This window comes from Nonomuraea bangladeshensis (assembly GCF_039529455.1).
In the GTDB taxonomy this organism is placed as follows: Bacteria; Actinomycetota; Actinomycetes; order Streptosporangiales; family Streptosporangiaceae; genus Nonomuraea; species Nonomuraea bangladeshensis.
In genome coordinates, this window is sequence record NZ_BAAAMV010000003.1 from 730,923 (window position 1) to 788,156 (window position 57,234).

General features: G+C 72.5%; 51 protein-coding genes (2 of these 51 running past the window's edge). 29 read left to right on the top strand and 22 right to left on the bottom strand.

All coding sequences use genetic code 11. The features are described 5' to 3' along the window. Positions 1–28: the start of a patatin-like phospholipase family protein gene (locus ABD292_RS11220; RefSeq protein WP_344207038.1), read on the bottom strand. The gene continues 785 nt to the left of window position 1, outside the view; 28 of the gene's 813 nt are visible here — the first part of the coding sequence; its start codon is at positions 26–28; its stop codon lies off the left edge, out of view. Positions 29–129: 101 nt separating this feature from the next. Between ABD292_RS11220 and ABD292_RS11225 the strand changes: the two genes are divergently transcribed. The 4 genes from ABD292_RS11225 to ABD292_RS11240 all read left to right on the top strand — a co-directional run bounded on the left by ABD292_RS11225 (position 130) and on the right by ABD292_RS11240 (position 3,731). After that, complete coding sequence (locus ABD292_RS11225) at positions 130–1,023, top strand: ABC transporter ATP-binding protein (protein ID WP_344207039.1); 894 nt, start codon at positions 130–132, stop codon at positions 1,021–1,023. Then, positions 1,020–1,823, top strand: a complete 804-nt coding sequence (locus ABD292_RS11230; protein ID WP_344207040.1) for an ABC transporter permease subunit — start codon at positions 1,020–1,022, stop codon at positions 1,821–1,823. Before ABD292_RS11225 ends, ABD292_RS11230 begins: the two co-directional genes overlap by 4 nt. A gap of 176 nt (positions 1,824–1,999) precedes the next feature. Continuing rightward, on the top strand, positions 2,000–2,995 hold the full coding sequence (locus ABD292_RS11235) for a PucR family transcriptional regulator (protein ID WP_344207041.1): 996 nt from the start codon (positions 2,000–2,002) through the stop codon (positions 2,993–2,995). An 85-nt stretch (positions 2,996–3,080) separates the two neighbouring features. After that, complete coding sequence (locus ABD292_RS11240) at positions 3,081–3,731, top strand: hypothetical protein (protein ID WP_344207042.1); 651 nt, start codon at positions 3,081–3,083, stop codon at positions 3,729–3,731. Between the two features lie 42 nt (positions 3,732–3,773). Here ABD292_RS11240 and ABD292_RS11245 read toward each other — a convergent pair whose 3' ends face one another. Next, the gene (locus ABD292_RS11245; RefSeq protein ID WP_344207043.1) at positions 3,774–3,920 is read right to left on the bottom strand and encodes a hypothetical protein; all 147 of its coding nucleotides are present in this window, start codon (positions 3,918–3,920) and stop codon (positions 3,774–3,776) included. A gap of 271 nt (positions 3,921–4,191) precedes the next feature. Further along, positions 4,192–4,611, bottom strand: a complete 420-nt coding sequence (locus tag ABD292_RS11250) for a MerR family transcriptional regulator (protein ID WP_344207044.1) — start codon at positions 4,609–4,611, stop codon at positions 4,192–4,194. A gap of 54 nt (positions 4,612–4,665) precedes the next feature. On the opposite strand from ABD292_RS11250, the gene ABD292_RS11255 reads away from it, so the two are divergent. After that, positions 4,666–5,613: an SDR family NAD(P)-dependent oxidoreductase gene (locus tag ABD292_RS11255; protein WP_344207045.1), complete on the top strand. Its 948-nt coding sequence runs from the start codon at positions 4,666–4,668 to the stop codon at positions 5,611–5,613. A gap of 383 nt (positions 5,614–5,996) precedes the next feature. Here the strand turns inward: ABD292_RS11255 and ABD292_RS11260 are convergent, their stop codons facing one another. From ABD292_RS11260 to ABD292_RS11270, 3 genes are all read right to left on the bottom strand, one after another. After that, positions 5,997–6,944 (bottom strand): quinone oxidoreductase family protein, encoded by a 948-nt coding sequence (locus ABD292_RS11260; protein WP_344207155.1) that lies wholly within the window; start codon positions 6,942–6,944, stop codon positions 5,997–5,999. Between the two features lie 138 nt (positions 6,945–7,082). Then, complete coding sequence (locus ABD292_RS11265) at positions 7,083–7,973, bottom strand: Vgb family protein (protein ID WP_425565057.1); 891 nt, start codon at positions 7,971–7,973, stop codon at positions 7,083–7,085. Next, on the bottom strand, positions 7,967–9,637 hold the full coding sequence (locus ABD292_RS11270; RefSeq protein ID WP_425565066.1) for an ABC-F family ATP-binding cassette domain-containing protein: 1,671 nt from the start codon (positions 9,635–9,637) through the stop codon (positions 7,967–7,969). The genes ABD292_RS11265 and ABD292_RS11270 overlap by 7 nt, the downstream gene beginning before the upstream one ends. 71 nt (positions 9,638–9,708) lie before the next feature. Here ABD292_RS11270 and ABD292_RS11275 point away from each other — a divergent pair, with 71 nt between their 5' ends. Further along, on the top strand, positions 9,709–10,302 hold the full coding sequence (locus ABD292_RS11275; protein ID WP_344207048.1) for a TetR/AcrR family transcriptional regulator: 594 nt from the start codon (positions 9,709–9,711) through the stop codon (positions 10,300–10,302). Positions 10,303–10,375: 73 nt separating this feature from the next. On the opposite strand, the gene ABD292_RS11280 is transcribed toward ABD292_RS11275, so the two are convergent. The 6 genes from ABD292_RS11280 to ABD292_RS11305 are packed head-to-tail and all read right to left on the bottom strand — an operon-like array spanning position 10,376 to position 16,589. Further along, the gene (locus ABD292_RS11280) at positions 10,376–12,007 is read right to left on the bottom strand and encodes a serine/threonine-protein kinase (RefSeq protein ID WP_344207049.1); all 1,632 of its coding nucleotides are present in this window, start codon (positions 12,005–12,007) and stop codon (positions 10,376–10,378) included. Positions 12,008–12,049: 42 nt separating this feature from the next. After that, on the bottom strand, positions 12,050–12,679 hold the full coding sequence (locus tag ABD292_RS11285) for an HAD family hydrolase (RefSeq protein WP_344207050.1): 630 nt from the start codon (positions 12,677–12,679) through the stop codon (positions 12,050–12,052). Then, the gene (locus ABD292_RS11290; RefSeq protein WP_344207051.1) at positions 12,669–13,772 is read right to left on the bottom strand and encodes an ABC transporter ATP-binding protein; all 1,104 of its coding nucleotides are present in this window, start codon (positions 13,770–13,772) and stop codon (positions 12,669–12,671) included. The genes ABD292_RS11285 and ABD292_RS11290 overlap by 11 nt, the downstream gene beginning before the upstream one ends. After that, a complete protein-coding gene (locus ABD292_RS11295; RefSeq protein ID WP_344207052.1) occupies positions 13,769–14,626 on the bottom strand; it encodes an ABC transporter permease in 858 nt (285 codons plus the stop codon). The genes ABD292_RS11290 and ABD292_RS11295 overlap by 4 nt, the downstream gene beginning before the upstream one ends. Then, on the bottom strand, positions 14,614–15,438 hold the full coding sequence (locus ABD292_RS11300; RefSeq protein WP_020542070.1) for an ABC transporter permease: 825 nt from the start codon (positions 15,436–15,438) through the stop codon (positions 14,614–14,616). Before ABD292_RS11300 ends, ABD292_RS11295 begins: the two co-directional genes overlap by 13 nt. Then, on the bottom strand, positions 15,435–16,589 hold the full coding sequence (locus tag ABD292_RS11305) for an ABC transporter substrate-binding protein (RefSeq protein WP_344207053.1): 1,155 nt from the start codon (positions 16,587–16,589) through the stop codon (positions 15,435–15,437). Before ABD292_RS11305 ends, ABD292_RS11300 begins: the two co-directional genes overlap by 4 nt. A gap of 112 nt (positions 16,590–16,701) precedes the next feature. On the opposite strand from ABD292_RS11305, the gene ABD292_RS11310 reads away from it, so the two are divergent. Genes ABD292_RS11310 through ABD292_RS11320 form a run of 3 tightly spaced genes read left to right on the top strand, consistent with a single transcriptional unit; the run spans position 16,702 to position 21,421 of the window. Further along, positions 16,702–17,469, top strand: coding sequence for a GntR family transcriptional regulator (locus tag ABD292_RS11310; protein WP_344207054.1), 768 nt, complete (start codon positions 16,702–16,704; stop codon positions 17,467–17,469). A 59-nt stretch (positions 17,470–17,528) separates the two neighbouring features. Then, a complete protein-coding gene (locus ABD292_RS11315; RefSeq protein WP_026214111.1) occupies positions 17,529–17,795 on the top strand; it encodes a DUF6504 family protein in 267 nt (88 codons plus the stop codon). Further along, on the top strand, positions 17,795–21,421 hold the full coding sequence (locus tag ABD292_RS11320; protein WP_344207157.1) for a DNA polymerase III subunit alpha: 3,627 nt from the start codon (positions 17,795–17,797) through the stop codon (positions 21,419–21,421). The genes ABD292_RS11315 and ABD292_RS11320 overlap by 1 nt, the downstream gene beginning before the upstream one ends. Positions 21,422–21,425: 4 nt before the next feature. Here ABD292_RS11320 and ABD292_RS11325 read toward each other — a convergent pair whose 3' ends face one another. Both ABD292_RS11325 and ABD292_RS11330 read right to left on the bottom strand, forming a co-directional pair. Continuing rightward, on the bottom strand, positions 21,426–22,109 hold the full coding sequence (locus tag ABD292_RS11325) for a DUF4328 domain-containing protein (RefSeq protein WP_344207055.1): 684 nt from the start codon (positions 22,107–22,109) through the stop codon (positions 21,426–21,428). Between the two features lie 65 nt (positions 22,110–22,174). Further along, a complete protein-coding gene (locus ABD292_RS11330) occupies positions 22,175–22,825 on the bottom strand; it encodes a response regulator (protein ID WP_091093801.1) in 651 nt (216 codons plus the stop codon). Positions 22,826–22,918: 93 nt separating this feature from the next. Here ABD292_RS11330 and ABD292_RS11335 point away from each other — a divergent pair, with 93 nt between their 5' ends. Next, positions 22,919–23,599 (top strand): ABC transporter ATP-binding protein, encoded by a 681-nt coding sequence (locus ABD292_RS11335; protein ID WP_344207056.1) that lies wholly within the window; start codon positions 22,919–22,921, stop codon positions 23,597–23,599. Continuing rightward, entirely contained in the window at positions 23,596–25,542 is a 1,947-nt protein-coding gene (locus ABD292_RS11340) for an FtsX-like permease family protein (protein ID WP_344207057.1), read from the top strand. Before ABD292_RS11335 ends, ABD292_RS11340 begins: the two co-directional genes overlap by 4 nt. Before the next feature lie 5 nt (positions 25,543–25,547). Here ABD292_RS11340 and ABD292_RS11345 read toward each other — a convergent pair whose 3' ends face one another. Then, positions 25,548–26,549 (bottom strand): LLM class F420-dependent oxidoreductase, encoded by a 1,002-nt coding sequence (locus ABD292_RS11345; protein WP_344207058.1) that lies wholly within the window; start codon positions 26,547–26,549, stop codon positions 25,548–25,550. Between the two features lie 126 nt (positions 26,550–26,675). Between ABD292_RS11345 and ABD292_RS11350 the strand changes: the two genes are divergently transcribed. Further along, positions 26,676–28,061 carry a sulfatase family protein gene (locus ABD292_RS11350; protein ID WP_344207059.1) on the top strand — a complete coding sequence of 462 codons (1,386 nt, stop codon included), beginning with the start codon at positions 26,676–26,678 and terminating at the stop codon, positions 28,059–28,061. A gap of 44 nt (positions 28,062–28,105) precedes the next feature. Here ABD292_RS11350 and ABD292_RS11355 read toward each other — a convergent pair whose 3' ends face one another. Continuing rightward, entirely contained in the window at positions 28,106–29,302 is a 1,197-nt protein-coding gene (locus ABD292_RS11355; protein WP_344207060.1) for an RNA-guided endonuclease InsQ/TnpB family protein, read from the bottom strand. Positions 29,303–29,399: 97 nt separating this feature from the next. Beyond that, positions 29,400–30,113 carry a FadR/GntR family transcriptional regulator gene (locus tag ABD292_RS11360; RefSeq protein ID WP_344207061.1) on the bottom strand — a complete coding sequence of 238 codons (714 nt, stop codon included), beginning with the start codon at positions 30,111–30,113 and terminating at the stop codon, positions 29,400–29,402. A gap of 87 nt (positions 30,114–30,200) precedes the next feature. On the opposite strand from ABD292_RS11360, the gene ABD292_RS11365 reads away from it, so the two are divergent. The 3 genes from ABD292_RS11365 to ABD292_RS11375 are packed head-to-tail and all read left to right on the top strand — an operon-like array spanning position 30,201 to position 32,873. Further along, positions 30,201–30,932, top strand: a complete 732-nt coding sequence (locus ABD292_RS11365; RefSeq protein ID WP_344207062.1) for a (Fe-S)-binding protein — start codon at positions 30,201–30,203, stop codon at positions 30,930–30,932. After that, positions 30,929–32,323 carry a lactate utilization protein B gene (locus tag ABD292_RS11370; RefSeq protein WP_344207063.1) on the top strand — a complete coding sequence of 465 codons (1,395 nt, stop codon included), beginning with the start codon at positions 30,929–30,931 and terminating at the stop codon, positions 32,321–32,323. The genes ABD292_RS11365 and ABD292_RS11370 overlap by 4 nt, the downstream gene beginning before the upstream one ends. Beyond that, positions 32,310–32,873: a LutC/YkgG family protein gene (locus tag ABD292_RS11375; RefSeq protein ID WP_344207064.1), complete on the top strand. Its 564-nt coding sequence runs from the start codon at positions 32,310–32,312 to the stop codon at positions 32,871–32,873. The genes ABD292_RS11370 and ABD292_RS11375 overlap by 14 nt, the downstream gene beginning before the upstream one ends. On the opposite strand, the gene ABD292_RS11380 is transcribed toward ABD292_RS11375, so the two are convergent. After that, the gene (locus tag ABD292_RS11380) at positions 32,863–33,873 is read right to left on the bottom strand and encodes a baeRF2 domain-containing protein (protein ID WP_344207065.1); all 1,011 of its coding nucleotides are present in this window, start codon (positions 33,871–33,873) and stop codon (positions 32,863–32,865) included. The two genes, ABD292_RS11375 and ABD292_RS11380, sit on opposite strands and share 11 nt — an antisense overlap. A 3-nt stretch (positions 33,874–33,876) precedes the next feature. After that, positions 33,877–34,284: a DUF2795 domain-containing protein gene (locus ABD292_RS11385; RefSeq protein ID WP_344207066.1), complete on the bottom strand. Its 408-nt coding sequence runs from the start codon at positions 34,282–34,284 to the stop codon at positions 33,877–33,879. 77 nt (positions 34,285–34,361) lie between these two features. Between ABD292_RS11385 and ABD292_RS11390 the strand changes: the two genes are divergently transcribed. The 11 genes from ABD292_RS11390 (at position 34,362) to ettA (ending at position 51,401) form a co-directional block, all read left to right on the top strand. Further along, the gene (locus ABD292_RS11390) at positions 34,362–35,450 is read left to right on the top strand and encodes a GNAT family N-acetyltransferase (RefSeq protein WP_344207067.1); all 1,089 of its coding nucleotides are present in this window, start codon (positions 34,362–34,364) and stop codon (positions 35,448–35,450) included. A gap of 85 nt (positions 35,451–35,535) precedes the next feature. Continuing rightward, a complete protein-coding gene (locus tag ABD292_RS11395; RefSeq protein WP_344207068.1) occupies positions 35,536–36,714 on the top strand; it encodes a bifunctional cobalt-precorrin-7 (C(5))-methyltransferase/cobalt-precorrin-6B (C(15))-methyltransferase in 1,179 nt (392 codons plus the stop codon). 70 nt (positions 36,715–36,784) lie between these two features. After that, positions 36,785–37,624: a sirohydrochlorin chelatase gene (locus tag ABD292_RS11400; protein WP_344207069.1), complete on the top strand. Its 840-nt coding sequence runs from the start codon at positions 36,785–36,787 to the stop codon at positions 37,622–37,624. Between the two features lie 33 nt (positions 37,625–37,657). Beyond that, positions 37,658–38,734, top strand: coding sequence for a nicotinate-nucleotide--dimethylbenzimidazole phosphoribosyltransferase (cobT, locus tag ABD292_RS11405; protein WP_344207070.1), 1,077 nt, complete (start codon positions 37,658–37,660; stop codon positions 38,732–38,734). A gap of 27 nt (positions 38,735–38,761) precedes the next feature. Beyond that, positions 38,762–39,775: an agmatinase gene (gene speB, locus ABD292_RS11410; protein WP_344207071.1), complete on the top strand. Its 1,014-nt coding sequence runs from the start codon at positions 38,762–38,764 to the stop codon at positions 39,773–39,775. 93 nt (positions 39,776–39,868) lie between these two features. Next, positions 39,869–41,101: a uroporphyrinogen-III C-methyltransferase gene (gene cobA / locus ABD292_RS11415; protein WP_344207072.1), complete on the top strand. Its 1,233-nt coding sequence runs from the start codon at positions 39,869–39,871 to the stop codon at positions 41,099–41,101. After that, positions 41,098–44,586, top strand: coding sequence for a dynamin family protein (locus ABD292_RS11420; RefSeq protein WP_344207073.1), 3,489 nt, complete (start codon positions 41,098–41,100; stop codon positions 44,584–44,586). Before cobA ends, ABD292_RS11420 begins: the two co-directional genes overlap by 4 nt. Further along, positions 44,583–46,208 (top strand): GTP-binding protein, encoded by a 1,626-nt coding sequence (locus ABD292_RS11425; RefSeq protein ID WP_344207074.1) that lies wholly within the window; start codon positions 44,583–44,585, stop codon positions 46,206–46,208. Before ABD292_RS11420 ends, ABD292_RS11425 begins: the two co-directional genes overlap by 4 nt. A gap of 165 nt (positions 46,209–46,373) precedes the next feature. Then, entirely contained in the window at positions 46,374–46,931 is a 558-nt protein-coding gene (locus ABD292_RS11430; RefSeq protein WP_344207075.1) for a single-stranded DNA-binding protein, read from the top strand. 822 nt (positions 46,932–47,753) lie between these two features. Then, a complete protein-coding gene (locus ABD292_RS11435; protein ID WP_344207076.1) occupies positions 47,754–49,625 on the top strand; it encodes a diguanylate cyclase in 1,872 nt (623 codons plus the stop codon). 111 nt (positions 49,626–49,736) lie between these two features. After that, complete coding sequence (gene ettA / locus ABD292_RS11440) at positions 49,737–51,401, top strand: energy-dependent translational throttle protein EttA (protein WP_344207077.1); 1,665 nt, start codon at positions 49,737–49,739, stop codon at positions 51,399–51,401. 71 nt (positions 51,402–51,472) lie between these two features. On the opposite strand, the gene ABD292_RS11445 is transcribed toward ettA, so the two are convergent. Beyond that, complete coding sequence (locus ABD292_RS11445; RefSeq protein WP_344207078.1) at positions 51,473–52,786, bottom strand: MFS transporter; 1,314 nt, start codon at positions 52,784–52,786, stop codon at positions 51,473–51,475. 164 nt (positions 52,787–52,950) lie between these two features. Between ABD292_RS11445 and ABD292_RS11450 the strand changes: the two genes are divergently transcribed. From ABD292_RS11450 to ABD292_RS11460, 3 genes are all read left to right on the top strand, one after another. Next, entirely contained in the window at positions 52,951–53,463 is a 513-nt protein-coding gene (locus tag ABD292_RS11450; RefSeq protein WP_344207079.1) for a VOC family protein, read from the top strand. A gap of 75 nt (positions 53,464–53,538) precedes the next feature. Next, on the top strand, positions 53,539–53,958 hold the full coding sequence (locus ABD292_RS11455) for a Zn-ribbon domain-containing OB-fold protein (protein WP_344207080.1): 420 nt from the start codon (positions 53,539–53,541) through the stop codon (positions 53,956–53,958). Next, entirely contained in the window at positions 53,955–55,082 is a 1,128-nt protein-coding gene (locus ABD292_RS11460) for a thiolase C-terminal domain-containing protein (protein WP_344207081.1), read from the top strand. The genes ABD292_RS11455 and ABD292_RS11460 overlap by 4 nt, the downstream gene beginning before the upstream one ends. Before the next feature lie 56 nt (positions 55,083–55,138). Here the strand turns inward: ABD292_RS11460 and ABD292_RS11465 are convergent, their stop codons facing one another. Continuing rightward, entirely contained in the window at positions 55,139–57,226 is a 2,088-nt protein-coding gene (locus tag ABD292_RS11465) for an acetate--CoA ligase family protein (RefSeq protein WP_344207082.1), read from the bottom strand. Positions 57,227–57,230: 4 nt separating this feature from the next. Further along, on the bottom strand, positions 57,231–57,234 hold the end of the coding sequence (locus ABD292_RS11470) for an acyl-CoA dehydrogenase family protein (protein ID WP_344207083.1). Its footprint extends 1,151 nt past the window's final position; the window shows 4 of its 1,155 coding nt (coding positions 1,152–1,155); its start codon lies beyond the right edge, outside the window; its stop codon occupies positions 57,231–57,233.

A 57,234-nucleotide genomic window follows, 5' to 3' on the forward strand; every position in this document is an offset into this window, starting at 1 on the left:
CGCCACCGAGCACGAACGCCGTCTCCACGCCCTCACCCTCCCCTTGCCGCGCCTCGGAAACGAACGGCCCGCGAACCTTGCCGGATCCGCCCGCTGACGCCCTACCCACAACGGCGGGACGATGCCGCCATGACAGCAGTGGTGCAGGCCGAAGGGCTGACCAAGTACTACGGCAGCCGCCGGGGCCTCGCGGACCTCACGATGGAGATCCAGCCGGGCGAGGTCTTCGGCTACCTCGGACCCAACGGCGCCGGCAAGACCACGACCATCAGGCTCCTGCTCGACGTGATCAGGCCGACCAGCGGCCTCGTCCGCGTCCTCGGGGGCTCACCGCGCGAGCCCGCCGTCCGCGCCCGCATCGGCTACCTGCCGGGTGACCTGGTGCTGGAGAGCCGCGACCGCGCGCTCGACTACCTGCGCTTCCTCGGCCGGGTACGCGGCGGCGTCCCCGAGTCGCGCATCGCGGCACTCGCCGAGCGCTTCGACGCCGACCTGTCGGTGCCGATGCGCAAGCTCTCCAAGGGCAACCGGCAGAAGATCGGGCTCATCCAGGCGTTCATGCACGAGCCCGAGTTCGTCATCCTCGACGAGCCGACCATGGGGCTCGACCCGCTCGTGCAGCACGAGTTCCTGGCGCTGGTGCGCGAGGTGCGCGCCTCCGGGCGTACCGTCCTCATGTCCTCGCACGTCCTCGCCGAGGTGGAGAGCGTCTCCGACCGGGTCGGCATCGTACGCGGCGGGCGGCTCGTCGCCGTCGAGAACGTCGCGGCGCTGCGCGAGAAGGCGGTGCGCCGGGTCGAGCTGCACTTCGCGGCGCCCGTGCCGCGCGCCGACTTCGAGGGGCTGCCCGGCGTACGCGACCTGCGCCTGGAGGGGGCCGCCCTGTCCTGCACCATCGACGGCCGCCCGGACGCGCTCGTCAAGGCCGCCGCCCGCCACACCGTGGTCCACCTGGTGAGCGCCGAACCCGACCTCGAAGAGATCTTCCTGACCTACTACAGCGACGAGGAGCGGCCCCGATGAACGGCCCGCTGATCAGCAAGAGCCTGCGCGACCACCGCGGCGTAACGTTCTGGTGGACCGCCGGCATCAGCGCCTTCGTGGCGCTCTACCTCGCGGTCTACGGGAGCATCAAGGAGAGCCCGGACGTGTACGGGCCGGCGATGATCGCCAAGTTCCCCGGCCCGCTGCGCGACCTCATGGGCGGCCTCGCCGACATGACCAGCGGCGCCGGGTACCTCCAGACCGCCGTCTACCAGCTCTTCGTCCCCATGCTGTTCATCGCGTGCGCGACGCTGCTCGCCAACCGGGCGCTCGCCGGGCCCGAGGAGAACGGGACCCTGGAGCTCGTCCTCACCCTGCCGGTGGACCGCAGGCGGCTCGTGCTCGCCAGGCTCGCCGCGCTGACGCTCGGCCTGCTCGCGGTCGCCGCCGTGACGCTGCTGGTCGCCTGGGGGATGAGCGCCCTGGTCGAGAACGGGGTGCCGTTCGGCCGCATCCTCGCCGGTCACCTCGGCGTGCTGCTCCTCGGCCTGTTCCACGGCACCGTGGCCCTGGCCGTCGGCGCGGCCACGGGGCGGCGGCTCGTCGCCTCGGCCGTGGTCGGGGTGTGGGTCGTGGCCGGCTACATGGTGGTCACCGTCGGGCGCTCCTGGGACGCGATCTCCTGGCTCAAGTGGGTCTCACCGTTCCACTACTACGCCGAAGGGCGGCCCCTCTTTGAGGGGGTGCCGGTGGGGGACTACCTTGTGCTGGCGGGAGCGACGGTCGTGCTCGCGCTCACCGCGGTGCTCGCCTTCGACCGGCGCGACGTAGGAGTGTGATGACCCTGCCACCCCTACCTGCGGCCCCCCGCGACGACCCCCCACCCCCCGGCACCCCCTCCGCCAGAGGCGCCTCCTCGGACGCGGGACCCTCAGGCCCGTCCACCTCCGGTCCGGGAGCCTCCGGCATGGGGACGTCCGGCGCGGGGTCCTCTGCCTCCGAGGTGCGGGGTGGCTTGCTCGACGCATGCCGCAGGATTCTGTCCGAGGCGGCGGGGACGGGGCGGGCGCCCGACCGGCACGCGCTCGACTCGTGCCGCGCCGCCGGCGTACGGGCCGCCGAACTGGGGGTGCCGCTGCGCTCGCTCGTGGACGACGCCCTGGCCGCCGCCGACGGCCTCCCACCCGTCCTGCCCGCGCTCCGCCGCGCCGTCTCCGCCCTCATGGAGGGGTACGAACAGGCCCAGCTCGCCGCGATCCGGGACGAGGAGGAGGCCCGCAGGGAGTTCGTGGACGACCTGCTCCAGGGCCGGGCCGAACGCCTGGCCGAACGTGCCGAGCACTTCGGCCTGCGCCTCGCCGAGTCGTACGTCGTCGCCGTGGCCGGCAACCTCCCCTCCACGAGCCTCACCCAGGACAGGAACGCCGTCGAACGCGCCCTCGTCACCCGCTTCGGCTCGCACAACGTCCTGGTCGCCGTCCACGACGACCTCCTGGTGTGCGTGGCCCCGGCCACGCTGCCGGCCGCCGTCGGCGAGTTCACACACCACGTACGCGCCCGCTTCGCCACCGGCTGGCGTGTCGGCCTGGGCCGGGCGCACCGCGGCCCGGGCGGCGTCGTCACCTCCTACCGCGAGGCCGCCCAGGCCCTGGCGCTGGCCGACGCCTTATCGCTCAAGATCGACGTCGTACGCGCCGCCGACCTGCTGGTCTTCCCTGTCCTGCTCCGCGACCGCAGCGCCATCGAAGACCTGGTGACCAGCGTCCTCAGCCCGCTCCTGGAGGCGCGCGGCGGCCACGAACCGCTGCTGGAGACCCTGGAGGCCATCTTCGCCTCCCACGGCAACCAGACGGCCGCCGCCCGCAAGCTGCGGCTGAGCCCGCGCGCGGTGACGTACCGTCTGGAGCGCATCCGCCGCCTGACCGGCTTCTCCCCGGACGACCCCACCCAGCGCTTCACCCTGGAGACCGCCGTCCTGGGCGCCCGCCTCCTCGGCTGGCCGAACGCCTGACCAAGCCCTTCGGGCAGCCGTCGGCCGCCGTGCCGGACACATGCTCGAGATCATGCCCCTGCTCTCCTCCTGAGAAGATCTGCACATGTTCGATGCCCTGCCGGCACCACTGCGCGCCATCATGGCGAGGTACAACAGTTTCCTCGGTGGACACCAGGAGATGTTCTGCTATACGGTCACCACCCCATTGAGGCTGGACGAGGCGTTGCAGCGAATGGGATTACAAGCCGGGGATCTTCAGCCCAGGGCGGAACATGACCTCCTCGATCATGACGGATGCGTTTTCATCGATCAAGTGGAAGACGCTGTAGTGACGTGGGACTGGCAATCCGTCGCGGGTCTGTATCTACGCACCGACGATGCGCTTCGACGTGGCGTCACACGCGCGATCGCCCAATGGGACTTCTACAATCTCGATTTCTCATTCAGCTCACCGGCCGGCCCGGGTTTCGGCTGGAGTGAGGCATACCTCTTCGAATCGGATGACGCCGCCGAATCCATACGGGAAGCAGCGACGCCCTTCGAAGGCCCGTATGCCCGCTACCGGCCGCTCTTCGACCCGTATCTGCGCGAAGTTGATGATCATCTTGATGACGATGACGGCGAAGCGGATCCCGCCTACCTGATGGCCGCGATTCTCACCGCCTTCGAGCTGGAGACCCGAATTCGGTTGGACGAGGAACTGCTCCGCAGCCTCCGCTATTCCATCCACATGCCTCCACATCTCCGGTATTGAGTCACGCGCAGGATCGGCGTCCGCATCAGCAAAAGTTCTCTGTCACCAGTTCTGTTCAACGCTGTCGAGCCGCTCGCTCGACAGCATGACGCCGCTCGCCATGGACATCGCGGCGAACGCTGCCGAACTCGTATACTTGCCGGGCTGCGCTCGCCAGGCGATGCGAACTTCTTCGATGTCATCTGCCAACGGCTCTCCTGCGTCCAATGCACCGTCACAAAGAGCATCAGTTGTGCTCGGCTGCGTCTGCCCGTTGACTAGATGATCGAACGTATCTCGCCCCGGTTGCATGAGATGCGCGCTCCAGGTTGGCGAGCCGCCTCCTGAAAAGTCGTTGCAGCCGGTCCTGTCGATCGGTGATGTCTCAGCTGTCGAACAGGAAGAAGCTGTCTTCCTGGAAATCGTTCGACGAGGATCATCTGGAGGGTTTCCGTGTGGAAGTCATGCACCCCCGCTCGCTCTACGCGGACGGCGTCGGCGACCACACCCCGGCCGCGGTCCCCTCCTCGACGTGCCGGCGGTAGGCGGTGACCTTGCCGTGGATGATCTCCAGGCTCGCCGTCAAATCGGCGATCCGGTCGCGTACGGCCCGCTCGTGCTCCTCCAGCAGTGCGAGCCGCTCCGGCTCGTTGCCCGGCCCCGACCGCACGAGGTGGGCGAACCTCCTCAGGGTGGCGATGGGCATGCCGGACTCGCGCAGCCGGTTGCACAGCAGCAGCCACTCCACGTCGGCCCGGTCGTAGGCCCGCTGCCCGCCTGCCGTGCGCGGGATCGGGCGCAGGAACAGCTCCTCGCGTTCGAAGAAGCGCAGCGCGTGTACACCGAGCCCGGTGGCCTGCGCGACGTCACCGATGGACAGGCGGTCGGTGTCCCTGCTCATGGCACCTCGCCATAGTTTGACCTAGATCGCAGTCTAGATTCTACGGTCAGGGGCATGGCATCAGCACAACAGAAACTAGGTTCGGGATTCGGCGCGCACAGTACGGCGGACGATGTCCTCGCCGGTCTCGACCTGTCCGGCCGTAACGTTCTGATCACCGGCGGCTACTCGGGCCTCGGCCTGGAGGCGACCCGCGCGCTGTCGCGGGCCGGAGCGCACGTCGTCGTACCGGCCCGCCGTCCCGGCGTCGCAGCGGACGCGCTGCGCGATCTCCCCCGCACGGAGGTCCGGGAGTTGGACCTGGCCGACCTCGGCAGCGTGCGGGCCTTCTGCGACCTGTTCCTGGAGACCCGCCGTACGCTCGACATCGTCATCGGCAACGCGGGCGTCATGGCCTACCCTCAGCGGCCCGTCGGCCCCGGTTGGGAGGCGCACTTCGCCATCAACCACCTCGGTCACTTCGCCCTGGTCAACCGGCTGCGCCCGGCGCTCGCCGGGGCCCGGGTGATCTCGGTCTCCTCCTCGGGCCACTTCCTGTCCGACATCCGCTGGGACGACCCGCACTTCCGCCACGGCTACGACCACTGGGTGGCCTACGGGCAGTCCAAGACGGCCAACGCCCTGTTCGCCGTCCATCTCGACGCACTCGGCGCGGCCGACGGCCTGCGCGCCTTCTCCGTGCACCCGGGCAGCATCCTCACCCCGCTGCAACGCCGGATCCCCCACGAGGAGCAAGTCGCCCAGGGCTGGATCACCGGCGACCGCCCGGCCGACGGCTTCAAAACCCCGGCCCAGGGCGCAGCGACGGCGGTGTGGGCGGCCACTTCGCCCCTGCTGGAGGCGTACGGCGGCGCCTACTGCCAGGACTGCGACCTCGCCGAGCCCGCGGCTTGCGACGACATGCTGGTCGGCGGCGTCAAGCCGTGGGCGGTGGATCCCGACGCCGCCGCCCGCCTCTGGCGCCTCTCCGCCGACCTCACCGGTCACACCGCCTTCGGCTGACCGTCCGGCTCACCCGCGAGCGGACGCCCGGGGCCGCAGCGGCAGCGCGGCCACCGCCGCGAGGTCTGCGCGGCAGGAGGTAAAGGCGCGGGCGGTGGCGGGAGAGCCACCGCCCGCGCGAGCGGTCGTTCCGGTGGCGCGGCAACAACATCCTGACGATGGCGGCGGGAGCTCGTGATGATCAACTCCCTGTCAGGAGCTTCTTTTGTCGCCGAGGAAGGCGCACGGAGCGGAAGGGTGATCGAGTCGTCGTGACCGAGACGGCTCGTGGATGTCGGTGCGACGCTGAAGCCGTGTGGCTTCAGTTCTTTCATGACTCCCCGTAGCCGTCCGCCGTCGGCCCGGACGGCTACCCTCACCGAGGTATGGTCACCGGCCGATCGTCACGGGATGAGGAGCAGTTTGCCGGTCGTGCGCCGGCCGGCCAGGTCCTCGTGAGCCTTCCGTGCGTCCGCCAGCGGGTAGCGGTGCGAGATGTTGACGCGCAGCTCGCCCGCCGCGATCCAGCCGAACAGGTCGGACGCGCGCTGCAGCAGCTCCGCCCGCTCGGCGATGTAGTGCACGAGTGTCGGCCGGGTCAGGAAGAGCGAGCCCTTCTTGTTGAGGGTCTGCGGGTCGAGGGGCGGGACCGGGCCGCTCGCCGCGCCGTACAGGGCCATGAGGCCGCGCGGGCGCAGGGCGTCCAGGCTGCCGTCGAAGGTGGCCTTGCCGACGCCGTCGTACACGACGTCGATCGTGCCGCGCAGGGCCTCGGCGAAGTCGTCGTAGCGCAGCACCTCGTCGGCCCCGGCCTCGCGGGCCAGCTTCTCCTTCTCGTCGGTGGACACCGTGGCGTACACCTTGGCGCCCCGCAGTTTGGCGAGCTGGATCAGCAGCTGGCCCATGCCGCCCGCGCCCGCGTGCACGAGGACGCGGTCGCCCTCCTTCACCTCGTGCGTGGAGTGGGTCAGGTAGTGGGCGGTCATGCCCTGCAGCATCGTCGCGGCGGCCAGCTCGGCCGACACGCCGTCCGGCACCGGCACCAGCCGCGCGGCCGGCACGACGGCCTTCTCGGCGTAGCTGCCGAGCACGTTCGCCCAGGCCACGGTGTCGCCGACGGCCACGTCCCGCACCCCGGCCCCGACCGCCGCGACCGTGCCCGCCCCTTCGGAGCCGATGGTGATGGGCAGGTCGAGCGGGTACGCGCCGGAGCGGTGGTAGATGTCGATGAAGTTGACGCCGCTGGCGGCGACGTCGACCACGACCTCGCCGTCACCGGGCGTGGGGTCGGGACGCTCGACGTATTCGAGAACTTCTGGACCGCCCTGGGCGGAGACGAAGATGGCATGCATGCCCATAGTCAACTCCGCGCGAGAGTCCGGTCGCCACCCGGACCCCCGCAACACCCCCTTGACGGACTCGACGGGTGGCGGCTCAGATCGAGCCGTGATGAGCCCGTAGGTGGTGGGGAGTGGGGCGAGGCCGGGTGGTCAGGGCGTCGTGGTGAGGCGGGCCAGGGCGCCGGCTTCGAGGGCGGTCCAGATTGCTCCGTCCGGGCCCACCGTCAGGCCGTGTGGCTCTGCCTTCCATGGTTCGCCGCCTCCATGACCGGGTGGTGGCTCCGGGAGGGGGAATTCCTGGATGGCGCCATCCGGGGTGATGCGGCCGATGCGGTCGGTGCCCCAGAGGGTGAACCACAGGGCGTCGTCGGGGCCTGCGATGATCGCGTGTGGGCGGGAGGCGGGGTCGGCGAGTGGGTACTCGTCGATCTTGCCGGTCGGGTCGATGCGGCCGATCTGCCCGGTGCCGATCTCCACGAACCACAGCGCCGCGTCGGGGCCGAGCGTGATGCCGACCGGGGCGGCGGCCTCCGTGGGCAGCGGGTGGAGGGTCACCTCGCCGGTCAGTGAGACGCGGCCGATCGCGTTGCCCTGGTTGAGGGTGAACCACAGGGCCTCGTCGGGACCGGGGGTGATGAAGGCGGGCATGCCGCCGGGCGACGGGATCTCGAAGTCGGCGCGGTCGCCGTCCGGGGTGATGCGGCCGATGCGGCCCGGCTGCATCTGGGTGAACCACATGGCGCCGTCTGGGCCCGCCGTGATGCCGAACGGGGAGTCGGCGGGGTAGGCGGTCACCTCGCCGTCGGCGGTGATCCTGGACACCCGGCCGCCCTGGCCCTCGGTGAACCACATCGCGCCGTCCGGGCCAGGCGTGATCACGGTGGGCTGGCCGTCGGCCGGGTCGAGCTGGTGGATCACCGGGGCGTCGTGACCGGGGCGCAGGCGTCCGATGCGGCCTTGGTGGACGAGGGTGAACCAGAGCTCGCCGTCCGGACCGGTCGTGATGCCGTACGGTGTGCCGGCGTCGATCATGGTCAACATATACGTCCCCCTACGAGGTGCAGGTGTTCGCCGCGGAAGCGCTGGGTCAGCGCGCGGTCGTGCGACACCACGACGAGCGTGCCGCGGTAGTGGTCGAGTGCCTGCTCCAGCTCCTCGGCCAGGAGTGGCGAGAGGTGGTTGGTGGGCTCGTCGAGCAGGAGCAGGTCGTGCTCGGAGGCCAGCAGGCGGGCGAGGGCCAGGCGGCGTCGTTGCCCCACTGACAGCTCGCCGACCTTCTGCCGGAGCGTGTGCGGGGCGAAGAGGCCGGTGCCGAGGAGGGCGGCCTCGCGTTCGTCCGGGTAGCCGTGACCGTAGGCGGCGAGGACGGTGAGGTCGGGGTCGAACGTCACCTCCTGGGGGAGGTGGCCGACTCTGACCGAGGCGCGGGCGGCCTCGTCGGCGAGCGCTTGCAGGAGCGTGGACTTGCCGGCGCCGTTGGGGCCGCGTACGAGCAGGCGGTCTCCTGGGGCGAGGGCCAGATGCGGGACGTGCAGGCGGCCGTCGCCGATCCGGACGTCGCGGAGCTCGACCAGCACCGCTTGCTCCGATGGCGAGGAGGCGCTCCCGGTGGTTCCGGTGGTTACGGGGACGGCGGTGGGTGGGCCGTCGGGGGTGAGGGGTGGGGTGAAGGGGGAGTGGAAGTGGAGGGGGGATGGGGGGCGGGGGATCGGGTTGTCGAGGAGGCGGCAGAGGCGTTCGTGGGCGTTGCGGACGCGGCTGGAGATCGAGCTCTGCACGCGCCCCGCGTTACGGTCGTAGGCCATCTTGTTGTTGTCGCGCATGAGGCCGCCGGCGGCGACGCGATGGGCGGTGGTGGCGGCGTGCTCGCGCACCTGGCGCACCTCCGCGCACCAGGCCGCGTACGCCTGCTCCCAGCGGGCCCGCGCCGTCGCCTTGGCGGCGAGGAAGCCGTCGTAGCCGCCGCCGAAGCGGGTGACGGCACCGCCCTCGACCTCCAGGACGGCGGTCGCGACGCGGCCGAGGAAGACGCGGTCGTGGGAGACCACGACGACCGTGCCGCGATGCTCGCGCAGGCGGTCTTCGAGCCAGGTCAACGCCGGCTCGTCGAGGTGGTTGGTGGGCTCGTCGAGGAGCAGGACGCGGGGCGCGGCGGCGAGGACGCAGGCCAGCCCGAGCCGGGCCAGCTCGCCTCCCGACAGGCTGCCGAGGGTCCGGTCGCGGCCGACGTGGGCCAGGCCGAGGCCGTGGAACGCCTTGTCGACGCGGGCGTCCGCCTCGTAACCGCCGCGCGCCTCGTAGAGCGTCTGCAGCTCGCCGTACTCGGCGAGGGCGGCGGTGCCGTCGGCGGTGTCGTCTGCGGTGTCGGCGGCGGCCGTCGCGAGGGTCGTCTCCAGGTCGCGCAGGCGGCGCTCGATGGCCCGGAGCCCGGCCAGGGCGGTGTCCACGGCCTGCTGGACGGTGTGCGTGGGCGGCAGGTCCAGGGTCTGGCCGAGATAACCCACCTCGTCGGCGGCGGTGGGCACGGTGATCTCGCCGTCGTCGGGGCGCTCGACCCCGGCCAGGAGCCGGAGCAGGGTGGACTTGCCCGAGCCGTTCTCGCCGACGACGCCCGCGCGCTCGCCCGCCTTGACGGACACGGTGACGTCGTCGAGCACGACGTGCTCGCCGTAGGACTTGGAAACGCTACGAAGGTGGATCAGGATGGAACTCCAATCGCAACTGCGGTAGCGTTAGCTAACCACAAGCGGGCAGACAAACGCAACTGGAGTAGTTTTTGGAAGCGGGTGGCAGCAAACGGCCGGGAGGGCGCAGCGCGCGCGTACGCGACGCCGTACGCCAGGCGACCCTCGCCGAGCTGGCCGAGCACGGCTACACCGGGCTGACGGTCGAGCGGGTGGCCGAGCGGTCCGGCGTGCACAAGACGACCGTCTACCGGCGCTGGGGCAACGTGGAAGGGCTCATCTCCGACGCGCTTGAGCTGGCGCGCGACGAGCCGTGGCCCATCCCCGACACCGGGACGATCGAGGGCGACCTACGGGGCGTCGTGCAGCTTGTCCGGTCGGGGTTCGACGATCCCGAGCTGGGGCCGGTGTCGTCGGCGTTCGTGGCGGCCGCCGTGCAGAACGAGGCGGCGGCGCGGGCGCTGCACGACTTCTTCGTGGCCAGGCACGACCAGTCGGCCGAGGTCGTACGGCGGGCGGTCGCCCGGGGCGAGCTGCCCGACGTGGTGGACGTCCGCGAGGTGATCAGGGTGGCGGTCGCGCCCGTCTACTACCGGTTGTTCGTGGCGCACGAGCCGGTCAGTGAGCGGGACGCCGACCGTGCCGCCGACGCCGCCCTGGCCGCCGCCCGCGCCGGAGTCCTCTGAGCCAAGTCTTGCGAGCAGAGGTTCTCTGAGCAGAGGTCGGCTGCGCCGTGATCAGAGGCCGGCTGCGCCGTGATCAGGGGCCGGCCTTCTTGCCGCGCAGTTCGAAGTCGTCGAACGTGGTCCGCAGCAGCGACCCCTCGGCCTTCGTCGTACGCGCGAACAGCCCGAGCGTCCCGTTGCCGATCCCGTCCGGGTCCTCCACCTGGTGCACCCGGTCGTCGTTGACCCACATGGTCAGCCGCGTCGCCGTGTCCACCTGCTCGCACGCCACCACGATCCTGACCGGCCCGCCGGACAGCCCGTCCACCTGGACGGGAGGGGCGAGGGTGCCGCCCGCGCCGTCCACCACCCGCCGGATCCTGGCCTTGCCCGCCGTGTCCAGCCCGAACTCGTAGTAGGACTTGTCGTCGGCGGCGTGGCAGTAGACGCCGTACTCGCCGGTGCCCGACGCCTTCTTGACCTCGGCGGTGACGCCGATGACCACCGACGTCGGCAGCATCGGCGTGGGCTTGGCCGTGGGGTCGGGCGTGGTCGTCGGCGTGGCGACGAGGAAGGGGACGGGGGCCTCCGCCCACCGCTCCTCCCAGCCGCTGCCCTGCTTGACGTCCAGTCCGTACGTCCCGTCCGTCCGGTATCCGTAGGAGGCGTCGGCACTGGCGTCGTAGGTGCCGTTCCAGCCGCCGGAGGTCTGGGTGAAGTCCTCGGCGTACAGGACGCCGAGGTCGGGCGGGCCGCCGGGCGACAGCAGCGCCCACGCCCCGACGGACGCGGCCACGAGCAGCGCGGCCCCGGCGGCGACGGCCGCGTACAGCTTGCCGCGCCGCGCCCCGCCGACAGGCTGCGGCGCGTAAGGGACGCCGGCGTGCTGCCAGGTCGCCTGGACCGTCCGCGTGGCCTGCTCCGGCTCGGCGGCCCGCCCGACGAGGTGGTCGAGGAGCTGCTGGGCGGTCGGCCGGGCGGCCGGGTCCTTGCGCAGCGCGGCCCTGACCAGCTCGCGCATCCCCGGCTCGACGCCGTCGAGCGCGGGCTCGGTGTTGAGCACCTGGTAGACGATGGTGGGCAGCGTGTCACCGGGGAACGGAGCCCGCCCGCTCGCCGCGAACGCCACCAGGCACCCCCACGAGAACACGTCGCAGGCCGGCGAGACCGGCTCGCCCCGCAGCACCTCGGGCGCCATGTAGCGGGGCGTGCCGACCAGCTCGCCGGTGCCGGTGACGCCGCCGAGCGTGTCGAGCGCCCGCGCGATGCCGAAGTCGATCACGCGCGGGCCGACCGGCGACAGCAGCACGTTGGACGGCTTGAGGTCGCGGTGGACGACCCCGGCCGCGTGGATGGCGGTCAGCGCCGTCGCCACGCTCACGGCCAGCGCGTCGAGGCTGGAGCCGCGCAGCGGGCCCGACTCGCGTACGGCCTGCTCCAGGCTGGGGCCCGGCACGTACTCGGTGACGACGTAGAGCTGGTCGCCGTCGAGCGCCGCCTCCAGGACCGCCGCCGTGCAGAACCTGCGCACCCGGCGCGCGGCGTCGGCCTCCCTGCGGAAGCGCAGGCGGAACTGCTCGTGCTGGCTCAGCTCGGGGTTGATGACCTTGACGGCGACCCGCTGGCCGGCGGGGTCCTCGGCGAGGTGAACCGTGCCCATGCCGCCCCGCCCCAGCACGCTCAGCACCCTGTAGCGCCCGATGTGGGAGGTTTCACCGTTCTTCACGCCGCGCAAGCTTACCGACACCGCCATGATCGCGGGAGTTGGTCACAAGGCCCCTCGGATCCTCGCCAGCGACGGCGGTCCCGCCGCCCCCGCCACCAGCACCCGGCATCCCGCGGCGGTGGCCGCCGCGACGCCCGCCGGACTGTCCTCGACTGCCACGCAGCGCCGGGGGTCCGCGCCGAGCCGCCGGGCCGCCTCCAGGTACGGGTCCGGATGCGGCTTGCCGCGCGCCGCCTCCCCGTCGGCGACGACCACGTGGAACGAGTGGCGCAGGCACGGCAGCACCAGCTCGACCACGCGCCGCGGGGACGCGCTGACCAGGGCCGTGGGGATGGACGCGGCCGCGAGGTCGGACAGGAGCTCAAGGGCCCCGGGCATCACCGGCACGCCGTCGCGGCCGAGCCGCTCGGCGAAGGCGTCCACCAGCCGCTCCGCCAGCGCGCCCACAGCTCCGCCCACATCCTCGGACACGGCTCCGGGCTCAGCGGCGGACGGGAGGAGGTGGGCGGCGGCGTCGGCGGCGGTGCGGCCGCGTACGTGCGGCACGTCGTCCGCCCCCAGCCGCCGCCCGAGCGTCGCGGCGACCCCGGCCACCGCCCGCCACCACGCCCCCTCGGTGTCCACGAGCGTCCCGTCCAGGTCGAGCAGGACCGCCTGAGGATCAGACGGCATCAGCGGCGGCCACGACGGGAGCGGGCGCCGTGACCGTACGGGCCGCCACCAGCACGGGCCGCTCCACCAGCCGCACCGCGACCCGCGTCCCTGGCCCGAGCCGCGCGGCCTCGTGGCCGGGCACGTCGGCCAGCACCTCGCCGCCGTCCACGGCGAGCCGGAGCCGTACGGACGCGCCACGGAAGGAGGCCGCCAGCACCTCGGCCGTCGCGTCCTCGGCGGACCCGTCCTCGGCGGGCTCCACCCGGACCGCCTCCGGCCGGACCAGCACGTCCACGTCCGCGCCGGCCGGTACGGGGCCGTCCACGGGCAGGCTCTGGCCGAGCACGCTCACCCGGTCGCCGCCGAGCGTCCCTGCGAGGTGGTTCATGGTGCCGACGAACTCCGCGACGAACGGCGTCGCGGGCCGGTCGTAGACCTCGGCAGGCGCGCCCACCTGCTCCAGCCGCCCCTCCCGCAGCACCGCGACCCGGTCGGCGACCGACAGGGCCTCCTCCTGGTCGTGGGTGACGAAGACGGTGGTGATGCCCAGGTCGAGCTGGAGCCGCCGGATCTCCTCGCGCAGGGTGACCCGTACCTTGGCGTCCAGCGCCGACAGCGGCTCGTCGAGCAGCAGCACGCGCGGCTCCAGGGCGAGCGCGCGGGCCAGCGCGACCCGCTGCTGCTGGCCGCCGGAGAGCTGGTGGGGGTAGCGGTCGGCGTGCTGGGGCAGGCCGACCAGCTCCAGCAGTTCGTCCGCGCGCGCCCGCCGGGTGGCGGCGGGCACCTTGCGCACGCGCAGCCCGAAGGCGACGTTGTCGCGGGCGTTCAGGTTGGGGAACAGCGAGTACGACTGGAAGACCATCCCGGCGTCGCGCTTGTTGGCGGGCACGCGGGTGACGTCCTTGCCGTCCACGAGCACCGCGCCGGAGTCGGGCCGCTCGAACCCGGCCACGCACCGCAGCGCCGTCGTCTTGCCGCACCCGGAAGGGCCGAGCAGGGCGACGAACTCGCCGGGCTCGATGAGCAGGTCGAGCCCGTCCAGCGCGACCGTCCTCCCGAACTCCCGCCGCAGCGCCCGGAATTCGACGGACGCCGGAGCCGATGCGGTCATTTCCTTTTCTCCCTACCGAAGACGGTCGACACGGCCAGCAGGAGCAGCCAGATGATGAGCAGGCTCAGGATGGAGACGGCCACCGAGAGCTGGCCCCTCGACCCCGACACGGTCACGATCCACACCGCGAACGGCTGGTAGCCCAGGAGGCTGGCGACGGTGTACTCGCCGAGGACGAGCGCGAGCGTCAGGAACGACGCGCTGGCGAGGGCCGAGCGCAGGTTGGGCACCACGACCCGGAACAGCACGTACGGCCACGAGGCCCCCAGGTTGCGCGCCGCCTCCACCAGCGTCCGCACGTCCATCGTGCGCAGCCCGGCGTCCAGCGACCGGTACACGAACGGCAGCACCAGCACCACGTACGCGAGCACCAGCACGATCGGGAACCCCGGGTCCTGCACCGCGATGATCGTGGCCCAGAACGGCGTCGGCGCCAGCATCTCGGTGCCGTTCCGCAGCGCCGTGGACAGCCCCGCCACGAACGTGATCGGCGGCACCACCAGCGGCAGCGTGCACAGCACCTCCATGACAGGACGCAGCCGCGGCGCGAACAGCCGTACGGCCAGCATGGCGGGCAGCGCCAGCAGCAGCACCACGGCGATCGTGGCCGCGGCGAGCCCCAGCGACAGCGTCAGGGAGCTCGCGAAGCCCTCGGCCGTCAGCAGCTCGGCGTAGGGCGCGAACGACACCCCGGACCTGGGCGAGTAGAGGGTGTACCAGAGCGAGGCGCCGAGCGGCACCAGGAAGTAGAGCCCGGCCACCAGGAACACCAGCCCGCGCCACACCCTCGGCCGGGCGGGCGCCTTGGCGGGGGCGGCGGTGGCGACGGGCTCCAGCCCGGTCAGTGCAGCCATCGCGAGGTCCTCCTCTGCAGCGGCAGGTAGATCGCCATGACCAGGCCGGCCACCACGATCATGTCGAGGCTGAGCGCCAGCGCGATGTTCTCGTAGCCGATCAGCACGTCGCCGGTGAGCGCGGCGGCGATCTTCAGGGTGACGAGCGGCACGACGGTGCCGACCATGGCGTTGGCGGTGGCGTAGGCGGAGAAGGCCGAGCCGAACAGCAGCACCACGCCGCCCAGCATGGCCGGGGCGAGCACCGGCAGCGCCACGTAGCGCCAGTAGTGCCAGGCGGTGGCGCCGCTGTTGGCCGCCGCCTCCCGCCACTGCGGGCGCAGGCCGTCCAGCGCCGGCGCCATGGCGAGCACCATCAGCGGCACCGAGAAGTACAGGTAGACGACGGCGAGGCCCCAGAACGTGTAGAGCGACCCCGACGGCAGCCCGACCAGCCCGCTGACCACGCCGGAGTTGCCGAGCGTGGCGATCCAGAAGAACGCCAGCGGCACCCCGCCGAAGTTGGCCAGCACGCCGGAGGCGGTCAGCACCGCCTCCCGCAGCAGCCGCGAGCGCGAGGTCACGACGGCGTAGGCGAGGAACGTGCCGAGCACGGCCCCCGCCAGCGCCACCACGGCCGACAGCTTCACGCTGCCGAGCAGGGCGGTCAGGTAGCCGCCCTGCAGGCTCAGCGCCAGGTTGGCCGTGCTGGGCCGCCCCTCCGCGGTGAACGCCCCCGCCACCAGCACGACGGCGGGCACGCCGAAGACGAGCGCGAAGAACGTCAGCAGGGGCAGCGCGCCCAGCCAGCCGCTCGACCGGGGACGGCTCATCCGGAGATCGCGGCGTCCCAGCCGCTGGCCAGCTTGGCCTTGGCCGCGTCGACCTGCTCGGTGGTGGGGAAGGTCGGCTCGCCCTCCACCTTGGGCAGCTTGTCGGCGAGCGCCTGGTCGGCGGTGCCGTCGGCGGTCATGGCGGGCAGCAGCACGGGACGGGCGAAGCCCTTGAGGAAGAGGTTCTGGCCCTCGGCGCTGTAGAGGTACTCCTGCCACAGCCGGGCGGCGGCCGGGTGCGGGGCGTCCTTGTTGATCGCCTGGGCGTACATCTGGAAGTACTTGCCGTCGGAGGGGATGTTGACCTGCCAGTCGATGCCCTTGTCGGCCATCTGGGGGGCGTAGGCGGCGTTGTTGTAGTCCCAGTCGATGCTGATCTGGGTCTCGCCCTTCTCGATGGTGGCCGGCGTGGTCTCGACCGGGTTGTAGTTGCCGGCGTCCTTGAGCTTCTTGAAGAAGTCGATGCCGGGCTGGATGTCGTCGAACGAGCCGCCGTTCGCGAGCGCGGCGGCGTACACGCCGGCGAAGGCGGAGCCCGCCTTGGTCGGGTTGCCGTTCATCGCGACCTTGCCCTTGTACTCGGGCTTCAGCAGGTCCTGGAAGCTGGCAGGGCAGGTGGCGATCTTCTTGGCGTCGCAGCCGATGGACACGTAGCCGCCGTAGTCGTTGACCCAGAGGCCGCTCTGCTCCTTCTGGCCCTCGGGGATCTTGTCGAACGTCTGCACCTTGTACGGCGCGAACAGCCCCTCGGCCGCGCCGCTGAGCGCGAACGACTGGCCGAGGTCGAGCACGTCGGGGGCGCGGTCCTGGCCCTTGCGGGTCTTGACGGCGTTGATCTCGTCGGCGCTGGACGCGTCGGGGGTCTCGCTCTCGATCTTGATGCCGTACTTGGCCTGGAACTTCTCGATGATCTCGCCGTAGTTCGCCCAGTCGGGAGGCAGGGCGATGACGTGCAGCGCGCCCTCCTTCTTGGCGGCCTCGACGAGCTTGTCCAGCCCGCCGAAGTCGGCGGCGGAGGTGGCGGTGGCGGCGTTCGCCCCGCCCTGTGACGCTTCGGTGGTCTGCTGGGTGCCGGGGGCGGCGCCGCAGGCCGCGGTGGCCAGTGCGAGTATTGCGGCGATTCCGGCCGCTCGGGCGCGAGAGGTGAGCACGACGCCTCCATGTGCAGGGGGGTATGGCACGAAAGTAAGGGAACTTGTACAAACAAGCGAGCACCAGTAAGTCGCATGAACGTTGCTCTTTCATGAACGGGGAGGGGCGGGCGTGGCTGCTCGCTATGAACTGATCGCTGATGACCTGCGGGAAGGCATCCTCTCCGGCGCGTACCCGGTGGGCTCGCAGCTCCCCAGCGAGGCCGAGCTGGCCCGGCGGCACGGCGCGGCGCGCGGCACGGTGCGCCAGGCGGTGGCGGTGCTCGCCGCCGAGGGGCTGGTGGGCTCCCGGCAGGGCGCCCGGCGCATCGTGCTCGGCGCGGCGCCCAGCCAGAGCTTCGCCGAGCTGCACAGCTTCGCGCAGTGGGCGCGCGCGGGCGGCCACCGCTTCGGCGGCCAGGTGATCGAGCAGCGCCGCCGCCCCGCGAGCGCCGCCGAGACGGCCAGGCTCGGCGGCGGCGAGGTGCTGGAGGTGCTGCGGCTGCGCACGCTGGAGGGCGAGCCGGTGCTGGTCGAGCGGACGGTGTACGCCGCCTGGGTGGCCCCCGCCGTCGAGGCGCTGCCCGCCGACTGCGAGTCGGTCACCCAGGCGCTGTACGACACCGCCGGCCTCGTGTGCGCCTACGGCGAGCACCTCATCGACGCGGTCGCCGCCGGCGCCCAGGACGCCCGCCTGCTGGGGGTGCGCCGCGGCAGCCCGCTGTTGCGCCAGCGCCGCACCACGACGACCCACGAGGGCCGCCCCGTGGAGTCCTCCGACGACCGTTACCGCGCGGGCAGCGTGGCCTTCAGCATCCGCAACTCGATCGGCGCGAACCCGCTCGTACGGCAGGCGATCGACTTGCGTTCCGCGCCCGGAGAACATATGTTCGAGTCATAAGCGCCCGCCTTCCCCCGGGTGGCTCACGAACACGACCAGAGCCGCGTGGGAGAAGCGTCTTGAGCAGACTCTATGGCGATCCGATAGAGGTGTGGACGAGGGACGGGGAGCCGATCCAGTTCGTCTGGCGCGACCGGCTCTACCTGGTCCGCCGCGTCCTCGACCACTGGGTGGTCGCGCGCGAATGGTGGAAGACCAGCGAGGGAGATCCGGGCGAGCGCCGGTTCTGGCGCGTGGACGCCGGTCCCGGCCGCGAGGTGGGCTCCTACGAGCTGCGCTACGACACCGCCGCCAACGGCTGGCTGCTGCTGAGGGCGTGGGACTGATGGCGCCGCCGTTCCCGCACCTCAACGTGTGCTCGGCCTACTCCATGCGCTACGGCACCGCCTTCCCGCAGGCGCTCGCCGGCCGCGCCGCCGAGCACGGCATGGACATCCTGGCCCTGACCGACCGCGACGGGCTCTACGGCGCCGTCAAGCACGTTCAGGCGTGCGCCGACGCCGGGATCGCGCCGGTCGTCGGGGTCAACCTGGCGCTCGACGCCCCGCCGGCCGGTCCGGCGCCCGGCATGCGCGCCGAGCGGCCCCGCACCGGCCCCGAGGCCGAGGACCGCGTCACCGTGCTGGCCCGCGGCGAGGGCTGGTCGCGCCTGGCGCGCCTGGTGACGGCCGCCCACCGGGCCGGCGAGCGCGGCAGCCCGAAGGTGACCCGCGAGCTGATCGGCGCGTGGGCGGGCGGGCCGGGCGGCGAGCACGGGTTCGGGGCGGACGACGGGCTCGTGGTGCTGCTCGGCCCCCGTTCCGACGTGGGCCGCGCGGTGGCCGCGCGGCGCGACGAGCACGCGCGGACGCTGCTCGGCCTGTGGCGGGCGGCGGTGCCCGCCGTGGTGATCGAGCTGGTCGACCAGTACGGCTTCCGCGACGCGACCACCGCCGTGCGCATGCTCGGCCTGGCCGAGTCCATGGGCGTGCCCGCCGTGCTCACCAACGCGGTGCGCTACCTCGACCCGGCCGACCACCAGGTGGGCGACGTGCTCGACGCGGCCCGCCAGCTCGTCCCCCTGCACCCGCGCCACCTCGACCGGACGACCTCGCACGCCTATCTCAAGAGCACCAAGGAGATGTGGCAGGTGGCGGCCAAGGTCTGCGGCGCCGACCGGACGCGGGTGGGGCGGCTGCTGCTCACCACCCGGCGGCTGGCCGAGGCGTGCGCGATGGACCCGCTGCGGCTGCTCGCGCTCCGCAACGACCCGCCCGACCTGCACCTGCCCGAGATCGGCAGGGACCCGGTGCCGCTGCTGCGCCACCGCGTCGAGGACGGCCTGCTCCGGCGCGGCCTCGGCCGCGACGCGGGCGCCCGGCGGCGGCTCGGCGAGGAGATGACGATCATCGAGCGCAAGCGCCTGTCCGGCTACTTCATCGCGGTGGCCGGCATCACCGACATGATCCGCGGCATGGGCGTGCGCTGCGCCATCCGCGGCTCGGGCGCCGGCAGCCTGGTCAACTACCTCATCGGCATCGGCGAGGTCAATCCGCTCGACCACGGCCTGCTCATGGAGCGGTTCCTGTCCGAGGGGCGCGTCGGGCTGCCCGACATCGACGTGGACGTCGAGTCCGCCCGCCGCCTCGACTGCTACAAGGCGATCTTCGAACGGTACGGCGAGGACCGCGTGGCCTGCGTGTCCATGATGGAGACCTACCGGGCGCGCAGCGCCATCCGCGACGTCGCCGGGGCGATGGGCCTGCCGCCGCACGAGATCGACACGATCGCCAAGGCGTTCCCGCACATCAGGGCCAGGCAGATCACCGCCTCGCTCGCCGACCTGCCCGAGCTGCGCGGCAGCCGGCTCGGCGACGCCGGGCTGGACCGGGTGTTCCGCCTCGCCGAACGGCTCGACGGGCTGCCCCGGCACATCGCGCTGCACCCGTGCGGGGTGCTCGTCGGCAACTCCGGCCTCCTCGACCGGACGCCGGTCGAACGCAGCCTGCTGGAGTTCCCGATGTCGCAGTTCGACAAGGACGACGTGGAGGAGGCCGGGCTGCTCAAGCTGGACGTGCTGGGCGTGCGGATGCAGTCGGCGCTGGCGTACGCGCTGGGCGAGATCAAGCGCGTCGACGGCGTCACCGTCGAGCTGGACACCCAGCGCGGCGACGACCCGGACGTCCAGTACGTCCCGCACGACGACCAGGAGACCTACGACATGGTCTGCGCGGCGCGGACGATCGGGTGCTTCCAAATCGAGTCGCCCGGTCAGCGGGAGCTGGTCGCCAAGCTGGAGCCGCGCAAGATGCACGACCTGATCGTGGACATCTCGCTGTTCCGGCCGGGGCCGGTCAACTCCGACATGATCACCCCGTACCTGGAGGCCAGGCAGGGGTGGCGGCAGCCGCACTACCCGCACGAGCGGCTGCGCGAGGCGCTGCGCGAGACGCACAGCGTCGTGGTGTTCCACGAACAGGTCCTGAAGATCATCTCGGTGATGACCGGGCGCGACCTGTCCTTCGCCGAGCTGCTGCGGCGCACCCTCGGCACGCCGGAGGGACGCGAACGGGTGCGCAAGACGTTCGTGCCCCTGGCGCGGGCCAACGGCTTCGACGACGCGGCCGTGGACCGGGCCTGGCGGGTGCTGGACGCGTTCGGCGGGTTCGGGTTCTGCAAGGCGCACGCGGCGGCGTTCGCGCTGCCCACCTACCAGTCGGCGTGGCTGAAGCGGCACCACGCGGCGGCGTTCTTCGCGGGGGTGCTCACGCACGACCCCGGCATGTACCCCTCGCGGGTGATCATCGACGAGGCCAGGCAGTGCGGGGTCAAGATCCTGCCGCTCGACGTCAACAAGTCCGGCAAGGACTGGCGGGTGGAGCGGCTCGGGCCGCGCGTGCCGGTGCGGGTGCGCCCCGACCGCCTGGCCGGCGCACGGCGGCGGGAGTTCCGGGCCGCGGACATCGGCAAGGGGTACGCGCTGCGGGTGCCGTTCTCGGCGGTCAAAGGGGTGAGCGAGGCCGAGGTCGAGCGGATGGTGGCCGGGCAGCCGTACACCTCGCTGGCCGACTTCTGGGACCGCGCCCGGCCCTCGCGGCCCGTCATCGAGCGGATCGTCCAGGTCGGCGGCCTCGACGCGCTGCACGACCTGCGTCCCGGCGGGCCGCGCTGGAAGCCCGGCGAGCTGACCCGGCGCGACCTGATCGCGCGGATCGGCGCGCTCGAACGGTCGTCGGCGAGCGGCGTACGGGCCGGGCCGCGCGCCTCCAAGCGCTACACCCGCACCGCCACCCGGGCGGTGGAGCCCCAGCCGTCGGCGCAGCTCCCGCTGGGCTTCACCGAGCACCTGCCGCCCGGCGAGCTGCCCGAGATGACCGAGGCCGAGATGGTCGAGGCCGAGCTGGAGATCCTCGGCATGGACGTCAGCCGGCACGTCATCAGCTTCCACGACGAGCTGCTCGACCTGCTCGGCGTGGTGCGCGCCCGCGACCTGCTGCGCATGCGCAACGGGTCCGAGGTGCTGGTGGCCGGGGTCAAGGTGGCCACGCAGACGCCCGCCGTGCGCTCGGGGCAGCGGGTCGTCTTCACCACCCTGGAGGACTCCACCGGGCCGATCGACCTGACCTTCTTCGAGTCGGTCCAGGGGCACTGCGCCGCGACCGTGTTCGGGGCGTGGCTCATGCTGGCCAAGGGGGTGGTGCGGCGCACCGGGGTGCGGGCGGTGTCGCTGCGGGCCCTCGACTGCTGGGACCTCGCCGACCTGGACGGGCTGTGGCGTTCGCAGGGCATCGACGCGGTCCGCGACCTGCTCCGCCGTACGCCGGGGGAGCAGGCGGGCGTGGGCGGGCGGAGCATCGAGTATCCCAACGGCTTCCGGTTGTCGCCGTACGCCGACATCGCCCCGGCCGTCGTCAACCCGGCCCGCCGTCTCTGGCACGCCAGCCCCGGCAGCTCCGGCCCCACGGCCGCCTGACGGGTCACATGGGGTGGCTGAGAGAGGTGGAGTCGGGGGCGGGTTTGGCGGACAGAGGGCGGAGGGAGGCGAGGGGGGAGCGGGCGGCGCGCTGGAGCCGGGTCAGCTCGCGGACGGTGCCCGCGCAGAGGGCGGCGGCGACCGCCGCGCACAGCAGCTCCGGCGCCCCCACCCCGGTGAGGCCGCCGGACGCGGAGTCGAGCGGCAGCCGGATCGTGACCAGCGCGAGCGTGGCCAGCCAGCTCAGCCACCACCCGGCCAGCAGCGCCAGCCACCGGCCGCGCCGCCCCGCGGGCGGCCGGGCGCCGCGCCAGACCTCGTCGAGGAGCACCGCGGGCGCCACCAGGTTGACGCCGGGGATCAGCCAGGCCGCCGCCACCGGCGCGGTCGCCGCCGAGCGGTCGTTGGCCTGCCTGGCCCGGACGAGCCACGTCACGTACGCGGCCCCGGCCGCGACCGAGGTGCCCGCGACCAGCATGATCAGCACCGCGAACACGGTCACCGCGCCCACGACCGCCTCCGCCTCGGCCCCCTGGGGACGTCCGCCGAACGCGGCGAGCTGGGCGGCGAGCTGCCGCCCGCGCACCTGCTCGAAGATCACCAGAGCGGCGAGGGAGAGGACCTGCGCGGCGAGCGTGACGTAGACGGCGGAGGCGGCTCTGGTGGGCGGTGCCTGGGTGTGGCGCATGTTCTCTCCCCGGGCCTTGCGCTGCGGTTCTGATTCACTTTTTATCCCGCGGGCCCCACCGTTAATCAGCTCACCACGCCGGATTCCCACGCCCAAGCAGCGATTTCGACCCGATTGCGCACGCCGAGCTTGGCGAAGATGCTGCCGAGGTGCGTCTTGACGGTCGACAGCGACACGAACAGCTCGGCCGCCACCTCCTGGTTGGTGCGCCCCCGCGCGATCAGCCGCACCACGTCCAGCTCGCGCTCGGTCAGCGGGTCGTTCATGGGCGGCGGCGCGGCCCGCCTCGGCTGGGCGAGGTGCTGCAGCAGCCGTACGGTGACCGACGGCGACACCAGCGCGTCCCCGGCCGCGGCCGCGCGCACCGCCTCGATGAGCAGCGTGGGCCCGCTGTCCTTGAGCAGGAACCCGGTCGCGCCGGAGCGCAGCGCGCCGTAGACGTACTCGTCGAGGTCGAACGTGGTGACGATGACCACCCGCAGCGGGTTCTCCACGCCGGGCCCGGCCAGGATCCTGGTCACCTCGATGCCGTCGAGCCTCGGCATCCTGATGTCCAGGAGGCACACGTCGGGCCGCAGCCGCCGCGCCTCCGCCACCGCCTCGGCGCCGTCGGCCACCGCGGCGACGACCTCCATGTCCGGTTGCGCGTCCAAAATCATCTGGAAGCCGGTACGTACCAGCTGCTGGTCGTCGGCGACGAGAACCCGAATAGTCACGACCCCAACTCTAAGGAGATCGGCCGTTCGGCCGAGACGGGATGGCCGCACGGCCGATCCGGTGGGTACGCGCCCGCCGCGAGGCTGGGACCCATGAACGACGTGCTTGTTGGACGGGCCCTGGTCAAGAGGTTCGGGCAGACGGTCGCCCTCGGCGGCGTGGACATCGCGGTGCGGGCCGGCGAGGCCGTGGCGATCATGGGGCCGAGCGGGTCGGGCAAGTCCACCCTGCTCCACTGCCTCGCGGGCATCATGCGGCCGGACGAGGGTGAGGTGCACCTGCTGGGGCAGCGCATCGACGCGATGGGGGAGCGCAAGCGCAGCGCGCTGCGGCGTACCCGGTTCGGCTTCGTCTTCCAGTTCGGGCAGCTCCTGCCCGAACTGCCGGCCGAGGAGAACGTGGCCCTGCCGCTCATGCTGGGCGGCGTGTCCCGGCAGCAGGCGGTCAGGCAGGCGCGCGAGTGGTTCGCGCCGCTCGGGCTGCCGGGCATGGAGGCGCGGCGGCCGGGTGAGCTGTCCGGCGGGCAGGCGCAGCGGGTGGCCATCGCGCGGGCGCTGGTGACCAGGCCGGCGGTGGTGTTCGCGGACGAGCCGACCGGGGCGCTCGACCAGCGGACCGGGCAGGACACGATGCGGCTGCTGGTGGAGGCGACCCGGCACAACGACGCCTCGCTGATCGTCGTCACCCACGACCCGAACGTGGCCGCCTGGTGCGACCGCACCGTCGAGGTCCGCGACGGCCACCTCGTGACGATGAGCGGAGCGACGGCGTGAACCTGGATCTGACGTGGCGGCTGCTCAAGGGCGGCGGCCGCAAGGGGCTGCTGGGCGTCTGGCTGACGCTGGGGGCCGTCGCCGTGTCCACGGCGCTGCTGCTGTTCGCCGTGGCCGCGAACCTGGCCTTCGACGCCCGCGCCGAGCGCGGCGCCTGGCGCAACCCGGTGCCGGTCGCCAAGGACGCGGCCAAGGACGCGGTCGCCGTCGAGGCGTCCCGGTTCGACTACGTACGCGACCGGGTGATCACCGTCGTGGACCTCGCCGCGCTCCGGCCCGACGCCGCGCCGCCGCCCGGCCTGCCGCGCTTCCCGAAGCCGGGGGAGACGTGGCTGTCGCCCGCGCTCGCGGAGCTGGCCCGTGAGCTGCCCCCCGCCGAGCTGGGCGACCGTTACCCGAACCGGGCGGGCGTCCTGGGGGACGAGGCCCTGGTGTACCCGGGGGAGCTGGTCGCGGTCGTCGGCCACGCGCCGGACGCGCCGGCGATGACCGCGGAGCGCAGTGACGACTGGATCATGGGCAAGCCGCCGGTCAGGGTCGCGAGCCTGGCGGGGACGCCGAGCGAGGACGCGGAGGCGTACAAGGTGCTCGCGGTCATCGCGAGCGTGCTCATGGTGGTGCCGCTGCTGGTGTTCGGGGGCGCGGCGGCCCGGCTCACGGTGGCCAGGCGGGACACGCGGCTGGCCGCGCTCCGGCTGGTCGGCGCGACGCCCGGCCAGGTCGTGCGGATGACGGTGGCCGAGGCGGTGCTCGTGGCGCTGGCCGGGGCGTTGGCGGGCGCGGTGGCGTTCGCGCTGTCCGTGCCGCTGCTGACCCGGATCGAGATCCAGGGCGGCGCCTGGTTCGCGGGGGACCTGTTCCCCGGCCTCGCGGTGCTGGCCGGGGTGCTGGTGGCGGTGCCGCTGCTGGTGGGGCTGTCGGCGGTGGCGGGGCTGCGGCGGGTCGTGGTGAGCCCGCTCGGCGTGGCCAAGCGGGAGACGCCGCCCGGCATGCGCTTCGTCCGGGTGCTCGCGCTGGTCGTGGTGCTGGCCGCGTTCCCGATGCTGACCCAGGGGACCAGCGTGGCGATCGTGGCCGTGGCGCTGGGGCTCGCGTTCCTGTGCCTGAACCTGGCCGGGCCGTGGGTGGTGGGACTCATCGGCCGGATCACGGCCGGTACGGCGCGTACCCCCGCGCGGCTGCTGGCCGGGCGCAGGCTGGTGGACGATCCGCGTTCGGCCTGGCGGACGGTGAGCGGGGTGGCGCTGACCGGGTTCGTGGCGGGCTTCCTCGGCCTGCTCAGCCCGGGCGCGTTCGCGGGGGACGACGGGCCGCTCCAGCTGCGTGTCCTCGCGCCCGCCGGGCAGGCGGAGCAGGTGGCCGGGCAGGCCCGCGAGCGGCTGGCGGCGGCGAAGGTGCCCGCCGCGGTCACGGTCGTCAAGCGGACCGTCGTCGCCGCGCCGTCGGGCTCGCCCGACGCCGCGGACGTGGACCGGGCGCGTACGGCGCTCGCCGGGCTCGTCCCCGGGCGCACCCCGACGACCGAGGCCGACGAGCGGAACTTCGGCGACCAGCTGCTGGCCGACGTGCGGGTGGGCACGATCGTGGTGCTGTCGGTGTCGTTCCTGGTGGCCATCGCCAGCGCGGGCATCACGGCCGCCTCGTCGATCCTCGACCGGCGGCAGACGTACGGGCTGCTACGCCTGGCCGGGACGCCGCTGGAGGTGCTGGACCGGGCCAGGCGGGCCGAGACGCTGATCCCGCTGGGCGTGATGGGCGGCGGCGCGATCCTGGTGGGGGCGTTCTGCGCGACGCCGTTCATGATCGGCGGGGTCAGCGTGGCCGGGGTCGTCACGCTGACGGTGTGCGTGGTGCTCGGGTTCGCCGGGGTGATCGGGGCGGGGGCGCTGAGCCGGCCGCTGCTGAGGTCGGTCACGGCCGACCCCGCGCCCCGACCGGACTGAACCGGCTAGCCGAGGACCAGGTCGCGGACCAGTTTCAGCGTGGGCTCGTCGCGCGGGCCCATGACGAGCAGGCTCGTCACCGGGCTCTTGCGCCACAGCTCCAAGCGCTCCCTGATGCGGCCGGGCGGGCCGACGAGCGAGATGCCGTCGGCCAGCTCGTCGGGGATCGCCCGGAACGCCTCGTCCTTCCGCCCGGCCAGGTAGAGCGCCTGGATGTGCTCGGCGGCCTCGGCGTAGCCCATGCGGCCGATGATGTCGGCGTGGAAGTTGCGGTGCCGGGCGCCCATGCCGCCGATGTAGAGGGTGAGCATGAGCTTCACGCCGTCGAGTGCGGCCCGTACGTCGTCGGAGACCACGACGGTCACCATGGCCGCCACCTCGAAGCCCGCGGGGGCGCCGGCGAGCGCGCCGCCGTACATCTCCTCGATCTTCTCGGGGAAGGCGAACAGCGGCAGCCAGCCCTGGCCGATCTCGGCGGCCAGCGCGACGTTCTTCGGGCCCTCCGCGCCCAGGTAGACGGGGATGTCGGGGCGCAGCGGGTGGGTGATGAGCTTGAGCGGCTTGCCGAGGCCGTCCGGCAGCGGCAGCGGGTAGTGGGGGCCGTCGGCGGTGACCGGCTCCTCGCGGCGCCAGACCTTGCGCATGATCTCGACGTACTCGCGGGTCCTGGCGAGGGGCCTGGCGAACGGCTGGCCGTACCAGCCCTCGACCACCTGCGGGCCCGAGGCGCCCACGCCGAGCAGCAGCCGGCCGCCGGTCAGGTGGTCGAGGGTCATGGCCGTCATGGCGGTCGTCACCGGCGGCCTGGCCGACAACTGCGCGACCGACGTGCCGAGTTTGATGCGGCTGGTGCGCGCGCCGTACCAGGCGAGCGGGGTGAACGCGTCGCTGCCGTACGCCTCGGCCGTCCACACCGAGTCGTAGCCGAGGCGCTCGGCCGCCAGCACGGATGCGGTCGCGTCGTCGGCGTTGCGCTGCCAGTAGCCCAACTGGAGCCCGAGCTTCATGTGACACCTCCGGAATTAAGTTCTATTACCCCCGTGCGGGGGCCGGGTGTCAATGGAGGATCCTCCGGGCAGTCACAGTCCGTGGTCAAAGGTCTCTGTCGCGTAGCCTGCGTCCTGCTCCTGCTGTTGCCCGCGGCCGAGCCCCTGGTGGCGGCGAGCGCGTCGCGGCCGAACATCGTCCTCATCGTCACCGACGACCTGGAGACGGGCACGCTGGCGTACTTCCCCCAGATCACCCGGCACCTGGTGCGCAAGGGGGCGACGTTCGACCGGTTCTTCGTGACGAACTCCTGGTGCTGCCCGTCGCGCGCGTCGATCCTGCGCTCCCAGTACGTCCACAGCCACGGCGTCCTCACCAACACCGCACCCGAGGGCGGCTTCGACCGGTTCCACACCCTCGGCCTGGAAAGCTCCACGGTCGGCACGTGGATGCAGGCGGCCGGCTACCGCACCGCGCTGATGGGCAAGTTCCTCAACCACTATCCGGGGCGCACCGCCACCGAGACGTACGTGCCGCCCGGCTGGGACGAGTGGGCCGTCCCGGTGACGAACCTCTACGAGGAGTACGGCTACCGGCTCAACGAGAACGGCGCGCTGACCGAGCACGGCTGGGGCCAGGAGGACTACCTGTCGGACGTGCTCGCCGAGAAGAGCCGGCAGTTCATCAAGAGCTCGGGCCGGCCGTTCTTCCTCTACCTGGCGCCCATCGCGCCGCACAACCCGGCCAATCCGGCTTGGCGGCACGAGGGCGCGTTCCCCCACGTGACCGCGCCCCGGACGCCGTCGTTCAACCAGGCCGACGTCAGCGCCGAGCCGCTGTGGCTGCGCGGCAGGCTCCCGCTGTCGCAGGAGCAGATCGACGCCGTGGACCGCCGCCACCGCGCCAGGCTGCGCGCCATGCTCGGCGTGGACGACCTGGTCGGCGCCGTCGTCGACGCGCTGCGCGACAGCGGGCACCTCGACGACACCTACATCATGTTCACCTCGGACAACGGCTTCCACCTAGGCACCCACCGGCTGCCGCAGGGCAAGACCACGCCGTACGAGGAGGCGATCAGGATCCCGCTGGTGGTGCGCGGGCCCGGCATCCGGCCCGGGTCGAGGATCGGCCACATGGGCGCCACGGTCGACCTCGCGGCGACCGTCGCCGACCTGGGCGGGGCCATGCTGCCTCCGTTCGCCGAAGGGCGGTCGCTGAAGCCGCTGCTCAAAGGGTGTAAACCGCCGATATGGCGGCACAACGCGCTCATCGAGTTCCACCGGCCCGCCAACCGGTCGTCCGCGCGGCAGACGCCGGTGCCCGCCTACACCGCGCTGCGCACCGAGCACTACACCTACGTCCGCTACGTCACCGGCGAGAAGCAGCTCTACGACCTGCGGACGGATCCGTACGAGCTGCAGAACCTCGCGGCCACGGCCGACCCCAAGCTGCTGGCGAACCTGGACGTCCGGCTGGACACCATGGCGCGCTGCTCGGGCGCGGGCTGCCGCCAGGCCGACGTGCTTCATTGACATCCTCCCCCGCCTGAAGTGAAGGCGGGGGATTCCAACGGCGACTACCTCACGAGGAGGAGGTCACGTTGAGGTTCGCGGTTCGCAGGCCCGCCCAGCGGCGAGCCTCCCCGCGCAGCGACGGCATGCCCTGCCGCCGTGTCTCTGAGGTTCCCGGCCGCGTTGACGTCGGCGTGCGCCTGGTGCCCGCAGGCGACGCAGCGGAATCGAGATTGGCTCTCTCTCGACTCGGCCGCGCGGTGCCGGCAGGCGTTGCAGGTCTGCGACGTGTAACGCGGGTTGATCTTGTGGACGCGGCCGGGAGCCTTGTGCTCCAGCCGTTGCACGAGCCGGCCCCACCCGGCGGCGAGGATGCCCCGGTTCAGCCCGGCCTTCTGACGGACGCCACGGCCCGGCGCTTCGCCCGTCCCCCTGGCCGAGCGGGTCATGTGGGAGATCTTCAGGTCTTCGACGGCGATCACGTCGAACCGGCGGGCCAGGTCTGTGCTGGTCTTCTCCACCCAGTCCTTGCGCCGGTCGGCCTCACGCGCCCGCACCCTGGCGATGGCGGCCTTCACCCTGCCGCGCCGGTTCGACCCCAGCTCGGCGCGGGCCAGCCTGCGCAGCAACCGCAGCAGGCGGGCCTTCTCCCCGGCGCGCAGGCCGGGGACGTTCAGCAGCTCGCCCGTGGACAGGGCGGCGCTCACCGCGACACCCCGGTCCACGCCTACCGCCTCGCCCGTGCCGGGCGCGGGCACCGGCTCGGGGATCACGGCGAAGGCGACATGCCAGCGGCCCGCCGCATCGCGGGTGACCCGGTACGACTTCACGCCCGCAGGGACAGCGCGCGACCAGCGAAACCGCACCCAGCCCACCTTCGGGATCCTCACCTCGCCGACGTTGCGCGACAGCCGGCGCACGTCACCGGCCTTGACGGCGACGATCCGGAACCCTTCGCCCCGCCCCCGCCTGCGCCACGCCGGACGCTGGTGGGTCTTGCCGAAGAAGTTCGCCATGGCCTGCGCGAAGTCCTTCAACGCCTGCTGCTGGACGACAACCGACCCGGCGCGCAGCCACGCGTTCTCCGCCCGCGCCTCGGTCAACTGGCGGCACTGCTCGGCGAAACCGGGAGCGCTCCCGCGGCCCGGCTTCCAGTGCAAGTGCTGCTCGACGGCGAGGTTCCACACGTACCGGGCGTGCCCGCAATGCTCCAGCAACACCCGCTCCTGAGCGGGCGAGGGCTGGAGCCGGTAGCGGGACACGCCGATCAACCTACCGACCACCACCGACAAAACCGGGAGACAGACGTGCCCGACCGTTCCGCGATTCCTCCCCGCCCTGAAGGGCCGGGCTCCCACGCTAAAGATGCGTGGTGAACAGCTCGGGGTAGGCGTCGGCGAGGTGCTCCGACACGGCCGCGGCGGCCTCGGCGGGGTCGCCCGCCTCGATCGCGGCCAGGATGCGGACGTGCCCGGCGCGCAGGATCGCGGTGTCGCCGAGGCGTTCGACCGCCTCGACCGAGAACTTGCGCATCGTGCCCCGGAGCGAGCGCATGACGGCGGAGACGAGCCGATTGCCGGAAGCGTCCGCGAGCGCGCAGTGGAAGGCGGTGTCGTGCTCGACGAACTCCTCGGCGGTGCGCGCCGCGTCCATGCCGGCGAGGGCGGCGGCCAGCGCCTCGGTGCCGGCGTGGCCGCCGCTCGGCTGCCCAGTGCCGGCACGGCCGGCGGCGGCGCGGGTGGCGGCCCACTGCTCGATCATGTGCCGGGTGTCGATGACCTCGCGCAGCTCCAGGGTGGCCAGGCCGAGGTGCAGCCGCAGCAGCCCGGTCATGGCCGAGTCGGGACGGGCGATGAGCACCGCGCCCGCGTCGGGGCCCCGTCCGACCTGGGAGGAGACCACGCCCAGCGTCTCCAGCACGCGCATCGCCTCGCGCACGGACGAGCGGCTGACGCCGAGCTGTTCGGCGAGCCGGCGCTCGGCGGGCAGGCGGTCACCGGCCGTGAGGCCGTCCTCGGCGATGCGCCGCTCGATCTGCGCGAGAACGTCCTCGAACGTGCGCGTGCGCTTCACCGGACCCCACCCGCTGCCGTCCACCCGGGCCTCCCTGCTATGGTCTGACCATATTGTGGTCAGACCATACTCTTCGAGAGGAGAGCGGTGCGAGTCGCCCTGTTCATCACGTGCGTGAACGACACGCTCTTCCCCGGCACGGGCAAGGCCGTGGTGTCCCTGCTGCGCAGGCTCGGCTGCGAGGTCGACTTCCCCGCCGCCCAGACGTGCTGCGGCCAGATGCACGTCAACACCGGCTACCGCGCGGAGGGGGTGCGCCTGGCCCGGCACTTCACCGAGGTCTTCGCCGGGTACGACGCCGTGGTGGCCCCGTCGGGGTCGTGCGCGGCCATGGTCCGCGAGCAGTACCCCAAGCTGGCCCGGCCGGGCAGCAAGGGGGCCGCGGCGATCGCGGAGGTCGCGCCCAGGGTGTACGAGCTGTCGGAGTTCCTGATCGACGTGCTCAAGGTCGAGGACGTGGGCGCGTACTTCCCGCACCGCGTCACCTACCACCCGACCTGCCACTCGTTGCGCGGCCTGCGCCTCGGCGACCGGCCCGCCCGGCTGCTGCGCAACGTACGCGGCCTGGAGCTGGTGCCGCTGCCCGGCGCGGAGGAGTGCTGCGGCTTCGGCGGCACGTTCGCGGTGAAGAACCCGGCGGTCTCGGCGGCGATGGGCGCCGACAAGACCCGCAACATCATGGACACCGGCGCCGAGGTGCTGTGCGCGGCCGACAACTCGTGCCTCATGCACATCGGCGGCACGCTGAGCCGCCAGAAGACCGGCGTGCGGACGATGCACCTGGCCGAGATCCTGGCGTCCACGGAGGAGAGCCAATGAGCGCGACATTCCTCGGCATGCCCGGAAATTTCCCGAAAAACTCGCAGAAGGCTGTCCAGGACTCTCAGCTCCGCTACAACCTCCGCAAAGCCACCCACACCATCCGCGGCAAGCGGGCCGGCGTCGTCGGCGAGCTGCCCGACTGGACGGAGCTGCGCGCCGCCGGCAAGGCCATCAAGGACCACACGCTGCGCAACCTCGACCGCTACCTGGTCCAGCTCGAACGGGCCGTCCAGGACGCGGGCGGCACCGTCCACTGGGCGCGCGACGCCGCCGAGGCCAACCGCATCGTCACCGGCCTGGTCAAGGCCACCGGCGAGCGCGAGGTCGTCAAGGTCAAGTCGATGGCCACCCAGGAGATCGAGCTCAACCAGGCGCTGGCCGCCGAGGGCATCACCGCGTACGAGACCGACCTCGCCGAGCTGATCGTGCAGCTCGGCGACGACTTCCCCAGCCACATCCTGGTGCCCGCGATCCACCGCAACCGGTCGGAGATCCGCGAGATCTTCCTGGAGAAGATGCCGAAGACCCCGGAAGGGCTCACCGACGACCCGCCCGCGCTGGCCGAGGCCGCCCGGCTCCACCTGCGCGAACGGTTCCTGCGCAGCAAGGTCGCGATCTCCGGGGCCAACTTCATGGTGGCCGAGACCGGCACGCTGGTCGTGCTGGAGTCCGAGGGCAACGGCCGCATGTGCCTGACCCTGCCCGAGACGCTGATCAGCGTGGTGGGGATCGAGAAGCTCCTGCCCAGCTGGCGGGATCTGGAGGTGTTCCTCCAGCTGCTGCCCAGAAGCTCCACGGGTGAGCGGATGAACCCGTACACCAGCATGTGGACCGGCGCGGTCGAGGGCCAGGACTTCCACCTCGTGCTGCTCGACAACGGCCGCACCGGCGTGCTCGCCGACGAGGTCGGCCGCCAGGCGCTGCGCTGCATCCGCTGCTCGGCCTGCCTCAACGTGTGCCCGGTCTACGAGCGGGCGGGCGGCCACGCCTACGGCTCCGTCTACCCGGGCCCCATCGGCGCCATCCTCACGCCGCAGCTGCGCGGCATGGGCTCCGAGCTGGACGCCTCGCTGCCGTACGCCTCCAGCCTGTGCGGCGCCTGCTACGACGTCTGCCCGGTCGCCATCGACATCCCCGAGGTCCTGGTGGACCTGCGCGCCAAGGCCCCGCACGCGGCGGCGGAGAAGGCCGGCATGAAGGTCGCCGGCTGGATACTCGACGACCATCGGCGGCTGGCGGCGGCCCAGCGGCTCGCGTCCAAGGCGCGCGGGCTGGTGCCCAAGAAGCGGCTGCCCGGCCCGTTGTCGGCCTGGACCGACACGCGGGACGTGCCGGAAATCCCGGAAGAATCGTTCAGAGACTGGTGGGAGCGGAATGAGCGCGCGTGAGGAGATCCTCGCCCGGATCGCCAAGGCCGTGGCGGGCGCCGAGGACGTCGAGATCCCCCGCGACTACCGCACCGAGGCCGCGACCGGCGACCTGGTCGAGCTGTTCGCCGAGCGGGTGGACGACTACCGCGCCGTCGTCCACGTCCTGCCGGCCGCCGAGGTGCCCGGCTGGATCGAGAAGCGCCTGGCCGGCCGCCGCATGATCGTCCCCGACGGCTTCGGCCTGGCGGGGCACGAGAGCTGGCCGGACCTGCACACCGCCGACGGGGTCGTCACCGGCTGCGCCGTGGGCATCGCGGTGACCGGCACGATCGTCCTCGACCACGGCCCCGGCCAGGGCACCCGGGCCCAGACGCTGGTGCCCGACTACCACCTGTGCGTGGTGCGGGCCGACCAGATCGTCTCCTCGGTGCCCGAGGCCGTCGCCAGGCTCGACCCGGCCCGGCCGCTGACCTGGATCAGCGGCCCGTCGGCCACCAGCGACATCGAGCTCAACCGGGTCGAGGGCGTGCACGGCCCCCGCACCCTCGAAGTGGTCATCAGTACCTGAGCACCGCCGCCACGTCCTTGACGCCGTCCGTGAACCACAGCTCGGCGTCCGTCATCGCGGCGGCCCGCACCAGGGCGGCGTCCGCGCGCTCGCGTACGGGCTCGGCCACGCCCCAGTGCCGCAGCTCGCCCTGGTCGGTGTTGAGCTGGACGCCGCCCTCGCCGATCCAGATCGGCTCCGGCCGCTCGCCGGGCAGCAGCAGCGCCTGCACCCGCCCGTCGCGCAGCGCCCGCGCCACCTGCGACAGGCCGACGGGACCGCCGCTCTCCTGGTGTCGCTCCAGCAGCTCGCCGCGGCGGCGGTCGAGCCAGTCGTCGAGCGCCTGCTCGACGTCCTCCTCGAACTGGCCGTGGTCGGAGCGGCTGCCGTGCTCGACCATCACCACCCGGTCGCTCGCCTTGGTGCCGAGGTGGTGCATCAGGAACGAACGGGACTTCGGCTCGCCGGCGATGATGATCAGCTCGGTGCCGAGGCGGCGTACCTGCTCGTCGATCTCGTGCGCGACCGCCTGCGCGTTCTGCTCCCAGGCGTTCTCGACGGACATCTCGTAGCGGCGCTGCGACCAGCCGCCCTGCGCGGTCTTCTGCAGCGGCCAGACCGCGGCCTGCACCGTGCGGCGGCGCGGCGCCCCGCTGCCGTACACGGTGAGCTCCGCCCCCGCGTGGTCCACGATGACCCGCAGGTGCGGCACGTTCTCGCCGCGCTCCAGCAGCATCGGCGCGATGTTCGGCAGCGGGGACCAGGTCGCCCGCTCGTAGGGCGGCCGCGACAGCGGCTCGGCCAGCACCACCTCGCCGTGCGTGGCGAACAGCGCCTGCCCCGCGGCCGCCGCCTCGGCCCGCTCCGCCAGCGCCGCGACGGTCGCCGGGTCCGCCCCGTCGAGCGCGTCCCGCACGCTGTGCCAGTGCGTCTCACGCTCCGGGCCGGTCAGCGCCCCCAGGTAGACGGAGGCGTACGGGCCCCGCCGCTCGTACAGCGGCCGGATGAAGTCGAGGCGCACCCGTCACCACCTCCGCTTCTCCACGCCGAGCCCGAGCGCCTCGCCCACGTCGGCCATGTTCGTGTACTCCCGCTCGGGGAGGGAGCGCACCATGTCCGTCACCCGGTCGGGGGCGTCCGCCTCCTCCGCCTGCCGGACCAGGTCCGCCTTCGACTTGGGCCAGTGGGTGTCGCTCAGCCACTTGGCCAGGTCGGCTCGGGCGTCCACGCTCTGCCCCGTCATGCCTTCCGGCACGCCGGGCTCGTGGCCGGGCGGGTACGACCGCATGGACTCCTCGCCTGGCGCCGGCATGGACTCGGGCTCCTTCCACTCCTCGGCGTGCGTGGTGCCGCCGCCGCGCATCATGCCCTCGGTCTCGTGCTTCTGCTGGTGGTCCAGACGGGGGCCGTGCTTGTCGCTCCCACGTTCCATATTCGCCTCACCTCTCTCTTCAGCGCCCCTACCCCCGCTTTCGTGGGCAAACATCGCCGCTGTGTACCCTGCCGTCCGTGTTCGATGCCGACATCACCATCGCGACGGCCCGCCTGACCCTGCGGCCGTTCGCCCCCCAGGACACCGCGCGGATCCGGTCGATCGTGGAGTCCGGCGCCGTCTTCCTGCCTCCCGGCGCGCCCGCCACGGCGTCCGGCGTCGAGCAGTGGCTCGACCGGGGCGTGCACGAGCTGCACAGGTCGGGCCAGGGCGTGCACCTCGCGATGATCGACGTGGACGGCCGCGTCGTGGGCGCCATCAGCCTCTTCAAGACCTCGTGGGAGTCCGGTACGACCGAGGTCGGCTACGGCGTGCACCCGCTGTACCGGGGCCGCGGCCTGGCCACCGAGGCCCTGCGCGGCCTCGCCGAGTGGGTCTTCGACAAAACCCGGCTGCGCCGGATCGACCTGACCGCCAACCTCGACAACCTGCCGTCGCTGCGCGTCGCCCAGAAAGCGGGCTTCACCTGGGAGGGCGTGCTGCGCGGCGCGGTGCTGGAGGACGACGGGCCGCACGACCTGGTCGTGTTCGGCCTGCTGCGGGGCGACGGCCGCGCCCCTGCCACCGTCCTGCCGCGCGCCGAGCTGCGCACGCCGCGCCTGCTCCTGCGCGCGCCCGAGCCCGCCGACGCGACCGACCTGGCCGCCACCGGGGCCGACCCGCTCACCCAGGCCAGGACCGGCGTCCCGCGCGGCTACACCGTCGAGCACGCGTTCGCCTTCATCGACCACGCCGAGCGGGTACGCGTCCGCGGCGCCGGCATCGCCTGGTCGGCCGTCGAGCAGGCGACCGGCCGCTTCGCCGTCAACGTGGACCTGCGCGACGTCGACTGGAGCCACCGCACCGCCGAGATCGGCTACATGACCGCCCCCTGGGCGCGCGGCAACGGCTACGCCGGCGAGGCGGTGCTCGCGGTCGCCCGCTGGCTGTTCGAGCGGCAGGGCTTCACCCGGCTCCAGCTCCGCGCCGCCGTGGACAACCCGCAGTCGCAGCGCGTCGCCGAGAAGGCCGGCTTCGTCCGCGAGGGCGTGGCCCGCTGCGCGCTCGCGGGGGAGGACCTGGTCGTCTTCAGCCTCGTGCCGTCCGACCTGGAGTCCGGCGCGTAGCCCCGAAGGCACGCCGTACTGGCTTTCGCAGTCCTTTGTGAAACCCGCCGGCAACCGTCACCCTTGAAGGGGAGGTGGAGGCACGATGATCACGGTTGTCGGCTGGGACGGGACGGAGCTGCCGCCCGCCGCGCTCGACCGGCTGCGCGAGGCCGCCCTTGTCGTGGGCCCCGACGCCCTGCTCGGCCGGCTCAGGCTCAACGCCGCGACCGTGGCCGACGGCGCGCTGCTCCAGGCGCTGGACGACCATCTCGAGAACGGCGACGGTCCCGCGGTCGTGATCGCGGAGGGCGATCCCGGCTTCTTCGGCGTCGTACGCACGCTCCGGGCGCACGGCCTCAAACCGGACGTCCTGCCCGCGACCTCGCTGGTCACCCGGGCCTTCGCCTGCGCCGGGCTCAACTGGGAGGACGCGCTGGTCGTCGCCCCCACCGGCCCCCACCAGCTCGCCAGGGCGGTCAACGCCTGCCGCGCCCACCCCAAGGTCGCGCTGCTGGTCGCGCCCGGCGTCGGCCCCGCCGAGATCGCCCGCGAGCTGGCCCCCACCACGCCCCGCGCGCTCATCGTCTGCGAGGACCTCGGCGGGCCCGACCAGCGGGTCACGCACAGCCGCATGGGCGAGGCCACCACCCGGCCGTGGAAGGACCCCGACGTCGTCCTCGTCGTCGACCCGCTCCACCAGGCCAAGGAGCCGGGCTGGGTGGCGGGGGCGCAGCCGGGGCCGGCCGAGTGGGCGCTGCCGTTCGAGGGGGGCGGGCTGCCGCCCGAGGTGCGGGCGTACGTGCTGGCCAAGCTCGGCCCCCGGCTCGGCGACCTCGTCTGGGACGTCGGCGCGGGCGTCGGCGAGATCGCCGTCGAGTGCGCCAGGCACGGCGCGGCCGTCGTCGCCGTCGAGCGCGAGGAGGCCAACTGCGCCCGGCTGCGCGCCAACGTGCTCGCCCACGGCGTCAAGGTCGCGCTCACCCGGGGCCAGGCCCCGCCCGCGCTGGAGCCCCTGCCCGACCCCGACGCGGTGTTCGTCGGCGGCGGCGGGGCCGACGTGGTGTCGGCCTGCGCCGCGCGCCGCCCGCGCTCGCTGGTGTGCGCGCTGCGCACCGTCGAGCAGGTCTCGGCCGTGCTCGACCGGCTGCGCGAGCACGGCTACCGGGGCACGGGCACCCAGATCATCGCCTCGGCGCTGACCGTCAACCCCGACGGGACGCACCGCCTGGCCGCCGCCGACCCCGTTTTCGTCGTCCACGCGACGCCCGCGTACGGAACGTGACCTGTTCCCTACTGCCGCGCATCGGTTATCCTCGCGTGTCCTTGTCCAACGCCTCGGAGATTCCCTCACGATGAAGCCGCCGCTCCTGCTGATCGGGCAGGGCTCGCACGATGACGCCTACGCCGCGGAGTTCGGCAGGTTCGTACACCGGCTGCGCTGCCGCCTCGACCTGACGGCCGTCGACGTCTCCGGCGGCTACCTGGAGCGCGCCACGCCGCGGCTGAGCGACTCCGTCGCCTCCCTGGTCGCGAGGGGCCACCACCGTCTCGTCGCCCTGCCGCTCAGCCTCAGCAGGACGAGCGACGACCTCGGCGCCGCCATGGAGCGCGAGCAGCGGCGCCACCCCACCCTCATGTACGACTACGGCCGCCCGCTCGGCCCCGACCCCCGCGTGCTGTCGCTGCTGGCCGAGCGGCTCACCGAGGCCGCCGCCGACCTGTCCAGGCCGCGCGCGCTGGAGCCCGCGGGCGCCCGTCCCCGGCTGCGCGCCGTGGACGCCCCCGTCGACGAGGACCTGCACGTCGAGCCGGGCGAGACCGGCATCGTGCTGGTCGGCGAGGGCTCGACCGACCCGGCGGCCAACGCCGAGATCCACCGCGTGTCCCGGCTGTTCTGGGAGACGCACGCCTACGACTTCATGACCGTCGAGACCGCGTTCGTCTCGGTCACGCCCCCCGGCGTGCCCGGCGGGCTCGAACGCTGCCGCCGCCTGGGGGCCAAGCGCGTGATCGTGGTGCCTTACCTGCTGTTCGCGGGCGGCATGCTGGAGCGTGTGTGGGCGCAGGCGCTGGCGTACGGCGCCGGCCACCCCGATCTCGACATCCGCTGCGCCGAGGTGATCGGCGACTGCGAGCCCCTGGCCGACGTCGTCATCGAGCGTTACGAGGAAGCACTCCAGCTCGTCCACTGAGCCCCCCAAGCCCTTTCTTCCCGGAGGTACGCCGTGCTGGCCGACACCCTCGCCGCGATCCGCGCCGCCGACCCGGTGGCGATCGCCGAGGCCCGAGCGTTCCAGGACCGTCTCACCAAGCCGCGCGGCTCGCTCGGCGTGCTGGAGGACGTCGCGGTCCGCCTGGCGGGCGCGGCCGGCGTCTGCCCGCCGCCCCTGCCCGCCCCGGCCGCACTGGCCATCTTCGCGGCCGACCACGGCGTGCACGCCGCGGGCGTCACGCCCTGGCCGCAGGAGGTCACCGTGCAGATGGTGGCCAACTTCCTGGCCGGCGGCGCGGTCGCCAACGCCTTCGCCGCCCAGGCAGGCGTCACGGTCACCGTCGTGGACGTCGGCGTCGCCGCCGACCTGCCCGACGCGCCCGCCCTGGTCAAGCGGAAGGTCGGCTACGGCACCGCCGACCTGTCGCGCGGGCCCGCCATGACCGTCGACCAGGCCGTCAGGGCCATGGAGGCGGGCATCGCGGTGGCCCGCGACCTGGTGGCGGGCGGGGCCCGCTGCCTGATCACCGGCGACATGGGCATCGCCAACACCACGGCCTCGGCCGCCCTGATCTCCGTCTTCACCGGCGCCGACCCTGCCGAGGTCACCGGCAGGGGCACCGGCATCGACGACGAGACGTACGAGCGGAAGGTCGGCATCGTCCGCGAGGCGCTGCGCGTGAACGGCCTCGACGGCGGCCCGCTCGGCTCCTCGGCGAGCGAGGCGCTGCGGGCGCTGGCCGCCGTCGGCGGGTTCGAGCACGCCGCGCTCGCCGGCTTCATACTCGGCGGCGCGGCGGCCCGCGTGCCGGTGCTGCTCGACGGCGTGATCGCCGGGGCCGCGGCCCTGGTCGCCGCCGCTCTCGACCCGTCCGCGCTCGACCACTGCGTGGCCGGGCACCGCTCGGCCGAGCCCGGCCACGCCGCCGCGCTCGCCCGCCTCGGGCTGCGTCCCCTCGTGGACCTGGAGCTGCGGCTCGGCGAGGGGACCGGCGCGCTGCTGGCCCACCCCGTGCTGTGCGCGGCCGTACGGGTGATGCACGAGGTCGCGACGTTCGACTCGGCGGGGGTCACCGAGAAGCCCGTGTAAGGATGGTGCTCACTGGAGGTGAGCTCGTTGTCCCGATACGGCGCCATGTACGGCCCGGATTACACGTTCCTGGGGGTCGACCGCTGCGACCTGGGGGATCCCGCGTCCTACGAGGGCGCGGACGTCGTGATCCTGGGCGCCCCCTTCGACGGCGGCACCTCCCACCGGCCGGGCGCCAGGTTCGGGCCGCAGGCGCTGCGGCAGGCGTGCTACCTGCCGCACGACGGCTCACGTCCGAGCCTCGCGCTGCGCGTGGACGGGCTGAAGGACCTGCGGGTGCTCGACGCCGGTGACGTCGAGTGCTACTCGGGCGACGTCGAGGGCTCCTTGCAGGCCATCGAGGACGCCGTGCACCGCATCGCGGCCTCCGGCGCGGTGCCCCTGGTGCTGGGCGGCGACCACACGATCGCGCTGCCCGACGCGCGCGGCACGGCCAGGGCGCACCTGCCCGGCCGCACCTCGATGATCCATTTCGACGCGCACGCCGACACCGGCGACATCACCTTCGGCCACCTGTACGGCCACGGGCAGCCCATGCGGCGGCTCATCGAGTCCGGCGCCATCCGCGGCGACCGGTTCCTGCAGATCGGCCTGCGCGGCTACTGGCCCGAGCCGGAGACGCTGTCGTGGATGGCCGGGCAGCGGATGCGCTCGTACGAGATGACCGAGATCGTCGCCCGCGGGCTGGACGAGGTGCTGACGGAGGCGTCCGCGATCGCGCTGGACGAGTGCGACCAGATCTTCCTGTCGGTCGACATCGACGTCTGCGACCCCGGCCACGCGCCCGGCACCGGCACGCCCGAGCCCGGCGGCCTGACCGCCCGCCAGCTCCTCGACGCCGTACGCCGCCTCTGCTACGAGCTGCCCGTCGCCGGCATGGAGCTGGTCGAGGTGGCTCCGCCGTACGACCACGCGGACATCACCGCCTTCCTCGGCAACCGGGTCATCCTGGAGGCTCTGTCGGCGATGGCCAGACGCCGCAAGGACGACGAGGGCGGGCCGCGCTGGGATCCGCGTCAGCCGCTTCTCGACGGCCGTTGACCCGTGCCCGTTAACCTGTGCGCAGCAAATGACGGATGCGAAGCCGGTAGGTTTACCTCTTAACACAACCTGCGCGAACGGGAGATTTCCCTCATGGGCCCCTACCTCCTCGGCCTGCGGCTTTCCGGCCGCCGGGTGCTCGTCGTAGGCGGCGGCCGCGTCGCCCAGCGGCGGGTGCCCGCGCTCCTGGAGGCCGGTGCGGAGGTCACGGTCGTCTCGCCGAGCGTGACCCCGGCACTCGACGACCTCATCGCCGCCGGACGGATCACCTGGCACGCCCGGCCCTACGAGGTCGGCGACTGCGACGGCGCCTGGCTCGTCCAGGCGTGCACCGACGACAGGTCCGTCAACACCGCGGTCGCCGCCGAGGCGGAGGCCAAGCGCGTGTGGTGCGTACGCGCCGACGACAAGGACGCCGCCGCCGCCTGGACCCCCGCCAGCGGGCGCGTCGGCGAGATCAGCGTGGCCGTCACCGCGGGCGGCGACCCCAGACGGGCCGCCGGCATCCGCGACGCCGTGGTCGAGGCCCTGCGCGACGGCACCGTCGACGCCCGCCGCAACCGCACCAAACCCGTCGGCGTCGCCCTCGTCGGCGGCGGTCCCGGCGATCCGGGGCTCATCACCGTACGCGGGCGGCAGCTCCTCGCGCAGGCCGACGTGGTCGTCGCCGACCGCCTCGCGCCGCGCGCCCTGCTCGACGAGCTCGCCCCCGACGTCGAGCTGATCGACGCCGCCAAGGTGCCCTACGGCCGCTCGCTGTCCCAGGAGACGATCAACGACATCCTCGTGGACCGCGCCAGACAGGGGAAGTTCGTGGTGCGGCTCAAGGGCGGCGACCCGTTCGTCTTCGGGCGGGGCGGCGAGGAGATGATCGCCTGCGCGGAGGCCGGCATCCCGGTGCTCGTCGTCCCCGGCATCACCAGCGCCGTCGCCGTCCCCGCGTCGGCCGGCGTGCCGGTGACGCACCGGGGGGTCAGCCAGGAGTTCCACGTCATATCGGTGCACGTGGCGCCCGATGACGAGCGCTCCACCGTCGACTGGCCCGGCCTGGCCCGTTCCCAGGGCACGCTGGTGCTCATGATGGCCGTCGAGCGGCTGGCGAAGGTCGCCGAGACGCTCGTTCGAGACGGACGTTCGCCGGATACTCCCGTAATGGTGGTGCAGGACGGTACCCTTCCGACGCAGCGGGCGGTCGTCGCTTCGCTTTCCACCGTGGCCGACCGCGTGTCGGCGGCTGGAATACGACCGCCGGCGATCGTCGTCGTCGGGGACGTCGTCAGGGTCGGCCAGGAGGTCGAGATGGTTCGAGCGGAGCGCCTGCCGTGAACACGGCCATGGATGACGGGCGGCCGGAGTCGCTGGGGGAGCAGACGCTGTCCTTCCCCTCGATCAGCGACGACGACACCTTCGACGCCTTCACCCCCTCCGGGGACACCAAGAAGAACCCCAAGGACACTCCGCGCGACCCGCGCCGCCCCCGCGACACCCAGGACCCCCGCGAGCGTCGCGCCGGCGACGCTCAGGATCCCCGCGAACAGCGACCGGGCCACGCTCAGGACCCCCGCGAGCGTCGCGCCGGCGACGCCCAGGACCCCCGCGAACGACGGCCCGGTGACGCCCAGGACCCCCGCGAACGACGGCCCGGCGACGCCCAGGACCCCCGCGAGCGGCGGCTCGGCGAGGCTGAGCACGTCCGCGAACTGCGCCGCGCCGGCGAACCGCCACAGGCCCGCGAGCCTCAGCCGGGCAGGGAGCCACGGCCCGCCAGCCAGCCTCAGCCGGGCCGGGAGCCGCTGCCTGCTCGCGAGCCTCAGGCGGGTCGGGAGCCGCAGCCCGCTCGGGAGCCGCAGGCGGGCCGGGAGCCGCTGCCCACGCGCGAGCCGCAGCGGAGCCGCGAGCCGCTGCCCGTTCGCGAGCCGCGGCAGGGCCGCGAGCCACAGCAGGGCCGCGAGCGGCGGCAGGTGGGAGAGCCCCAGCAGGGCCGCGAGCCGCAGCAGGCGCACGAGCCACTTCCGAGGCGTCGCCCCACGTCCCCCAACCGCCCTGCCTTCCCCGGCCACCCTGCCACGGGCGCCCCTGAGGGCCACGGCGCGCCGGGCGAGGTCAACCTGTTCGGCGTCCCCGCCAAGCCCGCTGACCGCGTTGACTTCTTCACCCCCCGCAAGCCCGCCGCCGGCACCTCCCCCGCCCCGGAGGACACCCCCTCAGCGGACCGACCCGCCCCCGGCCCTCAGGACCCCGCCCAGCCTGCCCCCGGCGCCCAGAGCCTTTTCCGGTCCGCCCCCAGCAGACCCGCTCGCCCCGCCGCCGACGCCACCCCGGGCCGTCCCGCCGCTGCACCCTCCGGCGAACCCTCCCTCTTCACCAGGCCCGCCGCACTGAACGTCCCACCCACCGGCGAGCCCTCCACCGCAACCCCCTCACCCACCGACGACCACCTCGCCCCCGAGCACCCGTACGCCCCCGAGCAGCCGACCGACGCCGAGCAGGGGACCGACGCCGAGCAACGGACCGACGCCGAGCAGCCAACTGACGCTGACCGGCAGACTGACGCTGATCAGCTCAGCGACGTTGACCAGGTAGGCGACGCCGAGCAGACGCTCGCCGCCAAGCCCTCCGCCGACGAGCCGCCCGCCGTCGAAGCGCTTCCGCCCGCCACTGACCCCTCCGCCGACCACGACGCGAGCTCTCCAGAGGACCTGAACCCCTCAGAGGCCCCGGACACCTCCACAGACCTCGCCCCCTCCGCGGAGCCCGACCTCTCCACCGAGCCCGCCCCCTCCGGCGAGGACTCCTCCGCAGACGCCGCCTCCACCGGGGACGTTGACGTCTCCGCCGGCCCGGATCTGGACCCAACGGCAGAACCGGACGACTCCGCGCCGGATCTCGCTCCGTCCACGGAGTCCCGCACCGCCGACGAGCCGGCCGACGACGAAGAGTCCACCTCCGTCCCCTCCACAGAAGCCGCACCCGCGGACGACACCTTGGCGGAGACCGCCTTCCTCCAGTCCGAGGCCACCACCCTCGACGAGGGCGAGGACGACGGCGAGGACGAAGACGAAGACGCGGAGAAGGCCGCGGAAGAGGAAGAGGACGCCGCCGCCGACGAGCGGCCCTCCGCCGACGGCACCCGTACCGAAGCCCTCCCCCCGGAGACCGTAGAAGCGCTCACCACCGCGCTCGACCAGCTCCGCGAGAGTATCACCGACATCCGCCTCGGCCTGGACCTCCCCGGCGTCAAAGACGCCAGGCAGGCCCGCACCGACCTCCTGGCCCAGCTCGACAACTACGTCCTGCCCAGGGTCCGCACCAGCACGGCCCCCGCCCTGATCGTGGTGGCCGGTTCCACCGGCGCGGGCAAGTCCACGCTGGTCAACAGCCTCGCCGAACGCAACGTCTCCCGCACCGGCATCCGCCGCCCGACCACCGGCACCCCCGTCCTGGTGTGCCATCCGGACGACCGCCAGTGGTTCGCCGAGGGCGAGCTGCTCGGCACCGTACAGCGTCTCGACCAGCCCGAGCCCACCGCCACCCGGGGCGGCGGCGCGGGCACGGGCACCAACGACGGCCTGGTCCTGGTCGCGACCGAGAAGCTGCCGCAGGGCGTGGCGCTGCTCGACACCCCCGACATCGACTCGGTCGTCGAGGAGCACCGCGAGATCGCGCACCGCATGCTCGACGCCGCCGACCTGTGGATCTTCGTGACCACGGCGGCCCGCTACGCCGACGCCCCCGCATGGAGCCTGCTCAAGCTGGCCAAGGAGCGCGGCGCCCGGCTGGCGATCGTGCTGTCGCGGGTGCAGCCGAAGGCGATGGACGTCGTGCTGAAGCACTTCGTCCGCATGCTCACCGAATACGGTCTGGGCGACATCGACCGGTTCGTCATCCACGAGTCGGAGGTCACCGACGGCAGGCTGCCCGACAGCGAGGTCACCGACCTGCGCCTGTGGCTGGCCGAGCTGTCAGTTGACGAGGAGCGGCGCGCCCAGGCCGTCCGCGAGACGCTGAACGGCGTGCTCGACAGCTTCCGCACCCGCGTACCCGCGCTGGCCAAGCACCTGGAGGCGCAGGTCGCGTTCCGCGCGGAGCTGCGCAAGGACGTGGAGGCCGCGTTCTTCGGCGCGCTGAGCGACATCGACAAGGCGGCGAGGAGCGGTTCGCTGCTGCACGGCGAGGTGCTGGCCCGCTGGCAGGACTTCGCGGGCTCGGGCGACCTCATGCGCTCGCTGCAGCTCCGCCGGCGCGGCCGGGCGGCCAGGCAGGCGCCGGAGCGGGTGATCGCGTTCAGGGCGGCGATCCGCACCGGCCTGGAGTCGGTGATCGTCGCCGCCGCCAACCGCGCCACCGCCGAGGTCGTCGCGCGCTGGCGGCACCGCGCCGAGCTGGGCGGCAAGCTCGGCGAGGGGCTTGACGTCCCCTCCGACACGCTCGTACGCAACGCCGGCCGGGCCATCGCGTCCTGGCAGGATCACCTGGGCGAGCTCGTACGCACCGAAGGCGTGGCCAAGCGCTCGGTGTCGAAGATCGTGTCGTTCGACCCCGACGCGCTGGCCCTGATCTTCACGGTCGCCATGTTCAGCGGCGCGAACGGCGAGGGCGTGCCGCACCGCCTGGTCAACGCCCTGCTCGGCGCCGAGTCGCTGCGCGGCATCGGCGCGAAGGCGCTGAGCGACCTGCGGGCCAGGATCGGTATGTTGTTCGACGAGGAAGCCATGCGTTACGTGCAAGCGCTCGACTCCGCGGGCGTGCCCGACGAGTCCGCCGCGACCCGCCTCTACCAGGCGACGTACAACCTTGAGGTCGCCCGATGACCACCACGACCACTCCCAGGCCGGGGCTCGCCGCGCGGCTGACCGCGCTCACCAAGGTGGTCGAGGTGGGCGCGGGCCGGCTCGACAAGAAGCTGCTCGACGAGGCCACGGCGCTGCTGCAGCGGGCCGGCGAACGCCTCAAGCTCTCCTCCGAGCACACCGTCGTCGCCCTCGCGGGCGGCACGGGCAGCGGCAAGTCGTCATTGTTCAACGCGATCTCGGGGCTGGAGCTGTCGCCGACGGGCGTACGCCGGCCGACGACCGGCCGCACGCACGCCTGCGTGTGGGGGCTGGAGGGCTCGGCGCCGCTGCTCGACTGGCTGCAGATCCAGTGGCGGCACCGCTTCTCCCGGGCCAGCGCGCTCGACAAGGGCGACACCCAGCTCAACGGGCTCGTCCTGCTCGACCTGCCCGACCACGACTCGATCAGGGCGCTCACCGACACCGAGGCCGACCGGCTCATCGGCCTGGCCGACCTGGTCGTGTGGGTGCTCGACCCGCAGAAGTACGCCGACGCCTCGACGCACCGGCGCTACGTCACAGAGCTGGCGGGGCACGACGCGGTCACCGTGTTCGCGCTCAACCAGGCCGACAAGCTCGACACCGAGGAGCTGGCCGAGCTGCTCATCGACCTCAACGACCTGCTGCGCCGCGAGGGCGTCGAGCACCCGAGCGTGGTGCCGACCTCGGCGGTCACCGGGCGGGGCGTCGAGAGCCTGAAGAGCGTCATCGCCACCGCCGTCTCCCGCCGCCGCGCCGCGATCCAGAAGCTGGAGGCCGACCTGCAGCGGCTGGAGCAGCGCATCGCCGAGACCATGCCGCTCGGGGAGGCGCTGTCCGCGCCCGCCTCCGTGGACGAGGCCCGCCGCATGGGCCTGACGGACGCGCTGTGCGACGCTGTCGGCGTCCCGGCCGTGGGCGAGGCCATGGAGAACGTCTACGCCGAACGTTCCAGCAAGTGGGTGGGCTGGCCGTACCCGCGCTGGGCCGACAGGTTCCGCGCCGACCCGCTGAAGAGCCTGCGGCTCGAGGACGTCAGCGAGGAGATCCGCGGGATCACGACCGGCTCGGTGAGCGCCCAGTCGGCCGAGGTCGCCAACGCCGTGCACGCCCTGGCCGACGGCCTGTCCATGAACATGCATCCCGTGTGGCGCACGGCCGTACAGCAGGCGGCGAAGTCGCGTTCCAAGCAGTTGCCCAAGGCGCTGACCGAGGACCTGGCGGAGGTGGCGCCCCGCCTCGACCACGTGCCCGGCTGGTGGTGGGCGCTTAAGATCTGGCAGTACGCGTTGGTGGCGGCGTTCCTGGCGGGCGTGGTCTGGCTGGCGGCCGGGCTGCTCATGCCTGGCTCGCTGCCGCCGTCGCTGGAGCTGCTGGGCGACAGTGCGACGCTGCCGTGGGTGGGCCTCATGATGGCTTCGGTGCTGGGGCTGGGCGCTTTGTCCGGCATCGCGGCCCGCAACTTTGTGGAGCTGGGGGCCTCGCGGGAGCGCGAACGCCTCGAACGCGAGATGCGCCGTCGGGTCGCCGCCGTGTCGGCCACGATGGTCGTCGAGCCCGTGGAGCGCGAGCTGGCCCGCCACCACACGTTCTACACGGCCCTGCGCGACCTGTCCGCCTGACCTTCCGGCCGCGGGTGGGGGCGTGAACGGGGGGCGTGAGCCCTCCGCCCGTACGCCTCCATCCACAGAATCCCGTTCGCCCGCCCGCGGCCGTAGCCGTCTACGGCACCTTGTCACCAGGCCGCGGGCACCCCGCCCGCCGCCCGCAGCAGGGGAAGGCACAGGATGAACGACATCTACGTCACGCTCACCGGCAACGTCGCAGCAGAGCCCAGGCAATACACCTTCGAGGACGGCCTCAGGGTCACCTCGCTGAGGGTCCTCACCTCACATCGCTACTTCGACAAGAAGACCGGCCAGTGGACGGACGGCGACCGCGTCTGCTTCACGGTGCGCTGCTGGCGCGCCCTCGGCGACAACGTCGCCACGTCCGTACGGGCCGGGCAGCCCGTCGTGGTCTCCGGCAGGCTGCGCATCCGCGAGTTCGGCCCGGAGGGCGACCGCCGCTTCATGCCCGAGATCGAGGCCAGCGCTGTGGGCCACGACCTGCGCTGGGGCACCGGCGCCTTCACCAAGCCCGAGCGGGGCGGCGGCACGACCTCGATGAGCAAGGAGATGCGCGACCGCCTCGACGAGGAAACCCAGGACTGGGCCATGGCCACCCGCCCCGGCCGCGCCTCCTCGCCGACCGTACGCATCCTCGGCGCCCCCGACCAGGAGCAGCCCGAACCCTTGGACGACGACACTGAGACCCACCTGACGGAGGACCGAGCGGCGGCATAACCCCCGACACCGCTGCGCCACCCGGGGCTGCCGCCCAGGCGAACCGCCACACCCCGACACACGAACAGCCCGGCAAACAACAGAACACCAACGCAACCCCGCCCCGTCCCGCCTCCCCGCCCTACGGACCGGGTCGGGCGGGCCGGGTGACTCTGCTGGGTTGGGCGGGCTAGGTTGGGCGGCCGGCTTGGGCCGGATGCGTTGGGTCGGCTGGGTGGGCGGGCCAGGTCGCGCAGGCCGGACGAAGTCGTTCGCGTGACCGGTGGGCGTGAACCGGCCCGCGCGAGAGCAGCGGGCTGCGGCGGCAGAAGGCGGCGGGTCTGTGATCGTCGCCCTCACCCCGGACCAGGCGAGCGCCCGACCAGGCGAGCAGTCCTGGCTCGGATCAGGCGAGCAGCTTTGGCTCGGATCAGGCGAGCAGTCCTGGCTCGGATCAGGCGCGCAGTCCTGGCCCGGACCAGGTGAGTAACCCTGGCCCGGATCAGGTGAGTGACCCTGATCCGGGCAGGCGGGCAACCGACCATCCAGGCAGGGACCGCCGCCGGAGGAGCGGGGGAGATGGGCGGGGAAAGCTGGGGGAGGGGGGCACCGGCCAGGCCCGTTACTTCACCCCGAGGGCGGCCGATGGCATGTTCACCAGCATTAGATCCCGAGAGAGCATCTATCAGGTCCAGATGACGCCCCGCACCATGGCTGCTCCTTTCCGGCACGGCCCGCTCGCGGAGTGAGCAGGCACGGTCCATGCCAACGTATAGGTTCCCATCGCACAACGCACACTCCGCAATTATTGTGTTACACATCGTTAGTTAGGGAGGAGACGAGATGGCGGCGACCAGTCACGCCTCGATCCAGCCTCGCGACGGTGTGTCAACACTGGTCGGCCGCTGGCCGTTGCTCGGGCAACGCCGCGCGCTCGTGATCTACCTGGCCGCGATGGTCGCTCTCGACCTCGTCGCGATCATGGTGTTCGCGGTAACACTGGAGTTCCGGTGGCCGGACGTGTACACCTTCGCCGCACTCATGGGCTGCGGCGCGGTCTGCATCGAGGCGACCCGGCGGCTCGGGGTGCCGGCCGGAGTCTCACGCGACCTGCTGTCGGCCTGGTGGTTGCCGGTGGCGCTGCTCCTGCCGCCGCTCTACGCGTTGTTCGCGCCGATCGTCCTGCACGCGCTCCTGCAGGTACGGGTCCGGGCGACCGTCCTCTACCGGCGGGTCACCAGCGCGGCCGCCATCGGCCTGGCGGGATGTACGGCTTCGGTGCTGTTCCATCGTTTCGTCGCGGAGCCGGGGCTGCTGTCGCAGGGCAGCGGGCCGCCGATCATCTTCGCGGTCGTGGCCGCCGTCCTCTTCGCGCTGCTCAACATCGCCCTCATCGCCATCGCAGCCCTGACCGCCGACCCTGACATGAGCTGGCGCGAGGTGCTCTGGGACAAAGAGAGCCTCCTGCTCGACATCGTCGAGCTGTGTCTGGGCATCTCCGTCGCGATCGTCTGCGGGCTCAACCTGGCCCTGCTCCTGCTCGCCCTGCCGCCTGTCGTCCTGCTGCAACGCAGTCTGCTGCACGCCCAGCTCCAGGCGGCGGCCCGTACGGACGCCAAGACCGGTCTGCTCAACGCCGCCGCCTGGCATCGCGAGGCCGACATGGAGATCGTCCGGGCGCGGCGCACCGGCGCGAGCCTGGCCCTTCTGATCATCGACATCGACCACTTCAAACGCGTCAACGACGCCCACGGTCACCTGGCCGGCGACCAGGTGCTCGTTGGCGTGGCGTCCACGTTGCGCGGTCAGCTCCGCGAGTACGACGTGGTGGGCCGCTTCGGCGGCGAGGAGTTCGTGGTGCTGCTGCCGGGCGCCGACTCCCATGAGGCCCGTCGCGTCGCCGAGCGCCTGCGCACCCGCATCCGCCACCTGGCCGTCCCCGCCGATGACACCCTGATCAGGGTCACCGTCTCGACCGGCGTGGCTCTGATGAACGTACACGGCGACGATCTCATCGAGCTGCTGGCCGCCGCCGACCTGGCCCTCTACCGAGCCAAGGAGCTGGGCCGCGACCGCGTCTGCGTGTCCGTCATCCAACCGCAGCCCGGCTCCCTACCCGCCACCGAGCCCCCTCCGGAGCACCACCTCCTCCCCGAGTCGCATCCGGAGTCCCATCTCCTCCCCGAGCCCCAGCTGGCGCCCTGCCCTCTCCCCGAGTCGCATCCGGAGTCTCATCTCCTCCCCGAGTCGCATCCGGAGCCCCACCTCCTCCCCGAGCCCTATCCGGAGCCCCGCCCTCTTCCCGAGCCCTATCCGGAGCCCCGCCCTCTTCCCGAGCCCTATCCGGAGCTCCACCATCTTCCCGAGCCTCCTCCTCCGCACCCCGATAGCCCATCTCAGCCTCAGTCCTTGTCTCCGTCTCCGTCGTTGGATGCGTCTCCTTCCCAGGCTCTGTCTCGGTCGCAGTGCCAGCCCCAGCCCCAGCCCAGATCCGATCCCGAGCTCGCCCCTGGCCCCCGCCCCGACCTCGACGCCGGGCCCGACCTCGCCCCTCAGCTCGGTCTCGGGTCCCATCCTCGGCTCGGGCTCCATCCCGAGTCGCAAGCCGGGCCTCAGCCTCAGCCCTGGGCCCAGTCTCAGATCCAGGGTGAGTATGCGATTCCGGTTCAGCCTCAGGCCCACCAGGTTCAACCTCTTCCTGAGCCGGAGGTCTGAGAGGAGCGTTGGAGGAGGACACTCGGAACCCGGCGGCCCAGAAGGCGGTCGCGTGGGTGCGGTGGGGAGGAGCGGCGGAAGCCTGGGTCAGGAGCCCCTAAGCTAGGGGGCATGCCGGAGTACATCTACACGCTGCAGCGCGTGCGTAAGGCGCACGGCGACAAGGTGGTCCTTGACGACGTCACGCTGTCGTTCCTGCCCGGAGCCAAGATCGGTGTTCTGGGGCCGAACGGCACCGGGAAGTCCACGCTGCTCCGGATGATGGCCGGCCTGGAGCAGCCGTCCAACGGTGACGCGCGGCTCATGCCGGGCTTCACGGTGGGCATGCTCCAGCAGGAGCCCCCGCTCAACGAGGAGAAGACGGTCCTCGGCAACGTGCAGGAGGGCGTCGCCGAGACGATGGCGATGCTCCAGCGCTTCAACGAGATCGCCGAGCAGATGGCCACCGACTACAGCGACGAGCTGATGGACGAGATGGGCAAGCTGCAGGACCAGTTGGAGCACCGCAACGCCTGGGATCTCGACAGCCAGCTCGAACAGGCGATGGACGCCCTGCGCTGCCCGCCGCCCGACGCCGACGTCACCACGCTGTCCGGTGGTGAGCGCCGCCGGGTCGCGCTGTGCAAGCTGCTGCTGGAGGCCCCCGACCTGCTGCTGCTCGACGAGCCCACCAACCACCTCGACGCCGAGAGCGTGCAGTGGCTGGAGCAGCACCTGGAGAAGTACGCCGGCACCGTGCTGGCCGTCACCCACGACCGCTACTTCCTGGACAACGTGGCGAACTGGATCCTGGAGCTCGACCGCGGCCGGGCCTACGCCTACGAGGGCAACTACTCGACCTACCTGGAGGCGAAGGCGCAGCGCCTCAAGGTCGAGGGGCAGAAGGACGTCAAGCGCAAGAAGCGCCTGGAGGACGAGCTGGAGTGGGTCCGCTCCAACCCGAAGGCCCGCCAGACCAAGAGCAAGGCCCGTCTCCAGCGGTACGAGGAGATGGCGGCCGAGGCTGACAAATACCGCAAGCTGGACTTCGACGAGATCCAGATCCCGCCGGGCCCGCGTCTCGGCACCACCGTCATCAGGGCCGAGGAGCTCACCAAGGGCTTCGACGACCGGCTGCTGATGGAGGGCCTGACGTTCGACCTGCCGCGCAACGGCATCGTCGGCATCATCGGCCCCAACGGCGTCGGCAAGACCACGCTGTTCCGGATGATCACCGGCGGTGAGACGCCCGACAAGGGCTCGATCACGATCGGCGACACGGTCAAGATCTCCTACGCGGACCAGAGCCGTGGCGGCATCGACCCGAACAAGAACGTCTGGGAGGTCGTCTCCGACGGGCTCGACCACATCAAGGTCGGCAACGTCGAGATGCCGTCGCGGGCCTACATCGCGGCGTTCGGGTTCAAGGGCCCCGACCAGCAGAAGAAGGCGGGGGTGCTGTCGGGCGGCGAGCGCAACCGGCTCAACCTGGCGCTCACCCTCAAGCAGGGCGGCAACGTGCTGCTGCTGGACGAGCCGACCAACGACCTCGACACCGAGACCCTGTCGTCGCTGGAGAACGCGCTGCTCGACTTCCCGGGCTGCGCGGTCATCACCTCGCACGACCGCTGGTTCCTCGACCGCATCGCCACGCACATCCTGGCGTGGGAGGAAGGGTCGAACTGGTTCTGGTTCGAGGGCAACTACGCCGACTACGAGAAGAACAAGATCGAGCGGCTGGGCGCGGACGCGGCACGCCCGCACCGGGTGACGTACCGCAAGCTGCACCGCGACTAAAAGCGGGTCGTACGTAAGGCGGCAGGCGCCGGCCCCCTCGGGACCGGCGCCTGCCGTCATGAGGAGGCAGGTCAGCCTTCCGCCTTCACCGCCACCTTGACGGGGGTCCGGTCGGTACGCCGCCAGGGGCCGTTGAACATCAGGATCGCGGGGACGAACAGCACGAGGCAGCCGAGTGCCACGTACAGCCAGGTCTGCCAGCCGGTGGCCTCGACCACCCGCGGGATGACGAGCAGCCCGACCACCGCGATGCCCTTGGACAGGAAGCCGAACAGGCCCCACGCGGTGCCCTGCAGGCGCGGGTCGGCGTCCTCGGCGTCCTCGGAGTAGTTCGCCATCCACGGCGCGTACGCGACACCGAGCGAGCCGCCGAGCAGTGCGCCGACGACCATGAGCGTCCCGGAGGAGACGCCGGGCGAGCCGAGGAGCACGGCGAGGAAGGCGGTGACGAGCACGGCGGCGATCGTCCCGCCGAGGGTGAACGGCTTGCGGAGCTGGAGCCGGTCCGACAGGCGGCCGGTGATGATGAGCGTGATGAGGTTGAGGCTCCAGAACGCCGCCATGATCGTGGACGCCTCCGCGCTGCTCACGCCGAGGGCGCCGACCAGCATGGTCTGCCCGAACAGCGACAGCGTGATGTAGAGGACCAGCCACAGCGAGATGCCGACGACGTGCGCCCAGATGTTGGGCCGGGCGAACAGCGCCGAGATCCGGACCGGCCGCGTCACGTCCACGGCCTCGGTGGCGGCGCGTTCGGTGTGCTGGATCCTGGCCCGCAGCTCGGGGGAGAGGTCGGCGATGTTGAGCGCGATGACGATGGAGATGACCAGCGAGAAGCAGCCCATGATGACGAACTGCGAGCGCCAGGAGTCGTTGAAGATCGGCAGGGTCCAGCCGGCGACGGCGGCGGCCAGGAAGTTCGCGCCGACCGGCCCCCACGTCCAGAACCCGAACGCCTGCGCCCGGCCGAGCCGCGGGGAGAAGTCGCGGATCAGCGGAGCCGTGCTGGCCATCGCCACCCCGTCCACGAACGCCAGCACGATCCTGGCGATCAGCAGGTCGCGCGGGCTGTGCACGAGCGTCATGGCGAAGCAGCACACGGCGGTCAACGCCATGAGCGGGATGAGCAGCCGCACCCGCCCCACCCGGTCGGTGAGCCGGCCGCCGAGGATGGAGGCGATCGCGCCGGCCACGGCCGCCGCGCCGGACACGGCGCCGTACGTGGCCAGCGTCATGTCCAGGTCTTTCAGCAGCAGCGGGACGACGGGCGCGATCTGCCCTTCGTAGGAGCCGATGAGGATGGCCAGGACGGCCATGGTGAGGATCTTCATGCGCCGGGCGCCGGTCGGGTACTCGTCGAGCTCGCGGACGTAGGACAGCCTCATGGACGGCCTTTCTGATCGGGCTGGACCCCCGCCTAGTTCTAGAAGCTAGCTCTAGAATCGGTTTCTGCGATGCTGCTCCTCACACCGGGCCTCCGTCAAGGGTGAGTCGCGGTCCGCGCGCTAGAATGAAATTCTAGGATTCGACGGAGTAAGGGAGTCTCGCCTTGGACCTGGAACTCGACGGCCTTGAGGTGATCTTCGACCACACGGCCGTGGCCGCGCCGCGCATCAGGGACCTGCTGCCGATCTACGGCGACCTGCTCGGCGGCCGGCATCTGGGCGGCGGGGGCGACAACCGGGTCAGCGGCTACCGCACCCTGCAGCTCACGTACGCGAACGGCGGCAAGGTCGAGCTGATGGAGCCGCTGGCGGGCTCGTCCTTCTTCGACAGCTTCTTCGAGCTCACCCGGGGCCGGGGCGGCGTCCACCACCTGAACTTCCACGTCAACGACCTGGACGCGGCCGTCGCCCGGCTCACCGCCCGCGGCTTCCGCCTGCACGGGCTCAACCGGGCCGACGCGCGCTGGCAGGAGGTGTTCCTGCACCCCAAGGAGGCGCAGGGGGTGCTGATCCAGCTCGCCCAGCCGGGCTTCCGCGACGCGAACGAGCCGCGGCCGAGCCTGGAGGAGGTGCTCGCCGGGCGCGGCCGCAACGGCAACGGCGTCCCCAGTCCCTGATCCGGCTTCGCGGGTCTTCCCTCTCTGGTCTCGCCAGATTTAGAGTGAGATTCTAGAACCAGATTGGGGAGGCCGATGAAGCCGGCACCTAAGCCCACACCCGACACCCAGCCGTTCTGGGACGGCACGGCCGCGGGAGAGCTCAGGATCCAGCGTTGCCAGACGTGCGCGCGCCACTACTTCTACCCGCGGCCGAGCTGCCCCCATTGCGGCAGTGACCAGGTCGAATGGGTCCGGGCCAGCGGCCGCGCGACCCTCTACTCGTACGTGATCAACCACCGCCCCGCCCCCGGCTTCGAGGACGAAGGACCGTACGCCATCGCGGTCGTCGAGCTGGAGGAGGGCGTACGCATGATGACCAACATCGTGGGCGTCGAGAACGTCCCCGAGAACCTGCCGCTGGACATGGAGCTGCGGGTGGTGTTCGAGCGGCGCGGCGAGGTGTCGGTGCCCCTCTTCGAGCCCGCCGCCACGGACGCTGGAGGCGCCCGATGAACGTCGTGATCGCCGGCGCCGCCGAGACCGACGAGGTCGGCCGCCTCCCGAACCACTCGACCCTCCAGCTCCACCTGGAGGCCGCCCGCAACGCGCTCGCCGACGCGGGGCTGACCAAGGACGACATCGACGGCGTCGCCACGGTCGGCACGCCCGGTCCGATCCAGGTGGCCCACGCCCTCGGCATCACCCCCGCCTGGCTGGACGGCACGGGCGTGGGCGGCTCGTCGTTCCTGTTCCACGTACGGCACGCGGCGGCGGCCATCCGCGCCGGGCTGTGCCACACCGTGCTCATCACGCACGGCGAGTCGGGCCGCTCGCGGGTCGGGGCCGGCCGGTACGGCATGGGGCCGGACTCGCTGCTGGGCCAGTTCGAGGTGCCGTACGGCGTGGTGGGGCCGCCCACGTCGTTCACGATCACCGCGTTGCGCTACATGAAGGAGACCGGCCTCACCCACGAGCAGCTGGCCGAGGTGGCGGTGGCGCAGCGGCGCTGGTCGCACCTCAACCCGCGGGCGATGTTCCGCGATCTCATCACGGTCGAGGACGTGTTCGCCTCGCGCATGGTCGCCTACCCGTTCCACCTGCTGGAATGCTGCCTGGTCACGGACGGCGGCGGCGCCCTGGTCGTCACCTCCGCCGAGCGCGCCCGGCGCTCCCCGGTCCACCTGCTGGGCTCGGGCGAGTCGGCGGAGTCGCCGATCATCTCGCAGATGGAGGACTTCACCACCTCGAAGGCGTTCCGGCGGTCGGGGGAGGCGGCGTTCGCCGAGGCCAAGATCACGCACGAGGACGTCGACCACCTCATGGTGTACGACGCCTTCGCCCATGTGCCGATCTACGGCCTGGAGGATCTCGGGTTCGTGGGCCGGGGCGAGGCGGGGGCGTTCATCGCCGAGGGCCACACCTCGCCCGGCGGCCGGCTGCCCATGAACACCAACGGCGGCGGCCTGTCCTACACGCACACCGGCATGTACGGCATGTTCGCCATCCAGGAAGCGGTGCGCCAGCTCCGCGGCGAGGCGGCGGCCCAGGTGCCCGGGGTGGAGGTGAGCGTGGTGCTGGGCAACGGCGGCATGTTCGCCTCGGCCGCGACCCTCGTCCTCGCCAACCGCCTGCCCTGACGCGCCGAGCCGGCCGGGGGAGCTCAAGCCCCCGGCCGGCAGGCGTCGGCGTGGGATCAGTCGCGCCAGGTGACCAGCGCGTCCAGGGCCTCGACGCGGGAGCCGGTGACGAGGAGCGGGTTGATCTCCAGGGACTCCAGCCGTTCGCCGAGGCTCTCGGCGAACGCCGCGATCCGCGCCACCACCTCGGCCACCGCGCCGAGATCGGCGGGCTCGGCGCCCCGAGCCCCCTGCAGCAGCGCCGCGCCGCGCAGCTCCGACAGCGCCCGGCGGACCTCCGCGGCGTCCACCGGCAGCACGCGCAGCGCCGCGTCCCGCAGCACCTCGACCCACACCCCGCCGAGCCCGACGGCGAGCGTCAGCCCCCAGGTGGGATCGCGGACGATCCCGACCAGCAGCTCGATCCCGCCGCCGCGCTGCGGCTGCACGAGCACCCCGTCCGCGTCCGGCACCGCGGCCATGAGCTCGCCGTGGATCCGCCCGACCGCGGCGGCGTCCCGTACGTCCAGCCGGACCCCGCCGATGTCGCTCTTGTGGCCGAGCCCTTCGGCGGCCACCTTGAGCACGACGGGATAGCCGAAGCTCTCGGCCGCCGCGACCGCCTCGTCCGCGGTCCGGGCGAGCGCCGACGGCACGACGGGCAGCCCGGCCGAGGCCAGCAGGGCGGCGGCCCGGTGCTCGGCCCACACCCCGGCCGCCCCTTCAGGAACGGCCACGGTGGCGGGCGGAGCCGCGGCGGGCCGGGACAGGGCGTGCTCCCGGGTCTCGGACCAGCGGACCGCGGCCGCGATGGCCTGGAGGCCGTGCTCGATCCCGCCCGCCACATACGGATAGCCGGTCTCCCGCTGCACCTGCCGCCCGAACTCCGTGACGTCCGTCAGCACGTTGCTCACCACGACGACCGGCACCGGCGACTCGGCGATGCGCCGCGCGCTGGCCGCGTACAACGCGAAGACCGGCGCCGGGTCGGGCGGCGCGACCTTGGGCGGCTCGGACAGCAGCAGCACCACGTCGATGCCGGGATCGGCGGTGACCACCTCCAGCGCCCGCCCGAGCAGCGTCCGGTCGATGAGGACGTAGCCGGTGACGTCGAGCGGGTTCTGCACGGTGCCGAACGACGGCACGATCTCGGCCAGCTTGGCCACGGTGTCCGGCGCGAACGCCGGCAGCTCCAGCCCTTCGTCCTCGGCCCGGTCGGCGATGATCTCCGACGCGCCGCCGGAGGGCGTCACGACGCCGACCCGCCGGCCGGGCAGCGGCCCGGTCGCGGCCAGCAGCCCGGCCGTGATGATCAGGTCCTCCAGCGAGCGCACCCGGATCACGCCGAGCTGCCGCAGGGCGGCGTCGATGACGTCGTCGTCGCCGACGAGCGCGCCCGTGTGGGCCTGCGCGGTACGCGAGGCCAGCGTGCTGCGCCCGATCTTCAGCGCCACGATCGGCTTGCCGGCCTCCAGAGCCCGCCGCGCCACCCGGGAGAACTCGGCCGGGTTCCTGATCGTCTCCAGGAACAGTGCGATCACCTTGGTCGCCGGATCGTCCACGAGGTAGTCGACCACGTCGGTGACCGTGACGACGGACTCGTTGCCCATCGAGGTGAGCAGGCTGACGCCGACGTTGCGGGCCAGCGCGAAGCCCAGCACCGAGCTGGCCAGCGCGCCGCTCTGCAGCACCACGCCGACCGAGCCGCGCAGCAGCGGCTCGGGGATGGGCAACCCGTACGGGGTGATCCCGGCGGCGGCGTTGATGTAGCCGTTGCCGTTGGGCCCGAGGACGGTCAGGCCGTGCTCGCGAGCGAAGCCGGCGATCTCGGCCTCCATCCGCGCGCCCTCCTCGCCCGACTCGCCGAAGCCCGCCGTCAGCACCACGTAGTCGCGGATGCCGAGCTTGGCGCCCTCCTTGAGCACGCCGAGCACCGCCGGGGTCGGCACCATGACGTACGCGAGGTCGACGGGCCCGGGGATCTCGGTGAGGCTGCGGTGGGCGGGCTGCCCGTGCACCACGCCGCCGCGCGGGTTCACCAGGTGCACCGGCCCGGGGAACCCGTGCGTACGCAGGTTGAGCAGGGTGCTGACCGACCAGCCCGACTTGTCGGTGGCGCCGACCAGGGCGATCGAGCGCGGGTTGAACAGTGCGTGGACCGACATGCGATCAC

Coding starts and splice junctions, on each gene's coding strand:
- ABD292_RS11225 (WP_344207039.1), top strand. CDS start 130: ATGACAGCAGTGGTGCAGGCCGAAGGGCTGACCAAGTACTACGGCAGC.
- ABD292_RS11230 (WP_344207040.1), top strand. CDS start 1,020: ATGAACGGCCCGCTGATCAGCAAGAGCCTGCGCGACCACCGCGGCGTA.
- ABD292_RS11240 (WP_344207042.1), top strand. CDS start 3,081: ATGTTCGATGCCCTGCCGGCACCACTGCGCGCCATCATGGCGAGGTAC.
- ABD292_RS11250 (WP_344207044.1), bottom strand. CDS start 4,611: ATGAGCAGGGACACCGACCGCCTGTCCATCGGTGACGTCGCGCAGGCC.
- ABD292_RS11255 (WP_344207045.1), top strand. CDS start 4,666: ATGGCATCAGCACAACAGAAACTAGGTTCGGGATTCGGCGCGCACAGT.
- ABD292_RS11260 (WP_344207155.1), bottom strand. CDS start 6,944: ATGCATGCCATCTTCGTCTCCGCCCAGGGCGGTCCAGAAGTTCTCGAA.
- ABD292_RS11265 (WP_425565057.1), bottom strand. CDS start 7,973: ATGTTGACCATGATCGACGCCGGCACACCGTACGGCATCACGACCGGT.
- ABD292_RS11285 (WP_344207050.1), bottom strand. CDS start 12,679: ATGCCGTCTGATCCTCAGGCGGTCCTGCTCGACCTGGACGGGACGCTC.
- ABD292_RS11290 (WP_344207051.1), bottom strand. CDS start 13,772: ATGACCGCATCGGCTCCGGCGTCCGTCGAATTCCGGGCGCTGCGGCGG.
- ABD292_RS11295 (WP_344207052.1), bottom strand. CDS start 14,626: ATGGCTGCACTGACCGGGCTGGAGCCCGTCGCCACCGCCGCCCCCGCC.
- ABD292_RS11300 (WP_020542070.1), bottom strand. CDS start 15,438: ATGAGCCGTCCCCGGTCGAGCGGCTGGCTGGGCGCGCTGCCCCTGCTG.
- ABD292_RS11320 (WP_344207157.1), top strand. CDS start 17,795: ATGGCGCCGCCGTTCCCGCACCTCAACGTGTGCTCGGCCTACTCCATG.
- ABD292_RS11325 (WP_344207055.1), bottom strand. CDS start 22,109: ATGCGCCACACCCAGGCACCGCCCACCAGAGCCGCCTCCGCCGTCTAC.
- ABD292_RS11335 (WP_344207056.1), top strand. CDS start 22,919: ATGAACGACGTGCTTGTTGGACGGGCCCTGGTCAAGAGGTTCGGGCAG.
- ABD292_RS11345 (WP_344207058.1), bottom strand. CDS start 26,549: ATGAAGCTCGGGCTCCAGTTGGGCTACTGGCAGCGCAACGCCGACGAC.
- ABD292_RS11370 (WP_344207063.1), top strand. CDS start 30,929: ATGAGCGCGACATTCCTCGGCATGCCCGGAAATTTCCCGAAAAACTCG.
- ABD292_RS11375 (WP_344207064.1), top strand. CDS start 32,310: ATGAGCGCGCGTGAGGAGATCCTCGCCCGGATCGCCAAGGCCGTGGCG.
- ABD292_RS11385 (WP_344207066.1), bottom strand. CDS start 34,284: ATGGAACGTGGGAGCGACAAGCACGGCCCCCGTCTGGACCACCAGCAG.
- ABD292_RS11395 (WP_344207068.1), top strand. CDS start 35,536: ATGATCACGGTTGTCGGCTGGGACGGGACGGAGCTGCCGCCCGCCGCG.
- ABD292_RS11400 (WP_344207069.1), top strand. CDS start 36,785: ATGAAGCCGCCGCTCCTGCTGATCGGGCAGGGCTCGCACGATGACGCC.
- cobA (WP_344207072.1), top strand. CDS start 39,869: ATGGGCCCCTACCTCCTCGGCCTGCGGCTTTCCGGCCGCCGGGTGCTC.
- ABD292_RS11425 (WP_344207074.1), top strand. CDS start 44,583: ATGACCACCACGACCACTCCCAGGCCGGGGCTCGCCGCGCGGCTGACC.
- ABD292_RS11430 (WP_344207075.1), top strand. CDS start 46,374: ATGAACGACATCTACGTCACGCTCACCGGCAACGTCGCAGCAGAGCCC.
- ABD292_RS11435 (WP_344207076.1), top strand. CDS start 47,754: ATGGCGGCGACCAGTCACGCCTCGATCCAGCCTCGCGACGGTGTGTCA.
- ettA (WP_344207077.1), top strand. CDS start 49,737: ATGCCGGAGTACATCTACACGCTGCAGCGCGTGCGTAAGGCGCACGGC.
- ABD292_RS11445 (WP_344207078.1), bottom strand. CDS start 52,786: ATGAGGCTGTCCTACGTCCGCGAGCTCGACGAGTACCCGACCGGCGCC.
- ABD292_RS11455 (WP_344207080.1), top strand. CDS start 53,539: ATGAAGCCGGCACCTAAGCCCACACCCGACACCCAGCCGTTCTGGGAC.
- ABD292_RS11460 (WP_344207081.1), top strand. CDS start 53,955: ATGAACGTCGTGATCGCCGGCGCCGCCGAGACCGACGAGGTCGGCCGC.
- ABD292_RS11465 (WP_344207082.1), bottom strand. CDS start 57,226: ATGTCGGTCCACGCACTGTTCAACCCGCGCTCGATCGCCCTGGTCGGC.